The sequence below is a fragment of the Salipiger sp. D13 genome, assembly GCF_003703915.1.
In the GTDB taxonomy this organism is placed as follows: domain Bacteria; phylum Pseudomonadota; class Alphaproteobacteria; order Rhodobacterales; family Rhodobacteraceae; genus Salipiger; species Salipiger profundus.
On the sequence record NZ_ML112597.1, the window covers coordinates 110,693 to 151,711 of the forward strand.

Consider the following 41,019-nt stretch of genomic DNA (forward strand, 5'->3'; position numbering starts at 1 on the left):
GGTGGTCGCCGCGGCCGAGACCAACTGGCCGCAGGAACTGCGCGCGGCGGTGACCGTGACCGCGAGCAACGACCAGAGCCGCATCGTCGACTCGATGGTCAAGCAGCTCGAGGGGTCGGTGCTGACCGCCATCGCACTGGTGATGATCGTGGTGCTGGGCGCGCTCGGCACGCGTGCCGCGCTGCTGGTGGGCTTCGCCATCCCCACCTCTTTCCTGCTGTGCTTCCTGCTGCTCTGGGGCATGGGCATCACCGTGTCGAACATCGTCATGTTCGGCCTGATCCTCGCGGTGGGGATGCTGGTCGACGGCGCCATCGTGGTGGTCGAATACGCCGACAAGCGCATCTCGGACGGCACCGGCCCGATGCACGCCTACGTCGAGGCCGCCAAGCGGATGTTCTGGCCGGTGGTCTCGTCCACTGCCACCACGCTCTGTGCCTTCCTGCCGATGCTGTTCTGGCCCGGCGTCGCGGGGCAGTTCATGGGGATGCTGCCGGTCACGCTGATCTTCGTCCTGTCGGCCTCGCTGATCGTGGCGCTGGTCTACCTGCCGGTCATGGGCGGTGTGTCGGGGCGCTTTTCGCGCCTGCTGCACCGCAAGTCCGAACGCCTCCGCCGCGCGCTGCCGCGCTGGTGGACGCGCGCCGCGCTGGTGCCGGTCGCGCTTCTGGGCATGTTCGTCGGCGCGATGATGGTGCTGAACCCAGATTTCCTCTTCTACAGCCCGTTTTCGGGCTACGGCGCGCGGGCACCGGGGGTGGCGGTCTTCCTGCTGTTCGCGGTGATGGCCTCGGTCACGCTGGATGCCGCGCGCATCGAGCGCCGCCGCAAGCGCATCCGGGCGCAGTATCGCCGTTCGCGGTTCGGCTGGCTGATCCAGATCGTCACCGGCAACCCGCTGATGCCGCTGGTGACCATCGGTGCGGTGATCTTCTTCGTCGTCTCGGTCTTCGGCTACTACGGCGAGAACAACAACGGCACGCAGTTCTTTACCGACAGCGAGCCCGAGCAGGCCATCGTCTACGTCCGCGCCCGCGGCAACCTCTCGCTTGCCGAGAAGGATGCGCTGGTGCGCCGCGCCGAACGGATCGTGCTTGCCCATCCGGGCATCGAGACCGCCTTTTCCTTTGCCGGCGATGGCGGGCTGTCGTCGAACACCGGCGGCGCGCAGCCGCCCAAGGACACCATCGGCCAGATCCAGCTCGAGATCGTGCCGTGGGAAGACCGCCGCGACCGCCCCGAGCTCGACGGCGACATCGTCTTGGCCGAGCTCACCGAGGCGATGCAGGCGATCCCCGGCATCGAGATCGAGATCCTCGACCTTGCCATGGGGCCGGCCTCGGCCAAGCCGGTGCACCTGCGCCTGAAATCCGACGACTGGGACAGCCTGCTCGCCGCGACCGACACCGCCCGGGCCCGCTTCGACGCCATGGCCGGGCTGCGCCAGATCGAGGACACGCGGCCCCTGCCCGGCATCGACTGGCAGATCGACGTCGACGTCGAAAAGGCCGGCCGCTACGGCGCCAACGTCGCGACCGTGGGTGCGATGGTGCAGCTGGTGACGCGCGGGCTCACGCTCGACACCATGCGGGTCGACAGCTCGGACGAGGAGATCGACATCCGTGTGCGCTTCCCCGAGCAGGACCGGGTGCTCTCGACGCTCGACAGCCTCAAGGTGCGCACCGAGGACGGGCTCGTGCCCCTGTCGAACTTCATCAGCCGCAGGCCGGTCGAGAAGCTGGCCGAGATCAACCGCGTCGACCAGAAGCGGCATTTCGACATCAAGGCGGGCGTCGCCGATGGGCTGGTGAAATTCACCTCCGAAGGCGAGACGGTGGGCTATGGACGCGAAAGCGCCGGCGGCGGGCTCGACCTGCGCGGCACCTCCTACGAGATCACCCGATCCGAGGCCGATCTTGCCGGGCTCGCGGCTGATGGCGCACTGGCGGTCGTGCCGGTCACCGCCAACGAACGCATCGCCGAGCTGACGCAATGGCTCGAGACCGACCCGCTGCCCTCGGACGTGAGCTGGGAATGGACCGGCGACCAGGAGGAAGAGGCCGACAGCCAAGCCTTCCTGAGCCAGGCGTTCTCGGCCGCGCTGGCGCTGATGTTCATCATCCTGCTGGCGCAGTTCAACAGCTTCTACAACGCGGTGCTGGTGCTGCTCGCGGTGGTGCTGTCGACCGCCGGTGTCTTCCTCGGGATGATCGTGCTCGACCAGACGTTCTCGATCATCATGTCCGGCACCGGGGTCGTGGCGCTCGCGGGGATCGTGGTGAACAACAACATCGTTCTGATCGACACCTTCCAGGATTACTCCCGCTACATGCCGCGGATCGAGGCCATCATCCGCACCGCCGAGGACCGTATCCGCCCGGTGCTGCTGACAACGATCACCACCATCGCCGGGCTGTTCCCGATGATGATCGGCCTGTCGCTCGACTTCTTCGGCGGCGGCTACTCGATCGATTCCCCGACCTCGCTGTGGTGGAAGCCGCTGGCCTCGGCGGTGGTCTTCGGCCTGTCCATCGCGACGGTGCTGACGCTGGTCTTCACGCCGGCGATGCTGGCGCTGCGGGTGTGGTTCAACACCTACCTCCACTGGATCGCCCGCGCGCTCGCGGCCCTGTCGCTGGGCGCCGGCAGCCGGGCGGCACGGGACTGGGCGCTCACCCGCGCCGCGCGTCGCGTGAAGGCTCCGACGATCCTGTGGGAAGACCTGCCCGATCCCGCCAGCGCGCGGGCCGCCTCGGACGACAGCCTCTCGTCGCTGCGGGCGGCCGAGTAACACCCCCTTGCCGGGCACCCGCCCCAAAGAAAAAGCCGCCGCGTCCGGGGGAGGACGCGGCGGCAAGTTGCGTGTCTTCAAAGGCTCCGGACCGGGGCGCCGGGATCAGGCAGAAATCCGTGGGCGCGGGCGCGGGGACAGCCGCGTGCACATCGGGGACAGGTGATGCGCATGGCCGATCCGAAGGAAAAAGACCGCAGGCAGAAACGTTCAGAAACTGGGGAGGTGCAGAAGCACCACGAGAATGGCCATGAGCGAAACCGCTCCGATCATGTCCTGGATAAAGGTGGCCTCGGAGCGCGAAAGAACCTGGCGAATTGTCTCGATCATATCGTCATTCCCTGTGTAATCGCTTTTGTTGCCACTTTGTTCCCATATCCTTAACCACCTGTAAAGAACTTTTTGAGAACATTTGTGAACACAGGATGGACGAGGCGGAACATCCACCTGACCTGTCGGGCCTTTTCCCTGTCCCCTACCCGACAGAAATCAGGCGGATCGCCTCGTCCTGACGCATCAGCCACAGCAGCATCCGGGCCGCCTGCCCGCGCGGGCTTTCGAGCGTGGGATCGTCGGCCAGCAGCTTGCGGGCGTCGCTCTGCGCCATCGCCATCAGACCCGCCTGGTGCTCGAGGTCGGCGACCCGGAAACGCGGCAGCCCAGATTGCGCGGTGCCGATCAGGTCGCCGGCGCCGCGCATCTCGAGGTCGACCTCGGAGATGCGGAAGCCGTCCTCGGTCTCGCGCAGGGTCGTCAGGCGCTTCATCCCGGCATCGTTGAGCGGCGGGCGATACATCAGCAGGCAGGTGCTCTCGGCCTCGCCGCGCCCGACCCGGCCGCGCAGCTGGTGCAGCTGCGCCAGCCCGAACCACTCCGCCCGCTCGATCACCATGATCGAGGCGTTGGGCACGTTCACACCCACCTCGATCACCGTCGTCGCCACCAGAACCTGCGTGTCGCCCGCAACGAATTTCGCCATGGCGGCGTCCTTCTCGGCGGGCGGCATCTGGCCGTGCACGAGCCCCACTACGCCCTCGCCGAGCGCGGCGCGCAGGTGCTTGAAGCGGTCCTCGGCGGCGGTCAGATCGACCGACTCGCTTTCCTCGACCAGCGGGCAGACCCAGTAGGCCTGACGCCCCTCGCTCACCGCCCTCTGAAGGTGCGCGACGACCTCCTCCATCCGTTCGGAGGAGACCAGCGCGGTGCGGATCGGCTTTCGCCCGGGCGGCTTCTCGTCGAGCACCGAAACATCCATGTCGCCGTATTGCGCCAGCGCCAGGCTGCGCGGGATCGGCGTCGCGGTCATCACCAGCACGTCCGCGCCCGCGCCCTTGCGCCCGAGTTCGAGCCGCTGGCGCACGCCGAAGCGGTGCTGTTCGTCGACAATGGCGAGTCGCAGGTCGTCGAAGACCACATCCGCCTGGAACACCGCGTGCGTGCCCAGGAGCACCTGGATGTCGCCACGTGCCAGCGCCGCGAGCTTGGCCTTGCGCTCGGAGCCCTTGTCGCGCCCGGTGAGCAGCTCGACGACTACGCCCGCGCTTTCCGCCAGCGGTTGCAGCCCCTCGAGATGCTGCCGGGCGAGGATCTCGGTCGGGGCCATCATCACGCCCTGCCCGCCGGCCTCGACCGCGATCAGCAGCGCCATGAAGGCGACCAGCGTCTTGCCCGCGCCGACGTCGCCCTGCAGCAGCCGGTTCATCTTCTGCGGCGCCGCCATGTCGGTGGCGATCTCGTCCATCGCCCGCATCTGCGCGCCGGTGGGCCGGAACGGCAGCGCCGCCAGCACGCGGCGGCGCAGCGCCCCGTCGCCCTGCGTGACGCGCCCCTTGCCCTTGCGCCGGTTCACCCGCGCCAGCGCCAGCGTCAGCTGATGCGCCATCAGCTCGTCATAGGCCAGACGCGCCCGCGCCTTGGCGCTGGGTGCAAGATCGTCGGCCCCCTCGGGCGCATGGGCGCGGGCGACGGCGTCGCGCCAGTCCGGCCAGCCCTCGCGCGCCTTCAGCGGCCCGTCGATCCATTCCCCAAGCTCCGGCGCCCGGGCCAGCGCATCCGCCGAGGCCCGCGCCATGAGCTTCTGCGTGACCCCAGAGGTCAGCGGGTAGACCGGCTCGAACTGCGGCAGCGTGGCGGCCTCGTCAGGTGGCAGGATGTGGTCCGGATGGACCATCTGCGCCATGCCGTCGAACAGCTCGACCCGCCCCGAGACCAGCCGGCGCGCGCCCTCGGGCAGCACTCGGGAGAGGTAGTCCGAACGGCCGTGGAAGAACACCAGCTGGAAGCCGGTCTGCGCGTCCTCGACGTGGATGCGATAGGGCCGCCCGCGCTGTGCGGGCTTCATGTGGCGCCCGACGGTCACCTCGACCGTCACCACGCCGGGCAGATCGGCATCCTGCACCGAGGCCCGCGGCCGGCGGTCGATCACCCCGTGCGGCAGGGTGAACAGCAGGTCGCGCGGTGCGACGATGTCCATGCCCTCGAGCGCCTGCGCGGTCTTCGGGCCAACCCCATCGAGCGTGGTCAGCTCCGCGAACAGCGGCCAGAGCGGTTCCGGCCGCTGCGTCATGCGCCGATCAGCGCCAGCCAGGAGTCCTCGTCCATGAGCTCGACGCCGAGCTCGCGGGCCTTGGCCTCCTTCGAGCCGGCGCCCGGGCCGGCGACGACGATGTCGGTCTTCTTGCTGACCGAGCCCGAGACCTTGGCGCCCAGTGCCTCGGCCCGCGCCTTGGCCTCGGCCCGGGTCATCTTCTCGAGCGTGCCGGTGAAGACCACGGTCTTGCCCGCCACCGGGCTGCCCTCGGTCGCCGGACGCTCGGCATCCTCGATCTCGAGCTGCGCGACGAGCCGGTCAATCGACGCGCGCTCGGCCTCCTGCGCGAAGGAGGTCACGAGCGAGACCGCCACCGTGTGCCCGATGCCGTCGACACCGACGAGATCGTCCCAGGCCGCGCGGGCCTCCTGCGGCACGGCCGGCTCCTGGGCCCAGGCGGCGTCGCGCGTTTCCTTGAGGCGCGCGCGCCGGCCTTCCTCGGCGGCGGCCTTGCGCTCGGCCTCGACCGCGGCCTCGGCCTGGCGGTAGCGCTCCATCGCCGGGCGGGCGGCATCGACCGCCGTCAGCAGCGCGCTCCAGCTGAGGTAATGGCGCGCCAGATCATTCGCGACCACCTCGCCAACGTGGCGGATCCCGAGCGAGAAGATCACCCGGCCTAGCGGGATTTTTCGCCGCTCGTCAATAGCATCGAAGAGGTTGTTCGCGCTCTTCTCGCCCCAACCCTCGCGGTTCTTGAGCTGCTGCAACCCGCTGCCGTAGCGCTCGCGCAGGGTGAAGATGTCTGCGGGTTCGGCGATCCAGCCGTCGCGGTGGAACTGCTCCACCTGCTTGGCGCCGAGGCCCTCGATGTCGAAGGCCGCGCGCGAGACGAAATGCGCCAGTTTCTCGACCGCCTGGGCCGGGCAGACCAAGCCGCCGGTGCAGCGGCGCGCGGCGTCACCCTCCTCGCGGATGGCCTCCGAGCCGCATTCGGGGCACGTTTCGGGGAAGACGTAGGGCGTGGCATCCTCGGGGCGCTTGTCGAGGTCGACATCGGCGACCTTGGGGATCACGTCGCCGGCGCGGTAGACCTGCACCCAGTCGCCGACGCGGATGTCCTTGCCGTCGCGGATCGGGTTGCCCGAAGCGTCGCGCCCGGCGATGTAATCCTCGTTGTGCAGGGTGGCGTTCGAGACCACGACGCCGCCCACCGTCACCGGCGTCAGCCGTGCCACCGGCGACAGCGCGCCGGTGCGGCCGACCTGGATGTCGATGGCCTCGAGCCGGGTCCATGCAAGCTCGGCGGGGAACTTGTGGGCGATGGCCCAGCGCGGCGTGGTCGAGCGGAACCCGAGCCGCTGTTGCAGCGCGAGATCGTTGACCTTGTAGACGACGCCGTCGATGTCGTAGCCGAGCGTCGCGCGCTGCTCCTCGATCTGGGCGTAGTGGTCGAGCATGCCGTCGGGACCGTCGCAGAGCTCGGTCAGCGGGTTGGTCGAGAAGCCCAGCGCGGAGAGCCGCTCGATGGCGCCCATCTGCGTGTCCGAAAGCGGCTCGGACAGCTCGCCCCAGGCGTAGGCAAAGTATTTCAGCGGACGGTCGCGGGGGATCGCGGGATCGAGCTGGCGAAGCGAGCCGGCGGCAGCGTTGCGCGGGTTGGCGAACCGTTTGCCCCCGCGCGCCTCCTGCCGCTCGTTGAGCGCTGCGAAATCGGCGTGGCTCATGTAGACCTCGCCGCGCACCTCGAGCACCTCCGGCGCGCCTTCGAGCCGTTCTGGAATGTCGTCGATGGTGCGGGCGTTGGCGGTGACGTTCTCGCCCTCGGCCCCGTCGCCACGGGTGGCGGCCTGGACCAGCACACCGTTCTCGTAGCGCAGCGAGAGCGACAGGCCGTCGATCTTCGGCTCGGCAGTGAAGGCGAGCGGCGCGTCGTCGGCCATGCCGAGATAGCGGCGGATGCTGCGGTCGAAATCGCGGACCTCGTCACCGTCGAAGGCATTTGCCAGCGACATCATCCGGATCCGGTGCCGCACCTTGGCGAAGCCCTCGGCCAGCGGCGCCCCGACCTGCTCGCTGGGGCTGTCTTCGCGCTTCAGGTCTGGAAAACGCGCTTCGATCTCGAGGTTACGGCGCTTCAGCGCATCATATTCGGCGTCGCTGATCTCCGGGGCGTCTTCGGTATGATAGGCAAGGTTGGCCTGCCCGAGCAGCTCCGCAAGCCGCGCGAGTTCGTCCCTCGCCTGCGTCTTGGTCAGTGCCTCGACCTCGATCCCTGATACCGCCTGGTCCGCCATCGGACTGCCCCCGTTTCACGCCGTCATCTGGCGCAAGTGATAGGGCGCGGACGCGGTGTCGTCCACCCGGTCGGTCAGGCGCTGGCGGCGATCTTCGGCGGCTCGTCCGAGCGCGGTTCGGGATCGCGCAGCACGTAGCCGCGGCCCCACACCGTCTCGATGTAGTTCTCCTCGCCCGTCGCCTCCGAAAGCTTCTTGCGCAGCTTGCAGATGAAGACGTCGATGATCTTGAGTTCCGGCTCATCCATGCCGCCATAAAGGTGGTTGAGAAACATCTCCTTGGTCAGCGTGGTCCCCTTGCGGAGCGAGAGCAGCTCGAGCATCTGGTATTCCTTGCCGGTCAGATGCACCGGCTTGCCCGCCACCTCAACGGTCTTGGCGTCGAGGTTCACCGAGATCTTGCCGGTGTTGATGACCGACTGGGAATGCCCCTTCGAGCGACGGATGATCGCGTGGATGCGGGCCACCAGCTCGTCGCGGTGGAACGGCTTGGTAAGGTAGTCGTCGGCGCCGAAGCCGAAACCCTTGATCTTGTTCTCGGTGTCGTCGGCCCCCGACAGGATCAGGATCGGGGTTCCGATCCGGGCCATTCGGAGCTGCCGCAGAACCTCGTGACCGTCAATGTCGGGCAGGTTCAGGTCCAGCAGGATCAGATCGTAATCGTAGAGCTTGGCAAGATCGATGCCCTCTTCGCCCAGGTCGGTGGCGTAGACGTTGAGATTGGCATGCGTCAGCATCAGTTCGATGCTCTTCGACGTGGTCGGGTCATCTTCCACCAGAAGGATACGCATAAGCTGTTCTCCACTTGTACTGTCCCTTTGCGTCGACCCTGTCGCAAAGAGGTTAATGCTTCTTTACTGTAGACGAACAATCGGCTCACGCAACTTGCGGTTGCCCTGACGCGGCGTCGCGAATTGGCGCAGAGCGACGCTCATTCGTCCGCCGGCTGCCCGGGCGCCCGAAAGCGCTGCACGAGGGTGGCCTTGAGCGCCTCTTCGCCATGACTGGCGACGGCGCGCATCCACTCCTCCAGTTCTTCGACGCTGAGGCCATACCGTTCCATCGCCTGCGCCTCCGAAAGCAGCCCGTGATGGACCGCACGAACCACCGCCGCCTTGCGCGAGGCGACCCAGCGGCGTGTCTCCACGGGCGGCAGGTCGGCGCGCGTCATGATCGTGCCGTCCGGAAGGGTGATCGCGCGCGGGCCATCGACTTTCTTGAGATACATCGGTTCAGGTCCCGTTCATTCCGGCTGCGGAGCATCTGACCCGAGCCGATTTAACGGCACCTAAAACCGCCTCTTGAGAGTGCCTCGCATTTTCCTATATTCGCGGCAATTCCCGAAACACCTGTCCCCCTGGAGGCCGCGATGCCCCTCGACGCCCCGAAACTCAATTCGCTCGGCCTGCCCAAGGCCCCCCAGGACACCCGCGTCGTGGTCGCGATGTCCGGCGGCGTGGACAGTTCCGTCGTCGCCGCGATGCTGGCGGAAGAGGGCTACGACGTGGTCGGCGTGACGCTGCAGCTCTACGACCACGGCGCCGCGCTTGCCAAGAAGGGCGCCTGCTGCGCCGGGATCGACATCCATGACGCCCGCCGCGTGGCCGAGCAGATGGGCTTTCCGCACTACGTGCTCGACTACGAGAACATCTTCAAGGATGCCGTGATCGACGAGTTCGCCGAAAGCTACCTTGGCGGGGCGACCCCGGTGCCCTGCATCCGCTGCAACGAGCGGGTGAAGTTCAAGGACCTGCTCGAGACCGCCAAGGATCTCGAGGCCGACTGCATGGCCACCGGCCACTACATCCAGCGCATGGACGGCGAGACCGGTCCCGAGTTGCACTCGGCCGCCGACCCCAATCGCGACCAGAGCTACTTCCTGTTCTCGACCACGCCGGAGCAGCTCGACTACCTGCGCTTCCCGCTCGGCCACCTGAAGAGCAAGGCGGAAACCCGTGAACTCGCTGCGAAATACGGGCTGAGCGTGGCCGACAAGCCGGACAGCCAGGACATCTGCTTCGTGCCCGACGGCAACTACGCGAGCGTCATCGAGAAGCTGCGCCCCGGCGCCGCCGAACCGGGAGAGATCGTCCATGCCGACGGCCGCGTGCTGGGCGAGCACCGAGGGGTCATCCACTACACGATCGGCCAGCGCCGGGGCCTCGGGATCGGCGGGCTGACCGAGCCGCTCTACGTGGTGAAGCTCGACGTCGACGGCAAGCGTGTCGTGGTCGGCCCCAAGGAGATGCTGGCGACGCGGACCGTGCCCGTGCGCGAGATCAACTGGCTTGGCGATGCGCCCTTCACCTCGCGCGACGAATGGCACGTCGCGGTCAAGGTCCGTTCGACCCGCCCCCCGCGCGAGGCGATCATCCGGCCGATCTCGGACACGGAAGCCGAGGTCGAGCTGGTGACTCCCGAAGAGGGCGTGAGCCCGGGCCAGGCCTGCGTGTTCTACGACCCGGACAGCAGCCGCATCTTCGGCGGCGGCTGGATCTGGCGCGGCTGACGCTGCCCGAAAAACGATTCGCGAAACGCGGTGTCGGACCAGCCCCGGCGCCGCGTTTTTAGTTCAGTCGAGCAGTTCGAAGCGCCCCTCGGCCACGTCGCGCCCGTTGACCTGCAGCACGATCGCGTGAGGTCCGGGGTGCAGCCGGAAGGTCGAGGCATCCCGCTTCATCGGGTGACGCCTGGTCAGCTCCAGCGGTGCGCCCGGCGCGACATGGCCGGTCTTCAGCTTGAACACCTTCTCGGCCTGCCCCGAGGGCCGGTGGAAGCGCAGCCGATAATCCACCATCACCGCACCGGGCGCGTCGCTCTCGAGCGTGGCCGCGATGACGAGCGGGGTGCCGATCCGCACCACCTCGGGCAGCGACAGCGATGCGGTCACGGGCAGGTCCGGGGAATAGCCGAGCAGCGCCAGCGCCTCGGGCTCACCGCGCTTGACGGCGGTGCGCAGCGCGTGGCGGGTGAGCCAGTCGCGCTCGTGCGCGGTCTGGAGGTCGGCCGATTGCCATGCGCCGAGCCGCTCGAGCACGGCGCCGGGGTGGATCTTTGACAGGTCGTTGAGGTGGTTCGCCACCGAGCGGGTCACGAAGCGTGTCGGATCGGCGTGCAGCCTGTCCAGAAGTGGCAGCGGTCGCAACGGGTCGATGCGCAGCCCCGTGCCCCACGGTAGACGCGGGCGGGTGCCCTCGGAGACGAGCCGGCGGACGTGGTAATGTGAGTCCCCGGCCCAGCGGTCGAGCCTGTCGAAGACCGCGTCGGGCCAGCGGTTGAGGAAGGGCCGGATGGCGTATTCCATCGAGAACCGCTGCGTGGCCGCGTGCAGCAGGTCGAGCGCGCGCTCGGGCTGATCCATCCCGTGGCGCACCGCCAACACGCCGGGCACCGCGTGCACGAAGCGGCCGAAGTCGTCGTCGCGGCGCGTGGGGTCGAGCGGCGGCGGCATGGCGGCCACGAGCGCCTCGGCCATGGCGGGGAAGTCGCGGGGAAGCTGCGCCTCGAGCCCGTCGGCGAGCACGTCGAGCCGCGCGTGGATGCCGAGCCCCTCGAAACGGGGCAGCACCTCCGCGAGGAACCGCTCTGGGTCGAACCCCGGAAGCACGGCATGTTCCTGCGCGATCCGCCCCGACGTGTCCACGTTGAAGAGCTGGTCGGCCAGCGAGAAACCCGCGCCGCCGCCCTTGCCGTCAGGACCGCGTGCCATCGGCATTCCAGCAGGTTCGGGGGCGCTGCCCCCGTCGCTGCGCGTCTCCCCCGGGATATTTCCGGCCAGAAGAAAGCCCGGGACCGCGCGCGGGCAGCGGCTTGCGGTCAGATGGTCGCAAAGGTCTCGCCGCCGTCGAGCACGATGTTCTGGCCGACGATGTAGCCCGCGTGGTCCGAGCAGAGGAAGGCGCACATCTTGCCGAATTCGCCCGGGTCGCCGTAGCGGCCGGCAGGGATGCCCTCGGCGCGGATGCGGCGGGCGTCCTCGCGGCTGATGCCCTGCTGTTCGGCCATGGCGTCGTCCATCTGGTCGATGCGGGCGGTGTCATGCACGCCGGGCAGCAGGTTGTTGATGGTGACGCCCTTCGAGGCGATCTGGCGCGAGGTGCCGGCCGTGAACCCGGTGAGGCCGGCGCGGGCGCTGTTCGAGAGCCCCAGCGGCAGCAGCGGCGCCTTGACCGAGCGCGAGGTGATGTTGACCACCCTGCCCCAGCCGCGCTCGATCATGCCCGGCACCAGCGCCTGCATGAGGGCAATCGGCGTCAGCATGTTGCCGTCGAGCGCGTCGATGAAGTCGTCACGGTCCCAGTCGGTCCAGTAGCCCGGCGGCGGGCCCCCGGCGTTGGTCACGAGGATGTCGACCGCGCCGGCCGCTTCGAGCACTTCGGCACGTCCGGCCGGGTCGACGATGTCGGCGGCGACGGCGGTGACCTCGACGCCATGGGCGGCGCTGATCTCCTTGGCCGCGGCCTCGAGCGGACCGGCGCTGCGGGCGTTCATCACCAGCGCGCAGCCGGCTTCGGCCAGCGCCTCGGCGCAGCCCCGGCCCAGCCCCTTCGACGAGGCGCAGACGAGCGCGCGCTTCCCGGCGATATTCAGATCCATGCGGTCGATCTCCCTGTTCCGGCGTGTCTTTCGCGGCCCTGAAAAGGCCACGGGCGTCCCCATAAGATGACACATTCCGCTGGCTTACAATGGGGGGACGGTGTTTCCTCTCCGGGCATGGCGCAAGCTGCGGGCAGTTCCATCGGCACGCGCACTGCCCGGTCGATCCGGACACCCGCATCAGACGACAGCGACAGAAGGCGCAACGACAGCACCATGAGCGAGACCGGCCCCTTTCGTTCGGCGCACAGCGTGCGCGTCTACCGCGCCGAGCAGATCCGGGTGGTCAACGGTGCGAACCTCGGCGACGGCATCGGCATCGCCGAGGATCTCGTGCCCGACGACATCTACCGCCTGTCACCGGTGGCGGTGATGCGGCGGCTGTCGCTCTATCCGACGAGCACGCCTCCGTTCAGCGTCGCGCCCGACAGCGAGGTCGGGCAGCCGGGCGCCGATCTGCATCTCGACTGCGTCGTCACCTTCATGTCCGGCGATGGCGCGACCACCGAGGCGCTGATCCTCGTCGAGACCGACCCCGAGGGTGCGGTGGCCGAGGTGCTGCTGCTGCCGCTCGGAGAGATGTCGGCGCGCCGCGACTATGCGCTCGTCGGGGTAAGCCGGGACGACCCGCTGCAGGTCTTTGCCCGCGTCGCCTGTGTGTCCTTCACCCGCGGCACGATGATCACGCTGGCCTCGGGGGCGCAGCGCCCCGTCGAGGCGCTACGCGTCGGAGACCGGGTGCTGACCCGCGACGACGGCCCGCAGCCGCTGCGCTGGATCGGCCACCACACAGTGCGCGCGGTGGGCGCCTTTGCTCCGGTGCTCATCCGCGCGGGCGTGCTGAACAACTCGGGCGATCTGCTCGTGAGCCCCGACCACCGGCTGTTCATCTACCAGCGTGAGGACCGGCTCGGCGCGGGCCGCGCCGAGGTGCTGGTGAAGGCGCGGCACCTGGTGAACGGCGACGGCATCCGGCAGCTGACCGGCGGCTTCGTCGATTATTACCAGATGCTCTTCGATCACCACCAGATCGTCTTTGCCGAGGGCATCGCGGCGGAGTCGATGCTGGTCGACACGCGCACCCGCGCGGCACTGCCCGAAGAACTGGGAGACCTCATGCCGGATCACGGGCGCAGCGATCACGGCGACCTCGAGGTGCGGGAAAGGCTGCTCGACCGTCCCGACCTCGCGGAGCTGCTGCGCGGCTCGTCGCGCGGCTAAGGCAGCCGCCGGGCGCGCCCCCTCGCTGGAGGGAGGGGCGTGGCCCTACTCAGGAAGCAACGCAGCGCCCCTGCCCGGCCTCCACGATCTCGCGAGATCAGGCGCCGACCGTGTGCCTTGCGCCGGTCGTGGCGCCTGCCTCGGCCCGGACCGGCGTCGTCGCGGTGCCCTCCGGCGTGCCAGCCGGCCAGGTGGCGAGGATGACGGCGCAGCCCTTCACGTGGTTGCGGGCGAGCGCCTCGGGCAGATCCGCGAGATGGCAGCGGTCGAGCCACTGGTCCGGCTTGGCGACCTCGGCGGCGATGCCGATCTCGGCGTCCGCCGGCAGCCCCTTTTGCAGCAGCGCGTCGGTGATCCGCCGCGCCTGCCGCACCGACATGTAGAAGACGGTGGTGGTCCCGGGCGCGGCATGGCGCACGCAATCGGGCAGCGGGTTCTCGGCCGAGCCCGTGCCGGTGGCGAGTACCAGCGTATCGCTGCGGCCGCGCTCGGTAAGGCTCTGGCCCATGGCCGCCGCGGCGGCGCAGGCCGCGGTCACGCCGGGGACGATCTCGACATCGATGCCATGGGCACGGGCGGCGTCGAGCTCTTCGGTGGCACGTCCGAAGATGCCGGGATCGCCGGACTTGAGGCGCACCACGTTGCGGCCCGCGAGCGCCGCCGCGACGATCACCGCGTTGATCCGCTCCTGCGGCCAGCTGTGCGCGCCGACGTGCTTGCCGACGAAGACGCGCTCGGCCTCGGGGCGGGCGAGATCCAGCACATCGTCCTCGACGAGCCGGTCGAAGAAGACGACGTCGGCCTCCTGCAGGCGCTGCACCGCGCGCAGGGTCAGCAGGTCACGCGCGCCGGGGCCGGCGCCAACCAGAACGATACGGCCCCGCTTTCCGGGCTGAGCGGTGGTTCGGTCGAGATGAAGATCCATCGGAAGACGACTCATGGCACGGTCCTTTCTGGCGGGCCTCTCAGGCCGCGTTGCTGCGGGCGCGCCCATCCCAGAGGGCGCGAGCGGTTGTCATGGGCGCCGGCTCACCGGCGGTGGCGAGGGCAAGTGCGGCGGTGCCGAGGACGATCCGCTGCTCGAACGGCGCATCGGCCCCCTCGCGGAGCGCGGCAAGGCCGACGGCGCTTTCCGAGAGCCGTCGCGTCTCGTCGATGAGCGGCGACAGGCTCTGCTGCCAGAGCGTGCCGTCGCGCAGGCCGAAGGCATCCATCGCCTTGGCCGGGTTGCGCTCGAACTCGCCGCCGCCGCCCTTGATGACCGACAGCTGCCGCCAGCCCAGACGCGCCGCCGCATCCGCCTGCAGCAGCCGGTAGGACGGATGAAAGACGCCCTGCACGCTGGCACCGGAGCGGCCCGGGTTCAGCATCCGGCAGACGGTGTTGATGCAGGAGCGCAGGCCGAGCGTGTCGCGCAGCGAAAGCAGCGCGAACAGCGCCGGGTGGGCGGTCTCGAGCGGCAGGTAGGCGATGCCGTGGCGATCAAGCAGAGGCCGCACATCGCCGGCATGGGCGGCGACCGGGATGCCGAGATGGTCGAGCCCGCGCCGCACCTGCCCGTCCGCGCCGTTCCAGCCATGGATGAGCACGCGACGCCCGCTCTGTGCGACCAGCTGCGCCGACAGCAGGAACCACGGCGCCCCGCGCGTGCGCCCGGCGGCATAGCTCGGCCAGTCCAGGTCGACGGGCCCCACCTCCGGCAGCGCTGCCTGCGCGGCCTCGGCGAAGCCCGCGATCTCGTCCGCCGTCTCGCCCTTCATTCGCAGCAGCATGAGCAGCGCCCCAACCGCCTCGGGCGCGGCACCGTCGAGCATCAGCGCCATGGCCTCGGCGGCCTCTTCCCGCGTGAGCGAGCGCGACCGGCCCGGACCGCGCCCGAGCGTACGGACATGGGTCGCAAGGCTCATTCCGCCGCCTCGCGAAGCTGGACGCGGCTAAGAAGTGCCGCGATCTCGGGCTGGCAGGAACCGCAATTGGTGCCGGCCTGAAGCGCCGCACCGACCGCGTCGACGGTCATCAGCCCGTCGCTCTCGATGGCGCGCAGGATGGTGTTGACGCCGACGTTGAAGCACGAGCAGAGCACCGGTCCCGGGTCGGGCATGTCGGCCGGCGGCCGGCCGGAGAGTACGTCGGGCGCCTCCTCTCCGGGCAGTCCGGCGAGGTAGTCGCGCATCACCGCCACCGGCTCGGGCGCCACGAAGAGCGCTGCCATGAGCCGCCCGTCCTGCACCAGCGCGACGCGGGCGATGCCGCGCGCGGCGTCGACGAAGGCGGTCGCCTGGGCCTCGGGCAAGCCGAACAGGCGGCGCGCCTCGGCCTCCCAGTCCTGCGGCAGCGCATCGCCCGCGAGCTCCGCGCGCCAGCCTGTCCGGGTGCGCATCCGCGCCCAGTAGGCGGCCTGCGGCTGCATCTCGGCGCAGGAGACCGCGAAGCCGAACCACGCGGCCCGGAACGGCGCCACCGCGACCACGCTCGCCTTGCTCTCGGGCTGTCCCGAGACCGGGTCGACGACCGGCGGCACCAGCGCGTCGATCCGGGCCGAGGGCGCGGTCTCCCCGGTCCAGTGCATCGGCGCGAAGACCTGCCCGGGCTTCACCGCATCGGTGATCCGCGCCCGCAGGATCGCGCGCCCATTGGGGCTTGTGACCGTCACGAGGTCGGCCGCCTCGATGCCCTGCGCCCGCGCGTCATCGGGGTGGATCTCGAGGAAGGGCTCGGCCAGATGCGCCGACAGGCGCGGGCTGAGGCCGGTGCGGGTCATCGTGTGCCACTGGTCCCGCACCCGGCCCGTGTTCAGCCGGAAGGGAAAGCGCGGCGCGGTCTTCGCCGCCGGGGCACGGTGGGCGACCGGCAGCAGCCGCGCCTTTCCGTCCGCGTGAAAGAAGTCACCGTCGCCGAAGAACCGCCCGCCCTGCCGCTTGGCCGCGACAGGCCAGCGCGTGGGCAGCATCGCGTCGTAGTCCGCATCGCTCAACGCCGCGAGGCCCGAGATGTCGAAGTCCCGCCCGAAGCGGCCGGCGATGCCCGAGAGCGTCGCGTATTCGCGGAAGATCTCGGCCGGGGTCGCGTAGTCGAAGGCACGGCCATAGCCCATGCGCCGCCCGACCTCGGCAAGGATCTCCCAGTCGGGCCGTGCCTCGCCGGGCGCCGAGAGAACGGCACGCTGGCGGCTGATCGTGCGGTCCGAGTTGGTGACGGTGCCGTCCTTCTCGCCCCAGCCAGCGGCCGGCAGAAGCACGTCCGCGAGCCGCGCGGTGTCGGTTGCCCCCGTGATGTCGCTGACCACGGTGAACGCGCAGGCCCCGATCGCGTCGCGCACGGCATCCGCGTCGGGCATCGAAACCGCCGGGTTGGTGTGGATGATCCAGAGCGCCTTGATGCGCCCGTCGCCCGCGGCCCGGAACATGTCGACGGCCTTGAGGCCTGGAGCCTCGGGCATGGCCGGCGCCTGCCAGAAGTCGCGCACCGCCACGCGGTGGTCGGGGTTCTCGAGGTCGAGATGGCAGGCCAGCATGTTGGCAAGTCCGCCGACCTCGCGCCCGCCCATGGCGTTGGGCTGGCCGGTGACCGACAGCGGCCCCATCCCGGGCTTGCCGATCCGCCCCGTGGCGAGGTGGCAGTTGAGGATGGCGTTGACCTTGTCGGAGCCGCTGGAGGACTGGTTGACCCCCTGGCTGAAGACGGTGACGACCTTCTCGGTCCCCATCCAGAGGCGGCAGAACTTCTCGATCTCGGCCTCCGAAAGGCCCGTCACCCCGGCGTCATCCGCAAAGGCGGCCTTGAGCGCGGCGTCGAAGCCCTCGGTGTTGCGCAGGAACGCCTTGTCGAGCGCCCCGCCCTCGTAAAGCGCGACGAGAAGCCGGTTGAACAGCGCGACGTCGCTGCCCGGGGCAAGCGCGAGGTGCATGTCGGCGCCGTCGCAGGTCGCGGTGCGGCGCGGGTCGATCACCACCACCTTCGTGCCGCGCGCCTTGCGGGCTGCCAGGAGCCGCTGGTGCAGCACCGGGTGGCACCAGGCGAGGTTCGAGCCCACCAGCACCACGAGGTCGGCCTCTTCGAGGTCCTCGTAGGTGCCCGGCACGGTGTCGGTGCCGAAGGCGCGGCGATGGCCCGCCACGGTCGAGGCCATGCAGAGCCGCGAGTTCGTGTCGATGTTGGCCGAGCCGATGAAACCCTTCATCAGCTTGTTGGCGATGTAGTAGTCCTCGGTCAGCAGCTGGCCGGAGACGTAGAAGCCGACGCTGTCGGGCCCGTGTTGCGCGATGGTCTCGCGGAAGCGGTCGGCGACCAGACCCAGCGCCTCGTCCCAGCCGGTTTCGCGGCCATGGACGCGCGGCGCGAGCAGCCGCCCCTCGAGGCCCACGGTCTCGGCCAGTGCCGAGCCCTTGGAGCAGAGCCGACCCCGGTTCGCCGGGTGCGTGGGATCGCCGCGCACCGCGAGCCCACCCTTGCCGTCGGGACGCAGCAGCACACCGCATCCCACCCCGCAGTAGGGACAGGTCGAGCAGGTTTCGGGAAAGGCGCCGCCGTCCATCACGCGGCGCTCCGCTTGCCGACAGCCATGCCGTCGAGCAGCACCCGTCCGGCCTCGATCCGCACCGGGTAGGTGGCGATGCGGGCATCCTCGCCCAGCGCCTCGCCGGTGTTGAGGTCGAACACCCAGTTGTGCAGCGGGCAGGTCACCTTCTGCCCGTGCACGATGCCCTCGGCCAGCGGCCCGCCCTTGTGCGGGCAGCTGTTGGAGGCCGCAAATACCTCGGCCTCGCCGGTCCGGAACAGCGCGATGCAGCCCACCGGTGTCTTGACCACGCGCGCCCCGCGCTCGGGGATGTCGGCGATGGCAGCAATGTCGATCCAGCTCATTCCGCGGCCTCCAGGGTGAGATCGGCAAGGGGGGCGTAGGCGCGCGGCTTGGCGGCGTGTTCGGCCCATGGGTCCTTGCGGTAAATGGATTGGGACAGCTCGAACGCATCGACGAGCCGCTGGCGTTCGACCGGGTCCATGACCCGCTCGCGCACCCAGTCGAGACCGACCTTGCCCAGCCACTTGTAGGGTCGGTCGAGGTATTTGGCGTTCTCGCGGTAGAGCTGCACGAAGGCGACCGTCACGGCGATGGCCTCCTCCTCCGAGGCGACATCGACGAGCCGCTCGGTCTCGCGCACGTCCATGCCCGCCGCACCGCCGACACCGACCTGGTAGCCGCTGTCCACGCAGACGATGCCCACGTCCTTGCAGGTCGCCTCGGCGCAGTTACGCGGGCAGCCGCTGACCCCGAGCTTGACCTTGTGCGGCGTCCACGATCCCCAGAGCGCCTTTTCCAGCTTGATCCCGAGACCGGTGGAATCCTGCGTGCCGAAGCGGCAGTGATCGCTGCCGACGCAGGTCTTCACCGTGCGCAGCCCCTTGGAATAGGCATGCCCCGAGACCAGCCCCGCGCGGTTGAGGTCGGCCCAGATGTGCGGCAGGTCCTCGCCCCGGACGCCCAGCAGGTCGATCCGCTGGCCACCGGTGACCTTGACCGTCGGCACGTCGTATTTCTCGGCCGCGTCGGCGATGGCACGCAACTCGGCAGGGTTGGTGATCCCGCCCCACATGCGCGGCACCACGCTGAAGGTGCCGTCCTTCTGGATGTTGGCGTGCTTGCGCTCGTTGACGAACCGGCTCTGCGGGTCGTCACGGTATTCGAGCGGCCAATCCGCCAGCAGGTAGAAGTTCACCGCCGGACGGCAGACGTGGCAGCCGTTCGGCGTCTTCCAGCCCAGCTCCTGCCAGACGGCGGGCTGCGATTTCAGCTCCTGCGACTTGATGAGCCGCCGAACGTCCTCGTGCGAGAGGTCGGTGCAGCCGCAGACGGGCTGCGCGGCGGGCATCTGGAAGGCATCGCCCAGCGTCACCTGCAGCAGCTGTTCCACCAGCCCGGTGCATGTCCCGCAGGAGGCGCTGGCCTTGGTCTTCGCCCGCACCGCGCCGAGATCGCCCGCCCCGCCGGCGATGGCGTCGACGATGGTGCCCTTGCAGATGCCGTTGCAGCCACAGATTTCCGCCTCAGGCGGCAAGGCTGCAACGGCTGACAGAGGGTCCGCTTGGGCGCCTCCCTGGTAGGCCGGGCCGAAGATCAGCGTCTCGCGCATGTCGGCGACCGGAGTGCCGTCCTTGATCAGCCCGAAGAACCACGAGCCGTCGGCGGTGTCGCCGTACATGACCGCGCCGACCAGCCGGTCGCCCTCGATCACCAGCCGCTTGTAGACCCCGCGCGACGGATCGCGGAAGACGATATCCTCGCGGCCCTCGCCCTCGGAGAAGTCGCCGGCGCTGAACAGGTCGCAGCCGGTGACCTTGAGCTTGGTCGAGAGGCTCTTCTGCACGAAGGCCGCCTCCTGACCCATGAGCGTCTGCGCCGCGACCTTGGCCTGGTCGTAGAGCGGCGCGACAAGGCCGAAGACCGCGCCCTGGTGCTCGACGCATTCGCCGACCGCCAAGACATCCTCGTCGGAGGTGATCATCTGGTCATCCACGTGGATGCCGCGCCCGACCGCAAGGCCGGCGTCCTTGGCGAGCGCCACGTTGGGGCGGATGCCCACGGCCATGACGAGCAGGTCGCAGGGCAGCGCGGTGCCGTCGTCGAGTTCGAGCGCCGTCACGCGGCCGTCTTTCCCGAGGATCTGCTTCGAGTTCGCCTGAAGGCGGACGGTGATGCCCTTTTCCTCGAGCGACTTCTTGAGCAGGTAGCCCGCGGCCTCGTCGAGCTGGCGCTCCATCAGGTGGCCCATGATGTGCACCACGGTGACCTCGGCGCCGCGTGCGGCCATGCCGGCGGCCGCCTCGAGCCCGAGAAGACCGCCGCCGATGACCACGACGCGCTTGCCCGCGCCCATGCCCATCATGCGATGCGTGTCCTCGAGATCGCGGTAGGCGATCACCCCGTCGAGGTCATGCCCCGGGAGCGGGATCATGAACGGCACCGAGCCGGTGCCGATCACGAGCTTGTCGTAGGAGACCGGGCCGTTCTCGCCGTGCACCACCTTCGCGTCGCGGTCGATGCCGCTGACCTTCTCGCCGAAGCGGCAGGTCACGCCGGCCGCCTCGTAGAAGGCGGCGTCATGGGTGACGATCTCTTCGTAGGTCTTCTCGCCCGAGAGAACCGGAGACAGCATGATGCGGTTGTAGTTGCCGCGCGGCTCGGCGTTGAAGAGCGTGATCTCGTAGGCATCGGGCGCGGTTTCCGCCAGGTGCTCGATCACGCGGCCGGATGCCATGCCGGCGCCGATGATGACCAGTTTCTGTTTCATGTCCTTCACTCCGCAGCCAGGGCCTGGGGTTTCGGTTTCGGGGTTGCGCCGGCGCGGGGTCTGGCCCCGTGCTCGTATTCCTCGAGGAAATCGAGCACGTCCTGCCGGTAGGCGTAGTAATCGGGATGTTCGAGCAGCGCCTTGCGGGTGCGCGGGCGCGGCAGATCGACGTTGGTGATCTTGCCGATGGTGGCCTGCGGGCCGTTGGTCATCATCACCACGCGGTCCGCCAGCAGGATCGCCTCGTCGACGTCATGGGTGACGCAGATCGCGGTGACCTTGGTCCGGCTCCAGACCTCCATCAGCACCTCCTGCAACTCCCAGCGGGTGAGGCTGTCGAGCATGCCGAAGGGCTCGTCCAGCAGCAGCAGCTTCGGCGACAGGGCAAAGGCCCGCGCGATGCCGACCCGCTGCTGCATGCCGTTCGACATGTCCGAGGCGGGCCGGTCCATCGCGTCGGCAAGCCCGACCCGCTCGAGGTAGTATTCCACCACGTCCTGCCGCTCTGCCCGCGAGGCACGGGGATAGACCTTGTCGACGCCGATGGCACAGTTCTCGCGGGCGCTGAGCCACGGGAACAGGTTCGGCGACTGGAACACCACGGCGCGCTCGGGGTCGGCCCCCTCGACGTGGCGGCCGTCGAGCTTGATCGCGCCCTTCGAGATGCCGTTGAGACCGGCGGCCATCGTCAGCACCGTCGACTTGCCGCAGCCGGAATGCCCGATGAGGCTGATGAATTCGCCCCGGTCGACCTTGAGGTTGAAATCCTCGACCACGGTCAGCGGCCCCTTGGGGGTCGGGTAGACCTTGTGCAGCTGGCTGAAGTCGAGGAAGCGCTCGTCGATCAGCCCCTGCTGCGCGTCCCGCACCGCCGCTGGCACGCCGTGGATCGGCGTCACGTCCGGCAACAGGCGGGCGCCCTCGACCTTGGCCTCGATACCGACGTCCATCAGGTAGCCGGTGACCTCGGCGCGCAGACGCTTGAAGGTCTCGTCGCTGTTCATCGCCATCCGGTCACGCGGACGCGGGATGGACACGCGGAACTCGGCGCCGAGCGTGCCGTCGGGGTTCAGCGCGACGATCCGGTCGGCGAGGACGATCGCCTCGTCCACGTCGTTGGTGATCAGCACGCAGGTCTTCTTGTCGGCCTCCCAGATCGCCTCGATCTCGTCGGCGAGGTTGGCCCGGGTCAGCGCGTCGAGCGCCGAGAGCGGCTCGTCGAGCAGCAGCACCTCGGGATTCATGGCGAGCGCCCGGGCGACGTTCACCCGCTGGCGCATCCCGCCCGACAGCTCGGCCGGGCGCCGGCCCGCGGCATGGCTGAGACCCACCATGTCGACGTAATGCGCGACCTTTGCTGCGCGCTCGGCCCGGGGCAGCGACGGGAACACGGTGTCGACCGCGAGCCCCACGTTGCCCCCAACCGTCAGCCACGGCATCAGCGAGTAGCTCTGGAAGATCACGCCGCGTTCGGGGCCAGGCCCGGTGACCGGCTTGCCCTTGAAGCTCACCTGCCCCTGCGTGGGCTGCTCGAGCCCGGCCATCAGGTTGATGAGGGTGGTCTTGCCGGTTCCGGAGAAGCCGAGGATCACGAGGAACTCGCCTTCTTCCACGTCGAGGTCGATGCGCTTCAGCACGTCGGTCGCGTGGGTGCCGGTGCCGAAGGTCTTCGAGACGTTGTCGAATGTCAGGATACCCATGGCGCTCACCGGTTGTTCGAGAAGGTGAAGAGCGATTGCAGCGCGTACATCACCCGGTCGAGGAGGAAGCCGATGATGCCGATGGTGAAGACGGCGACCATGATCTTGGCGAGCGAGGAAGAGCTGCCGTTCTGGAACTCGTCCCAGACGAACTTGCCGAGACCGGGGTTCTGTGCCAGCATCTCGGCGGCGATGAGCACCATCCAGCCCACGCCGAGCGAGAGCCGCAGGCCGGTGAAGATCAGCGGCAGGGCGCTGGGCAGCACCAGCTTGGTAATCTTGGTCCAGGTGGTCATCTTGAGCACCTTCGAGACGTTCACCAGGTCCTTGTCGATCGACGCCACGCCCAGCGCGGTGTTGATCAGCGTCGGCCAGAGCGAGCAGAGCGTCACGGTGATGGCCGAGATCAGGAACGACTTGGAGAACAGCCCGTCGTTGGTGGCGTAGACCGCCGAGACGATCATGGTGACGATGGGCAGCCACGCCAGCGGCGAGACCGGCTTGAAGATCTGCACCAGCGGGTTGATCGCGGCATTGGCGGTGGGCGACAGGCCCGCCGCGATGCCCAGCGGCACCGCCACGGCGGTGGCGACGAGGAAACCGAAGAACACCGTCTGGATCGAGGTCCAGATCTGCTGGTAGTAGCTCGGCGCCCCGGTATAGGCGATGTCCTTCACCTCGTCGGCGCGGCCGGCGTCGATGAGCTTCTGGTTGCGCGTGGCCACCATCTGCTCGAACTTCTCCTGCTTGACGGCCTTGGCCACGGCGTCCTGGTGCAGGTTGACGGTCTCTTCCCAGACCTGCGCGGGTCCGGGCACGGCGCCGAGCGAGGTCTGCACCTTCGGCGCGAGCGTGGCCCAGAGCAGCAGGAAGGCGGCGATCGCCAGAAGCGGCACGACAAGCAGGCGCCAGATTTCCTTGACCTGCGCGCGCGGGCTGTCACCGGCGGCGGCCTTGAGGATCGGCGTGACCCAGGCCAGTCCGAGGACGCCCAGCCACTTGTCGGCGGTGTTGATGCGGGTGAACAGACGGGCGCGGCGCGCCTCGCGCTCGGCCCCGGCAGTGAAATTCGGATCGACGGTTGTCATGTTGGGTCCCTTCGCGTGTCGGATAGCGCGTGGCGGCAGGCGGCGGGCACGGCCCGCCGCGGCACGGTTCAGCCTTTGACGTCGGTGCCTTCGACGACCTGGTCGCCCTTCAGGCCGATCGGCAGGCTCTCGAGGTAGGCGTTGGGCGTCTTCCCGTCGTAGGGAATGCCGTCGATGATGTCCTCGGCGGGGGTGACGGCCTTGTAGCCGTCGCTGTCCCAGGGGAAGTCCGCCTCGTTGGCGAGCCCCTCGTCCACCAGCAGGCGCGCGGCCTCGAGGTAGATGTCCGGGCGGTAGACCTTGCGCGCGGTCTCGTCGTACCAGGCGTCGGACTTCGCCTCGGCGATCTGGCCCCAGCGGCGCATCTGGGTCAGGTACCAGACCGCGTCTGAGTAGAACGGATAGGTCGCGTTGTAGCGGAAGAAGACGTTGAAGTCGGGAACCTCGCGCTTGTCGCCCTTCTCGTATTCGAAGGTGCCGGTCATCGAGTTGGCGATCACCTCGGCATCGGCGCCGACGTATTCGGGCTTGGCAAGGATCTCGACGGCTTCCATGCGGTTCGCGTTGTCGTTCTCGTCAAGCCACATGGCGGCGCGGATCAGCGCCTTGACCACCGCCTTGGTGGTGTTCGGATACTCTTCCGCGAACTCGGAGGTGATGCCGAAGACCTTCTCGGGGTTGTTCTTCCAGAGCTCGTAGTCGGTGACGACCGGCACGCCGATGCCCTTGAACACCGCCTGCTGGTTCCACGGCTCGCCCACGCAGTAGCCGTAGATCGTGCCGGCCTCGAGCGTGGCGGGCATCTGCGGCGGCGGCGTCACCGACAGGAACACGTCGGCGCCGATCTGGCCGGTCACGTTCTCGGGGCTGTAGTAGCCCGGGTTCAGCCCGCCGGCGGCCAGCCAGTAGCGCAGTTCGTAGTTGTGGGTGGAGACCGGGAAGACCATGCCCATGTTGAAGGGCTTCCCCTCGGAGCGATACTGCTCGACCACCGGCGCGAGCGCCTCGGCCGAGATCGGGTGCTGCGGGCGGCCATCGTCCATCTTGGGGATGTGCGGCAGCATCGCCTCCCAGACCTCGTTCGACACGGTGATGCCGTTGCCGTTCAGGTCCATCGAGAAGGGCGTCACGATATGCGCCTCGGTGCCGTAGCCGATGGTCGCCGCGAGCGGCTGGCCGGCCAGCATGTGGGCGCCGTCGAGCTGTCCGCCGATCACGCCGTCGAGCAGCACCTTCCAGTTCGCCTGCGCCTCGAGCGTCACGAACAGGCCCTCGTCGAGGAAATATCCCTGCTCGTAAGCCACGGCGAGCGGCGCCATGTCGGTGAGCTTGATGAAGCCGAAGGTCAGCTCGTCCTTTTCGAGCTCCAGCATCTCGGCGAAAGCGGGGCTCACGAGAGCGGTGGAGGCCGCGAGGCCAAGGAGAAGTTTTTTCATCGGTCGTCCTTTCAGGGCATCGGCACGCGAAGGCGCCGCGCAGAAACGCAAAAAGGCCGCATCACTGACCACCGGCGAAACCGGCAGAAAGCGAGCGACCTTGCTCAGGAGTTCCCTGTCATCGGGAGAAATTCGGGCCGACCTGCGCCATTGCAGGCCGACGATTCATGTATTCGCGATGCCTGTTGCGGTTTCCAGAAATTTCCGCACTTTCGGGGTAATTTTCACGTTTCGACCCGTCGAACCGCGAAAATCAGCCCAATTCTTGTTCAATCCAGGCGATCCGGATCAAAAATGCGTCCATCGAAGAACGCATCCCCGGGCAGGGAAAGCTGGCCACGGCGCGAGGCAACGGCGGTCTCGTGACGAATCGCGCCTTCGAGTTTCTCCGACGCGCCGGGCATGTCGGTGTCTGCCGGCATGTGCGTCCGGAAGAGATCGCTGCGGAAGGCCGCGGCACCGCGGGTCATGGCGTCGGCGGCGGGCAATCCGTGACGCAGGCTCAGCCGCCGGGCGATCCACTTCGCCTGGCTGCGCCAGGGGAAGGTCGCGGCGCCATCGTGGAACTCGACGAAGCCGGGCACGTCGCGCTGCTCGGCCTGCCGGGTCACGGTGAACCGGCCGTTCAGCGCCCGGTCGATCAGCTCCGGAGAGACGTCGAGATAGGACCGGCGCGACAGGATCTCGGCGGCGGCGGTGCGCGCGTCGGGCCGTGACAGCCAGTGCCCTGCCCGTCCGACCGCGTGCATCAGGCGACGCAGCAGGTGCGGCTCGGTCTCGGCCCAGTCGGTGCGCACGGCCAGCACCTTTTCCGGGGCAAAGGACCAGATCGCCTTGCCCGGCAGCAGCAGCGCGCCCGCCCCCTGGTCGACCGCGACCGAGCCCCAGGGCTCACCCACGCAGAAGGCGTCGATGTCGCCGGCGGCCAGCGCCTCGGCCATCAGCGGCGGCGGCACGGTGCGGATGGAGACCTCTGCCTGCCCCAGCTCGGTGCCCTCGAACCAGTAGTGCAGAAGCTCGACGTGCATCGAGAAGGGAAAGGGCACCCCGAAGACCAGCGGTCCCTCGGCCGCCCGTGCAAGCGCGCGGGCCGCGGCGCGGGCGTCGCGGAAGTCGAAGTCGTGGCCCCGCGAACGCAGGCGCTCCTCGAGCGCCCGCCCGACCCCGATCACATCGCCGTTGACCGAGGTCACCATGACCGCCGAAACCGGCGTCGACACGCCGCCAAGGCCCAGCGCCATGGCCACCGGCACCGGCGACAGCATGTGCGCGGCATCGACCCGGCCAAAGGCCAGCATGTCGCGGACCGAGGACCACGAGGGTGCGGCGATCAGGTCGAGCGCGATGCCCTGGCTTTCCGCGAAGCCCATCTCCTGCGCCACGATCAGCGGCGCCGCGTCGACCAGCGGCATGTAGGCGATCGGCAAGGTCACCGTCTTCATCGCAGCAGCTCCGAGGCGGTCACGAGGGCTTCGGCGACTTCCGCCACCCGGCGGCCCTGGTCCATCGCGGTCTTGCGCAGCAGCGCATAGGCGGCATCCTCGTCGAGGCTTTTCGCCTTCATCAGAAGCCCCTTGGCCCGGTCGATGACCTTGCGCTCTTCCAGCGCGCGCCGGGTTTCCGCCAGTTCGGTGCGCATCTGCCGCAGCATTCCGAAGCGCGCAATGGCGGTGTCGATCACCGGCTTGATCCGCGCCGGGGCCAGCCCGTCGACGACATAGGCCGAAACGCCTGCCTCGACCGCCTGCTGCGCAAGCGAACCCGCCTCGCCCGAGACGAACATCGCCACCGGGCGTTCCAGCGGACCGGAGGCCAGCGTCAGTTCCTCGAGCATGTCGCGCGTGGGGTTGTCGATGTCGATCAGCACGATGTCCGGCTCATGCGCGGCGATCCGGCGCGCAAGCCCGGAGGCATTGGCGATGACGACGACATCATGGTCGCCCGAGACCTTGAGCGCGTCGACGATGCCGAGGGCCCGATCCCGTTCCTCCTCGACCACGACGATGGTGAGCTTTGGTTCCATGAGGTTTCAATGGCGTCGCCCCTTGCTCATGGCAAGACCGAATCCTTGGGGGGCCCGCCCCGGCGGATACCGTTCCTTCTGCGGTCATAGGGATCGCTGACTTTTCGGTCACTCGCCGCGTCGATCATGGCTGCCGGCGGCCCCGACGCCCGCGCCGCTCCCCCCCTTCAGGCGTAAGCGAACAATTTGGCAAGGACCGTCAAGACGGGTTCGAAAGGGGTTCGAAACGCTTAAAGAATGATGTAAAATGTCGGGATGAAAGCTCAGATCATCGCCATTCTCATCATGACGCCCTTCGCGCTTTCCTTCATCTACGCGGGCATTCACGAGTTCCTGCGTTACAAGTCCGAAGGACGTGCGACCTACGGGCTTGTCTTCGACGAAGAGACGGGGACGACCCACCTCACCGGTATCTCCGACGCCGAGGAAGCCTTCGACCCCGACGACTTCGACCCGAGCGCCTACAACGAGCGGGACGCCGAAAGCGGCTCGAAAGATCAGGACAAGGCCTGAGGCGCGCCTCGCCCCACGCCGACGCGGGTTTCCGAAAGCTCAAAGCGACATCGCGGGCACCAGCCCCATCATAGGCGCCCGGCGGGACGTGATCCTGCCGGGCCCGATCCGCACCCTCCGGCCCCTCGTGCACGGCGACGGCGCCGTCGATCAGTGGTTGCGCAGCGCCTCGATCAGCTCGTCCTTCGTCATGTCCGACCGGCCCTCGATTCCGATCTCCTGTGCGCGCTCGTAGAGGTCGTCCTTGGTCCATTCCTCGTAAGGGGGCTGCTTGCCGCCCTTCTTCGACGGATGCTGGCTGTCGTTGGCCTTGGCGTTGGAAATCCGCGCGGCCTTTTCCTTGGACATGCCCTCGTCGCGCAGGTCCTCGTAGAGTTTCTCGTTCTTCAGGCTGGGGTTCGGCATGGTCGGGCTCCTTTCTCGTGGAAAAACCCGCAAAGACGCATCGCGGTTCCCCTCGGCCGCCCTTCCCAAGGGCGCGCGGCACGTCTATATGCGCGCTCATGCTGGATGTGCCTTCGAACCGCCCCGACCTTCCGCCGGAAATCGCCCGGCGCCGCACCTTTGCGATCATCTCGCACCCGGATGCGGGCAAGACGACGCTGACCGAGAAGTTCCTCCTGTATGGCGGCGCCATCCAGATGGCGGGACAGGTGCGCGCCAAGGGCGAGGCACGGCGCACGCGGTCGGACTTCATGAAGATGGAGCAGGAACGCGGTATCTCGGTCTCGGCCTCGGCCATGTCGTTCGACTACGGCAACTTCCGCTACAACCTCGTCGACACGCCCGGCCACTCGGATTTCTCCGAGGACACCTACCGCACGCTGACGGCGGTGGACGCGGCGATCATGGTGATCGACGGCGCCAAGGGCGTGGAAAGCCAGACCCAGAAGCTGTTCGAGGTCTGCCGTCTGCGCGACCTGCCGATCCTGACCTTCTGCAACAAGATGGACCGCGAGGCCCGCGACACCTTCGAGATCATCGACGAGATCCAGGAGAACCTCGCCATCGACGTGACGCCGGCCTCCTGGCCGATCGGCATGGGCCGTGATTTCGTCGGCTGCTACGATATGCTGCGCAACCGGCTCGAGATCATGGACCGCGCCGACCGCAACAAGGTGGCGGAATCGATCAAGATCGAGGGCCTCGACGACCCCAAGCTTGCCGAGCACGTGCCCGAGGCGCTGCTCGAGCAGCTCAAGGAAGAGATCGAGATGGCCCGCGAGCTGCTGCCGACGCTGGACCCGCAGGCGGTGCTCGAGGGGCACATGACGCCGATCTGGTTCGGCTCGGCGATCAACTCCTTCGGGGTGAAGGAGTTGATGGACGGCATCGGCTCGCTGGCGCCCGAACCGCAGCCCACCAGTGCCGAGCCGCGGCAGATTTCGCCCGACGAGAAGAAGGTGTCGGGCTTCGTGTTCAAGGTTCAGGCCAACATGGACCCCAAGCACCGCGACCGCGTGGCCTTTGTCCGCCTGTCTTCTGGGCATTTCAACCGTGGGATGAAGCTCACGCACGTGCGCAGCAAGAAGCCGATGAGCATCACCGCGCCGGTGCTGTTCCTCGCTTCCGACCGGGAGCTCGCCGAAGAGGCCTGGGCCGGCGACATCATCGGGATCCCCAACCACGGGCAGCTGCGCATCGGCGACACGCTGACCGAGGGCGAGGCACTGAAAGTGACCGGCATTCCGAGCTTCGCGCCGGAACTTCTGCAGGGCGTGCGCGCCGGCGACCCGATGAAGGCCAAGCACCTCGAGAAGGCGCTGTTCCAGTTCGCCGAGGAAGGGGCCGCGAAGGTCTTCAAGCCGAACATCGGCTCGGGCTACATCGTCGGCGTCGTCGGCGCGCTGCAGTTCGAGGTTCTGGGCGCGCGGATCGAGCAGGAATACGGCCTGCCGGTGCGCTTCGAGCCGTCGCAGTTCACCTCGGCGCGCTGGGTGCATGGCGACAAGGCGGCGGTCGAGAAGTTCGTGAACGCCAACAAGCAGCACATCGCCCACGATAACGACGGAGACGTCGTCTACATGACCCGCCTGCAGTGGGACATCGACCGCGTCGAGCGCGACTACCCGGACGTGACCCTCAGCGCCACCAAGGAAATGATGGTGTGATCCGCTGTTCGGGCCGTTTACGGCCCGACGTTCTCTCCGGGGGAGAGATCGCGCGGATCACGGGCGGAGCCCCGCCGTTCCGCCCCCCCTGGGGTCGGCGACCGCTCCGGGGGAGCGGTCGAGGCCGTTACGGACGGAGCCCAGCCGTTCGGGCCGCTTACGGCCCGACGATCTCTCCGGGGGAAAGATCGTGCGGACCACGGGCGGAGCCCGGCCGGTCCGGCCTCTCAACTCGACCCGATACACGAAAGCCCCGCCGATCTCGGCGGGGCTTTTTCCATTCGCGGCGCCAAGCCGATCACTCTGCCGGAACGTGTTTCCCGGCGTGACCGCCCGCGAGGCTGTCGGGCAGCACGAAGGCGACCAGCACGAAGACAAGACCCAGCACGATGCCGAGAATGTCTCCGGAGACCGCGAAAAGGCCGGCGTAGTCCGAGCCGGGAACGGTGCCCAGCGTCACCTTGCCGCCGGCGACATCGTCGAGCAGGCCGCTGGCCTTCCACATCGGATAGGTCGCCATGTAGGCCGCCGCCCCGAGCAGCCCGCCCGCGATGAAGAACAGCGCATCCTTGCGACCCGTGGCCGCCGCGCAGACCCCGGTACCGGGGCAGAAGCCCGAGGCCGCCCAGCCCGCGCCGAGCAGCAGGCCGCCGATGAAGACGCCGATGTAAGCGGCCTTCACCGACATGTGGCCGACCTCGACGAGGCCCAGCATCTGGCCGCCGAACATCAGGATCGACCCCGTGCCGATGGCGAGCAGGATGGTCTTCATCAGCCGCAGCCGTCGCAGCGTGAGCATCCCGGTGATGACATTGGGATTGGTGGCGCCGATGCGGTCCAGCACGAAGCCGAAGGCGGCGCCGATGAGAATGGCGAGAACGATCTGCATGGCTCAGCCCTCCTTGTACATCATCATTGCGGTGGGAATGGCGGCAAGGAAGGCGCCGGCGGCGAAGATGTAGCCCGAGAGCGCCGTCTGCATCATGCCGCTCATCATGTGGCCCGAGGTGCAGCCCCCCGCGAGCCGGGCGCCATAAAGCACGACGAACCCGCCCGCGAAGGCCACCGCGTAGCGCATCCATGGGGTATCACCGAAGTTCGCCCGCCAGATCCTGGGCGCGCTGCGTTCCTCGCGCGAGACACCGCCGCGCAAACGCGCGGACAGGAAGGCCCCGGCGGCCATGGCGAGCACGAAGACAAAGCTGTAGTTCAGCGGGTTGGCCGCGCTCGTCGCGTATTTGCCCGAGCTTTTCGCCATGTAGGCGTTGCTCGAGGTCCAGCCCTCGTCGGTCTGGGTGATGAAGTCCTGCGAGACCGCGTCGGCGACGATCCCGTCGAGAATGACGAACTGCGTGCTGACGCCGATGGGCTTCACCAGCAGCACGGCGGCGAAGAATACCGCCCCGAGCAGCAGCCCGCCTAGTTTCCAGTCCAGGGACATGAGATATCCTCCCGTTAACGAATTCCGGCTCCCGAATATCATTAACATTCAGATTTTCGCATGATTCAGATCAAATGCGCTTTCGCGACCCGAGCGCAGCCCCTGCCCCGGTGTTTCGCCCCCTGATGCAACAAGGGCCGCGCCTTTCGGCACGGCCCCGGTCAATGAGCACTCGTTACATCCTGATGCTCCGAGGAACGATCTGGTCCCTCGTCAGCGCGCCGAGCTCAGCCGCCCTGCAGCAGCGGCGTGATGCGGCGCACGGCGGCGCGGCGGTTCTCGCGCGTTGCCTGCTGGGTCTCGACCGCGAGATCACCCTCGCCGTAGCCCTGCAGCACCATGTTCTCGGGCGGCACGTCGAAATACTCAGTCAGCGCAAGGGCTACCGATTCCGCACGCCGGTCGGACAGCGCGAGGTTGTAGCTCCAGCCACCGATCGCATCGGTATGACCCTCGATCAGGAAGACCTCGCCCGGGCGGTCCGCGATAACCTGCTTCATGGCGTTGCCCAGAGCGGCAAGCGCCTGCGCTTCCTCCGGACGGATCGCGGCGGAGCCGGTCTCGAAGTTGATCGTGTCGACGCTGATCTCGGGGACGAGATGGCGCACCGCGTTGATGTTGCGGATCTGGTTCAGCGAGAACCGGCGGTCGATGCCCTCGGCGCTTTCCGCCGCGAGGGCTGCCGCGAGCTCGTTCTCGTCGACCTCCTGGATGTTCATCCGCCGAGGGCGTTCGTTGGTCTGCGGCAGCTCGCTGACCGCGACCTCTTCCTCTGCCTGCGTGTCGTCGAACAGCACGATGGTCTCGCCATCCGGCAGCGTCCGGGTGCGGCGCAGCACGCGACCGTCGGCGGCCTTGATGGTCTGGACCTCGTTGCCGTCCTCGTAGACCACCACGGTGCGTGTGGACCCGTCATCGTAGCGATAGGTCGTCACGTCCGATCCGGGCTGGCGCAGCAGGGCATCGTCGTTGCGCAGAACACGATACTGGCCGTTTTCCTCCACCACGAGACGGTCGCCGGTGTTCTCGACGACGCGGGCATCGTCGGAAAGGATCTGGTTGAGCGCAAGCGCGCCCAGTCCGGCGATGGCGGCCTTGCCGAAGGCACCGATGCCGTCGTTGTCGTCGTCGTCATCATCATTGCTGGCACGGGGACGTTCCTGTGCCGGGGCGGCTTCGCCGATGCGCGTGCGGAAGTCTTCCTGCGAGCTGCGCACGTCTTCCTGCGTGAGGTTGTCTTCCTCGACGACCTCGGCCTCGGCGGTATCGCCCCCGGCCGCGGCAGCCGAACCCATCCGGCGCGCCCGTTCCGCGACGGCGTCGGCCTGCTCCTGGTCGGAGACCTGCGCGGGTTCCTCCACGGAGCGCTGCTCCCGCGCGGCCTGGCGTGCCTCTTCGGCGCGCTGGCGTTCATCACCTCGGGCCGTCTCGGCGGCCTGCGATGTCTCGGGTGTGGCATCCGCCTGCGGTTGCTGGCCAGCCTGAGGCGTCTCGGTGGTGCGAAGCGGTTCGCCCTGCTGCGCCTGCTCAAGTGCTCTCGCGGTGTCATCGGGCAGCGCCTCTCCACCCGTCTCGGCGGCCTGACCCTGCTCGCGTGCCGGGTTCTCGCGCGGACGCTTCATCTCCGCGTCCTGCCGTTCGGGACGTTCCGGGCGCTCCGGTGCCTCGGCGGCCTCAGGTGCGGCGTTGGGGGCCGGCTCCGGCGTCGCGGCCTGCTGCTCGGGCGCGTTGGGCCGCGCGTCATCGCCCTGGCGCACCGGCTGGCCGGGCTCTCGCCCAGCCTGCGCTGCTTCGGCGGCGGGATCGGGGCGCTTCTTGCGTGCCTCTTCGGCGGACTGCGCCTGCGCGGTCTCGACCGGCTTATCCGTGGCCTCGGGCTTCGGTTGGCCCTGGCCGTTGTTTCCGGTCTCGGCTTTCGCCTGTGCGTTCGCATCGGCCTTTGCCTGACCGTTTCCGGCCCTGGCATCGGCGTTTCCATTCGCGGCAGCGCCGGGGCGTTTCTCAGCCGGCGTGCCATCCTGCGCTTCAGCGTTGCGGCGGGCGTTCCCCTGCCCTTCGCCACCTCCGGACGCGCCGCGCTGGGTCAGCGCCTGCGGGATCTCGGCCACGCGCGCGCAGTCGATGGCATCGTCAGCACGTCCGCTCTCGCACATCATCTGCATACGCGGGATCGTCGCGAGAAGCTCGTTGCGACCGAGACCTGCCGTGTCGAAGCCAAGATCGACGGTGCCGTCGATGGCCCCCTCGAGGATACGTTCGGGCGGCATGTCGGTCAGCGACTGTGCGGCAACAGGCGAGACGAGGCCGGTTGCCACGACCAGCGCGGTGCTGCTGCGGAAGATTGCTTTCTTGAGGCTCATTTCTTTCCCTTCTCCTCCGGGCCGCTCGCACGGCGGCTTTCGGATCAGAAACGCTCAAGCCCTCGAAAACGTTCATTCGACCGGCAGGAAGCCGCCGATACATCCCCGAAACCAGATGTCAGATCGCCGCCAGAAGGCGCTGCTTCTCGCCGGCGTCGTCGGGCCGCGAGATCGCCGCCGCAAGCTCTTCGAGCGACTGGATCGAGTGCCCCGCCCGGAAGCTGTCGACATGCGGCAGCATCGCGCGGATGCCGGCCGCCTTCGGCGCGAAGCCGTCCCAGCGCAACAGCGGGTTGAGCCAGATGAGCCGCCGCGCCGAGAGATGCAGCCGCTCCATCTCTTTCTCGAGCGCCCCGGCATCGTCGCGATCGAGCCCGTCGGTGATCAGCAGCACCACCGCGCCCTGCCCCATGACCCGCCGCGACCAGTCGCGGTTGAAGTCATGCAGGCACTGGCCGATGCGGGTGCCGCCCTCCCAGTCCTGCGCCTCGGCGCCGGCGGCCTTGAGCGCCGCGTCGACATCGCGCTGCCGCAGGTGCCGGGTGATGTTGGTGAGCCGCGTGCCGAAGGTAAAGGCGTGCACCTTCGCCCAGCCCGCGCCCTTCTCGTTGGCAACCGCGTGCAGGAAATGCAGCACCATGCGGCTGTACTGGCTCATGGACCCCGAGATGTCGCAGAGCACCACGAGGTTCGGCCAGCGCGGGCGCGGCTTCAGGTGCGACAGCGACCGCATCTCGCCGCCCTGCCGCATCGAGGCACGCAACGTGCGCCGCCAGTCGATGCGCCGCCCGGCGTGGGCCGCCAAGCCCCGTCGCGACGGGATCGGCTTCACCGGCAGCTTCAGCCGGGCGATCATGCGCTTGGCCTCGGCGACCTCCTCGGTGGACATCTGCTCGAAATCGAGGGTCTTGAGCTTTTCCTGGCTCGAGATGGTGAAGGAGCTGTCGACCTCGATCTTCGTGGCCTCCTCGTCGTCGCCCTCGGGCTTCGGCAGCTCGGGCATCTGGTCGCCGAGCAGGGCCTGCGCGGCGCGTTTCTCGGCGCTCCGGGCCAGCTTCTCCTCCTGCACGCCACGGACGGCGGGCAGCATCATCGACATCATGTGCTCGAGGTAGCGCGGGTCACGCCAGTAGAGACGAAAGATCTGCGCGAAGACGATACGGTGTTCGGGGCGGCTGACGAAACAGGCGTGCAGCGTCCAGTAGAAATCCATCCGGTCGGTGAAGCCCGCCGCCGCCACGGCGCGGATCGCGTCGATCACCCGGCCGGGGCCCACGGGCAGCCCGGCGCGTCGCAGGGCGCGGGCGAAATGGATGATGTTCTGCGCGAGCCTCGGATGGTCGGGGATCGCGATGGGGACGTATTCAGGCATGATCCAACCGCTTGGGGGCGCGGGCCTCCGCACCCTGACATTCGTTCGGGTCAGCCAATCGCAACGGCGTGCATGGGGCAAGGGATTCCTTGGTCGGAGACCCGGGCGCCACGTTCGGCCGGGCGCGGCCTCAGTTGCGCCGGCCCATGGCCCCGCCGCGCCGTTTCGGCGCCGAGGCCCGCGACATGCCCTCGCGCAGCACCCGTGTCATGGGGTGATCGTCCGGCGCACCGTGCCGATCAAGCAGCACCTCGATATGGGCGCGGGTGTCGGCGCCCTCGGGCAGCGAAAGCGCCCAGTCGAGAAAGATCGACCGACATTCGGGCTCGCTGATGCCATCAATCCGATAGGCTTCCCGGATAAGCCCCTTCGGGTCGTCGGCGGTTCCCTTGGTCATGTGCTCTGCTCCGGCAAGGCTGCCTCGATGATGGCGGCGGCGCGCGTGGTCATCTCGCCGAGCTTGTCGCGCAGCGCCTCGGCGCTGTCGGTGCCCGTGAGCCGCGTGAGGAAGGCACAGCCCCCGGCACCCACCTCGCGCGGGTCGAGCGCGCCCTCGGTGATGAGCCGCGCGCCGATCTGCAGGCTCCAGCAGAGCCGGTAGGTGGCGGCAAGGTGGTCGGCATCGTCCCGCGTGAGCCAGCCCTCGCGCGCCGCGGCGGCCAGCCCGCGTGCGGTGCGGCGCGGCGCGGTGCCCGAGAGCAGCGCACCGGCCTGCCCGACAAGCTCGATGTCCTGCATCCGGCCGGGGCCGATCTTCGGGTCCCAGTCGCCGCCATTGCCCTTCGCGGCGGCGATCCGGGCGCGCATCCTGGCCAGTTCCGCAAGCACCTTGTCCTGCGGCTGCGGCGTGGCGAGCAGCTCTGCGCGTAGCGCCTCGACCTCGCCGGCAAGCTCCGCCGGCCCGGCGACGACCCGCGCCCGGGTGAGCGCGAGCTGCTCCCAGACCCACGCCTCTTCACGCTGGTAATTGCGGAACGCCGAGAGCGAGGTGGCAACGGGCCCCTGGTTCCCCGACGGCCGCAATCGCATGTCGACCTCGTAGAGCTTGCCCTCGGACATCGCGGCGGACATCGCGGTGATCAGCGCCTGCGTCAGCCGCGCGTAATAGAGACGCGACTGCAGCGGGCGCCGTCCGTCCGAGCTTTCGACGCCGTCCGGGTCGTAGATGACGATCAGGTCGAGATCCGAGAGCGCGTGCAGGCGCCGCGCGCCCAAGCTGCCCATGCCCACGACCACCGCCCCGCGCCCCGGCGGCTTGCCGTGCTTGCGGGCAAATTCGTCCTGCACGACCGGCAGGATCGCCGCCAGCACCGCCTCGGCAAGATCGGCGTAATGGCCGCCGGCCTCCTCGGGTTCGGTCAGGCCCCGCAGCAGGTGGACGCCCGCGCGGAAGTGCCATTCCTTCGCCCAGCGCCGCGCCATGTCGAGCTGACGCTCGTAGTCCTCCTCGCGCGAGAGCACCTCGGTCAGTTCGGCGGTCAGCGCCGCGGCGCCCGGCCACGGGCTGAAGAAGTCACCGCCGATGACCGCGTCGAACACGCCCGAGTTCCGCGACAGGTGCCGGGCGAGATCCGGCGAGGTCGAGACGATGTCGACCAGCAGGTCGATGAGCTGCGGGTTGGCATCGAAGAGCGCGAAGAGCTGCACACCGGCGGGCAGCCCGGCAAGGAAGCCGTCGAAGGCCGCGAGCGCTTCCTGTGGCTTCGCGGCACGCGCCAGCCGTCCGAGAATCTCGGGCTTCAGCCGCTTGAAGATCTCCACCGCGCGGCTCGAACGCAGCGCCGGGTAGCTCGGCCAGCGCGCCACCGTCTCGCATTCCGCCAGTTCGTCGGGCACGTCGGGCATGCTGCCGCCGTCGCGGGCATCGGGAGCAAAGAACCCCTCGGTCAACTCGTGCACTTCGTCGAGCCGGTGGTGCAGGTCGCGCTCGAACTCGGCACGCTCGCGCCCCATGAGCGCCGCGAGCCGCTCGAACCCCTCCTCTGCGGTGGGCAACAGGTGAGTCTGTGCGTCGTGGATCATCTGCACGCGGTGCTCGACCTCGCGGTGGGCCCGGTAATGCTCGGTGAGCCTGTCGGTCACGTCGCGCGGCACCCAGCCTTTCTCCGACAGCACGCGCAGCCCGTCGACGGTCGGCCGCACACGCAGGTCCGGATCGCGCCCGCCGGCGATGATCTGGCGGGTCTGGGTGAAGAACTCGATCTCGCGGATGCCGCCGCGCCCGAGCTTCATGTCATGCCCGGAAAGGGTGATCGCGCCGCGCCCCTTCTTGTCGCGGTAGCGCAGCCGCATGTCGTGCGCATCCTGGATCGCGTTGAAATCGAGATGCCGGCGCCAGACGAAGGGCCGCAGCGTCTCGAGGAAGCGCTCGCCCGCCGCGATGTCGCCGGCGCAGGGCCGCGCCTTGATGTAGGCGGCGCGTTCCCACGCCCGCCCGAGGCTCTCGTAGTAGCGCTCGGCCGCCTCCATCGAGATGCAGACCGGTGTGACGGCCGGATCGGGCCGCAGACGCAGGTCGGTGCGGAAGACGTAGCCGTCGCCGGTAAGATCGTTGAGCGTTGCCGACATGCGCCGGGTCGCCCGCACCAGCGCGCTGCGCGCCTCGTGGAAATCGTCGGGATCGTAGCGGGTCTCGTCGAACAGGCAGATCAGGTCGATGTCGGAGCTGTAGTTCAGCTCGAAGGCCCCCATCTTGCCCATCGCCAGCACCACCATGCCGCCGGCGGAGCCGATGTCGTCCTCGCAGGCGCCGGGCAGCTTGCCGCGCCGGATCTCGCGGGCGATCGACGCCCGCAGCGCCAGCCGCACCGAAAGGTCGGCATATCGCGTGAGCGCTCCGGTCACTTGCTCGAGTGACCAGACGCCACCCAGATCGGCAAGCCCCGCAAACAGCGCGACCCGGCGCTTCCCCTGCCTCAGCGCGGCGTCGAGATCGCCGTCTGCGACCTCTTCCAGCGCCGCGAAGATCCCCGGCAGCGCGGTCTCCGGCGCGTCGAGCGCGTGCTGCAGCCAGCCCGCCTCCTTGCGGATCAGGCCGTTGAGATAGGGGCTCGTGCCGCCCGTCCCCCGGATCAGCGCGGCCATGTCGCCCTCGGCCCATGGGGTGGCGCCCAGCGCCTCGTCACCGAGGTCGGGGTCGAAGGGGCGTGGCAGGCGGGTGATGCGGGATGCGAAGCTCATGCCGACTGTATGGCCGACCATGCCGCCCGAGCGCAATGCCGAGCCCTTGCGGCGCGCGCCGCATCGCGGTCTAACCACGCACGACAGACGACAGGAGACCGACATGAGCAAGAGCCTCAAACGCGTGCGCGCGGCACTGGAAGCCGCCGGCCAGACGCCCGAGATCCGCGAGGTCGGACAGGCCCGCACCGCACAGGAGGCTGCCGACAGCGTCGGCTGCGAGATCGACCAGATCGCCAAGTCGATCATCTTCCGCGCCGAGGAGAGCGGCGACGCGGTGCTGTTTCTGACCGCCGGCGGCAACAAGGTCTGCGCCGACAAGGCCTCGGCGCTGGCCGGAGAGCCGCTGGGCAAGGCCGACGCGGCGCTGATCCGCGCGCAGACCGGCTTTGCCATCGGTGGCGTGTCGCCGGTGGGCCACCTGAACCCGATCCGGGCGTGGATCGACCCGCGGCTGCTCGACTTCGACATGGTCTGGGCCGCGGCGGGCACGCCCCGGCACGTCTTCGCCCTCGACGCGCATCTGCTGCCCGAGCTCACCGGCGCCACCCCTGCGGCATTTACCCTCTAGCGCCTGCCCTTGCCCCCGTCCCCGCCGCTTGCCATCTTCGAGGAAGGTCAACAGCAGGAGCGCGTGAGATGAGCTGGTCCTTTCCCATCGGGCGGCTGTTCGGGTCCGAGCTGCGGGTGCATGCTACCTTCTTCCTGCTGCTCGCCTGGGTCGCGGCGGCCGCCTGGCCCGCGGGCGGCGCGGCGGCGGCGCTGCTGAACGTCGGCTTCGTCCTCGCACTCTTCGCCTGCGTCGTGGCGCATGAATTCGGTCACGCGCTGACGGCACGGCGTTACGGCATCAAGACCCCCGACATCACCCTGCTGCCCATCGGCGGGCTCGCGCGGCTCGAACGGATGCCCGAGAAGCCCTCGCAGGAGATCCTCGTGGCGCTTGCCGGACCGGCGGTGAACATCGTGATCTGGGCCGTGCTGACGGCGCTTGGCGCGGGCACCGACCTTGCCGGGCTCGCCGACCCCGAGGCAAGCCCCGGCGCGCTGCTGGGCCAGCTTGCGGCGGTGAACCTGTTCCTTGCGCTTTTCAATCTTCTGCCCGCCTTCCCGATGGACGGCGGCCGGGTGCTGCGCGCAGTGCTCGCGACCCGCATGGACCGGGTGCGCGCCACCAACGCGGCGGCGACCGCCGGGCAGATCATGGCATTCCTCTTCGCCTTCTGGGGGCTCGCGTCGGGCAACTTCATGCTGCTGCTCATCGCGCTCTTCGTCTACTTCGCCGGACAGGCGGAAAGCCAGGACGTGGCCTCACGCGCGGTGGCGCGCGGTCTTCAGGCGCGCGACGCGATGATCACCAGCTTCGAGAGCCTGCGCCCCGAGGATCCGCTGCATGTCGCCGGCCAGACCCTGATCCGCACCACCCAGCACGAGTTCCCGGTGCTCGATCCCGACGGCCGCCTCGCCGGCTTTCTCACCCGCACCGCGCTGTTCCACGCCATGGCCGAGGGCCACTCCACCCGCCCCGTGGGCGAGGTCATGGAGGACGTGCCGCAACTCACGCTGGGCACGCCGCTCGACGCGGCACTGGAAGCCCTGGCCGGTGCCCCCGCCCTCGCGGTGACCGATACCGCCGGTCACGTGCTTGGCTACATCACGCGCGAGAATGTCGGCGAGCTGATGATCCTGCGCACCCCACGCTGACTTCGGAGGCGCCGAGGGCCCGAACGGCTTGACCAGACCGCCGCGAATGCTACTGAGACTGTCACGGTGGGCCTGTAGCTCAATTGGTTAGAGCAGGGCGCTCATAACGCCTTGGTTGGGGGTTCGAGTCCCTCCGGGCCTACCAGAAATTGAAATTTTCCCAATAAAATCAATGCCGATGTGGACCACGCACTGCGAAAGTGGTCCATATAGAATCAATGACTTGCAAGCGAAGTGGACCACGGAAATCGGTGTGCCTCGCACCAGTCCCAGCGCGGGGCGCGACACAAGCAACAGCCGCGAGGGCTGCCTTGGTAAGCTGAACGCACCTTTCTTGCCGAGAAGATGTAGCGCCTCGCCGCCGGACTTGGTCGAAGCGCATCCAACCGATAGTGGCGAGATCTCGGTCAGCGCTACAGACGGAGCACGGCGGTCGATATGACGCTCGGAAGGCGGACACCTCCGAAGACTGAGCTCTTGCCGAATCCCCGGATGTTCCACATACGTTCCGCATGCGCATTCACAACCCCATCTTCCCCGAAGGATCTACCCTGTTCATCATCTGGGCGGAAGACCGATGGGGCAGACGCTCTCTAGCCGCGGGCACGTTCGTCGCGGTCAATGCCGCTTGGAACGCTCTACAGGAAGAAGAGCCTGCCGCGACGCTGAACATGCAGCATGGCGCGCGCGTCATGCAGACCAGAGAGCCGCTGCGGTAGGAAAGCTCCCAGCTGCCCATTACTGGCTCAGTAACACTCGTAAGCCATCCAAGCGCTCTGCGCAGCTAGCAGACCTTCCTCGTCACGCATTCCACTGCCCGGGGATCAGCTCCTCCGGCCCTCTGCGGACTTTCGGCTGGTCACACCATTGCCGAAGCGCGGCTTACCTGAACCGGACCTTCGCCTCCCGGCGGCAGCATCTAACTGTCGCGGCGGAGGTGGAAGCCATGCTAAGGAGTCTGTAAATTCAGATTTTTAGGATTTTTTAATGACAACGCCACGCTCGCAGCCGAAGCCCGACAGCCGCAAGTATCACGATCTCATCACGGACATCGAGAAGGGCGTCATCAAAATTCCGAAATTCCAGCGCGAGTTTGTGTGGCCCATCGAAAAGACCGCAGCACTGTTAGACAGCATTGTTAAAGGTTATCCAATCGGCACCTTCATCCTCTGGAAGACTAATCAGCGGATGGCGGATGTGAAGGACGTGGGCAATATCCCGCTGCCAGCCACCCCTGATGATCGGCAGGTCGAATACGTCCTCGACGGCCAGCAACGAATGACCTCGTTATTTGCGGCCTATAGAGGCGCGAAGATACCGCGCGCGGGGTCAAAAAGGGCTCTGTTGCACAAATCCCGTGCGGGATTCAT

At 68.4% G+C, this 41,019-nt stretch carries 31 protein-coding genes and 1 tRNA gene (1 of these 32 running past the window's edge); 9 read left to right on the forward strand and 23 right to left on the reverse strand.

Annotation, left to right across the window (positions count from 1 at the left end):
* Positions 1 to 2,791: the 3' portion of an efflux RND transporter permease subunit gene (locus tag D6860_RS12870; protein WP_076624879.1), read on the forward strand. The gene continues 899 nt to the left of window position 1, outside the view; only the last 2,791 of its 3,690 coding nucleotides appear in the window; its start codon lies beyond the left edge, outside the window; its stop codon occupies positions 2,789 to 2,791.
* Between the two features lie 475 nt (positions 2,792 to 3,266).
* Here D6860_RS12870 and recG read toward each other — a convergent pair whose 3' ends face one another.
* The 4 genes from recG to D6860_RS12890 form a co-directional block, all read right to left on the reverse strand.
* Entirely contained in the window at positions 3,267 to 5,357 is a 2,091-nt protein-coding gene (gene recG, locus D6860_RS12875) for an ATP-dependent DNA helicase RecG (RefSeq protein WP_076624880.1), read from the reverse strand.
* Positions 5,354 to 7,615: an NAD-dependent DNA ligase LigA gene (gene ligA, locus D6860_RS12880; protein ID WP_076624881.1), complete on the reverse strand. Its 2,262-nt coding sequence runs from the start codon at positions 7,613 to 7,615 to the stop codon at positions 5,354 to 5,356. The genes recG and ligA overlap by 4 nt, the downstream gene beginning before the upstream one ends.
* Positions 7,616 to 7,689: 74 nt before the next feature.
* Positions 7,690 to 8,406: a response regulator transcription factor CtrA gene (ctrA, locus tag D6860_RS12885; RefSeq protein WP_076624882.1), complete on the reverse strand. Its 717-nt coding sequence runs from the start codon at positions 8,404 to 8,406 to the stop codon at positions 7,690 to 7,692.
* A 140-nt stretch (positions 8,407 to 8,546) separates the two neighbouring features.
* The gene (locus D6860_RS12890) at positions 8,547 to 8,843 is read right to left on the reverse strand and encodes a CtrA inhibitor SciP (protein ID WP_017467391.1); all 297 of its coding nucleotides are present in this window, start codon (positions 8,841 to 8,843) and stop codon (positions 8,547 to 8,549) included.
* A 141-nt stretch (positions 8,844 to 8,984) separates the two neighbouring features.
* On the opposite strand from D6860_RS12890, the gene mnmA reads away from it, so the two are divergent.
* The gene (gene mnmA / locus D6860_RS12895) at positions 8,985 to 10,124 is read left to right on the forward strand and encodes a tRNA 2-thiouridine(34) synthase MnmA (protein WP_076624883.1); all 1,140 of its coding nucleotides are present in this window, start codon (positions 8,985 to 8,987) and stop codon (positions 10,122 to 10,124) included.
* Between the two features lie 63 nt (positions 10,125 to 10,187).
* Here mnmA and D6860_RS12900 read toward each other — a convergent pair whose 3' ends face one another.
* On the reverse strand, positions 10,188 to 11,324 hold the full coding sequence (locus D6860_RS12900) for a hypothetical protein (RefSeq protein ID WP_076625457.1): 1,137 nt from the start codon (positions 11,322 to 11,324) through the stop codon (positions 10,188 to 10,190).
* A 107-nt stretch (positions 11,325 to 11,431) separates the two neighbouring features.
* Positions 11,432 to 12,211: an SDR family oxidoreductase gene (locus D6860_RS12905; RefSeq protein ID WP_076624884.1), complete on the reverse strand. Its 780-nt coding sequence runs from the start codon at positions 12,209 to 12,211 to the stop codon at positions 11,432 to 11,434.
* A 216-nt stretch (positions 12,212 to 12,427) separates the two neighbouring features.
* On the opposite strand from D6860_RS12905, the gene D6860_RS12910 reads away from it, so the two are divergent.
* Positions 12,428 to 13,432, forward strand: coding sequence for a Hint domain-containing protein (locus D6860_RS12910; protein ID WP_076624885.1), 1,005 nt, complete (start codon positions 12,428 to 12,430; stop codon positions 13,430 to 13,432).
* A 97-nt stretch (positions 13,433 to 13,529) separates the two neighbouring features.
* Here the strand turns inward: D6860_RS12910 and cobA are convergent, their stop codons facing one another.
* The 10 genes from cobA to D6860_RS12960 form a co-directional block, all read right to left on the reverse strand.
* On the reverse strand, positions 13,530 to 14,372 hold the full coding sequence (gene cobA, locus D6860_RS12915) for a uroporphyrinogen-III C-methyltransferase (RefSeq protein WP_229743301.1): 843 nt from the start codon (positions 14,370 to 14,372) through the stop codon (positions 13,530 to 13,532).
* Between the two features lie 25 nt (positions 14,373 to 14,397).
* The gene (locus tag D6860_RS12920) at positions 14,398 to 15,339 is read right to left on the reverse strand and encodes a glycosyl transferase family protein (protein ID WP_076624887.1); all 942 of its coding nucleotides are present in this window, start codon (positions 15,337 to 15,339) and stop codon (positions 14,398 to 14,400) included.
* Positions 15,336 to 17,966, reverse strand: coding sequence for a nitrate reductase (locus D6860_RS12925; protein ID WP_076624888.1), 2,631 nt, complete (start codon positions 17,964 to 17,966; stop codon positions 15,336 to 15,338). Before D6860_RS12925 ends, D6860_RS12920 begins: the two co-directional genes overlap by 4 nt.
* Positions 17,966 to 18,295 carry a nitrite reductase small subunit NirD gene (gene nirD, locus D6860_RS12930; protein ID WP_017468786.1) on the reverse strand — a complete coding sequence of 110 codons (330 nt, stop codon included), beginning with the start codon at positions 18,293 to 18,295 and terminating at the stop codon, positions 17,966 to 17,968. Before nirD ends, D6860_RS12925 begins: the two co-directional genes overlap by 1 nt.
* Complete coding sequence (nirB, locus tag D6860_RS12935; RefSeq protein WP_076624889.1) at positions 18,292 to 20,721, reverse strand: nitrite reductase large subunit NirB; 2,430 nt, start codon at positions 20,719 to 20,721, stop codon at positions 18,292 to 18,294. Before nirB ends, nirD begins: the two co-directional genes overlap by 4 nt.
* A 5-nt stretch (positions 20,722 to 20,726) precedes the next feature.
* The gene (locus D6860_RS12940; protein ID WP_076624890.1) at positions 20,727 to 22,421 is read right to left on the reverse strand and encodes an ABC transporter ATP-binding protein; all 1,695 of its coding nucleotides are present in this window, start codon (positions 22,419 to 22,421) and stop codon (positions 20,727 to 20,729) included.
* A gap of 5 nt (positions 22,422 to 22,426) precedes the next feature.
* Entirely contained in the window at positions 22,427 to 23,509 is a 1,083-nt protein-coding gene (locus D6860_RS12945; RefSeq protein WP_076624891.1) for an ABC transporter permease, read from the reverse strand.
* A gap of 68 nt (positions 23,510 to 23,577) precedes the next feature.
* Positions 23,578 to 24,945, reverse strand: a complete 1,368-nt coding sequence (locus D6860_RS12950; protein ID WP_076624892.1) for a CmpA/NrtA family ABC transporter substrate-binding protein — start codon at positions 24,943 to 24,945, stop codon at positions 23,578 to 23,580.
* 269 nt (positions 24,946 to 25,214) lie between these two features.
* Entirely contained in the window at positions 25,215 to 26,387 is a 1,173-nt protein-coding gene (locus D6860_RS12955) for a CmpA/NrtA family ABC transporter substrate-binding protein (protein WP_076624893.1), read from the reverse strand.
* Positions 26,384 to 26,968: an ANTAR domain-containing response regulator gene (locus D6860_RS12960; RefSeq protein WP_076624894.1), complete on the reverse strand. Its 585-nt coding sequence runs from the start codon at positions 26,966 to 26,968 to the stop codon at positions 26,384 to 26,386. The genes D6860_RS12955 and D6860_RS12960 overlap by 4 nt, the downstream gene beginning before the upstream one ends.
* A gap of 255 nt (positions 26,969 to 27,223) precedes the next feature.
* On the opposite strand from D6860_RS12960, the gene D6860_RS12965 reads away from it, so the two are divergent.
* Entirely contained in the window at positions 27,224 to 27,481 is a 258-nt protein-coding gene (locus tag D6860_RS12965) for a hypothetical protein (protein WP_017468525.1), read from the forward strand.
* Positions 27,482 to 27,631: 150 nt separating this feature from the next.
* Here D6860_RS12965 and D6860_RS12970 read toward each other — a convergent pair whose 3' ends face one another.
* Positions 27,632 to 27,886 carry a DUF7218 family protein gene (locus tag D6860_RS12970; RefSeq protein WP_017468526.1) on the reverse strand — a complete coding sequence of 85 codons (255 nt, stop codon included), beginning with the start codon at positions 27,884 to 27,886 and terminating at the stop codon, positions 27,632 to 27,634.
* Positions 27,887 to 27,984: 98 nt separating this feature from the next.
* Here D6860_RS12970 and D6860_RS12975 point away from each other — a divergent pair, with 98 nt between their 5' ends.
* Positions 27,985 to 29,592, forward strand: coding sequence for a peptide chain release factor 3 (locus tag D6860_RS12975; RefSeq protein ID WP_076624895.1), 1,608 nt, complete (start codon positions 27,985 to 27,987; stop codon positions 29,590 to 29,592).
* 298 nt (positions 29,593 to 29,890) lie between these two features.
* Here D6860_RS12975 and D6860_RS12980 read toward each other — a convergent pair whose 3' ends face one another.
* The 6 genes from D6860_RS12980 to D6860_RS13005 all read right to left on the reverse strand — a co-directional run bounded on the left by D6860_RS12980 (position 29,891) and on the right by D6860_RS13005 (position 37,945).
* Complete coding sequence (locus D6860_RS12980) at positions 29,891 to 30,481, reverse strand: DUF6691 family protein (protein ID WP_076624896.1); 591 nt, start codon at positions 30,479 to 30,481, stop codon at positions 29,891 to 29,893.
* A 3-nt stretch (positions 30,482 to 30,484) separates the two neighbouring features.
* On the reverse strand, positions 30,485 to 31,033 hold the full coding sequence (locus D6860_RS12985) for a YeeE/YedE thiosulfate transporter family protein (protein ID WP_076624897.1): 549 nt from the start codon (positions 31,031 to 31,033) through the stop codon (positions 30,485 to 30,487).
* Between the two features lie 227 nt (positions 31,034 to 31,260).
* Positions 31,261 to 33,393 carry an OmpA family protein gene (locus D6860_RS12990; RefSeq protein WP_076624898.1) on the reverse strand — a complete coding sequence of 711 codons (2,133 nt, stop codon included), beginning with the start codon at positions 33,391 to 33,393 and terminating at the stop codon, positions 31,261 to 31,263.
* Positions 33,394 to 33,511: 118 nt separating this feature from the next.
* Positions 33,512 to 34,765, reverse strand: a complete 1,254-nt coding sequence (locus D6860_RS12995; protein ID WP_076624899.1) for a vWA domain-containing protein — start codon at positions 34,763 to 34,765, stop codon at positions 33,512 to 33,514.
* Positions 34,766 to 34,895: 130 nt separating this feature from the next.
* Complete coding sequence (locus D6860_RS13000; RefSeq protein WP_076624900.1) at positions 34,896 to 35,162, reverse strand: hypothetical protein; 267 nt, start codon at positions 35,160 to 35,162, stop codon at positions 34,896 to 34,898.
* The gene (locus D6860_RS13005) at positions 35,159 to 37,945 is read right to left on the reverse strand and encodes a [protein-PII] uridylyltransferase family protein (protein ID WP_076625458.1); all 2,787 of its coding nucleotides are present in this window, start codon (positions 37,943 to 37,945) and stop codon (positions 35,159 to 35,161) included. Before D6860_RS13005 ends, D6860_RS13000 begins: the two co-directional genes overlap by 4 nt.
* Positions 37,946 to 38,048: 103 nt before the next feature.
* On the opposite strand from D6860_RS13005, the gene D6860_RS13010 reads away from it, so the two are divergent.
* The 4 genes from D6860_RS13010 to D6860_RS13025 all read left to right on the forward strand — a co-directional run.
* The gene (locus D6860_RS13010) at positions 38,049 to 38,516 is read left to right on the forward strand and encodes a YbaK/EbsC family protein (RefSeq protein WP_076624901.1); all 468 of its coding nucleotides are present in this window, start codon (positions 38,049 to 38,051) and stop codon (positions 38,514 to 38,516) included.
* Positions 38,517 to 38,584: 68 nt separating this feature from the next.
* The gene (locus D6860_RS13015) at positions 38,585 to 39,649 is read left to right on the forward strand and encodes a site-2 protease family protein (RefSeq protein ID WP_076624902.1); all 1,065 of its coding nucleotides are present in this window, start codon (positions 38,585 to 38,587) and stop codon (positions 39,647 to 39,649) included.
* A gap of 68 nt (positions 39,650 to 39,717) precedes the next feature.
* Positions 39,718 to 39,794 (forward strand) — tRNA-Ile (locus D6860_RS13020).
* Positions 39,795 to 40,636: 842 nt separating this feature from the next.
* Positions 40,637 to 41,019, forward strand: a 383-nt coding sequence (locus tag D6860_RS13025) for a DUF262 domain-containing protein (protein ID WP_164845642.1), incomplete at its 3' end; no start/stop codon positions are given.

Coding starts and splice junctions, on each gene's coding strand:
- recG (WP_076624880.1), bottom strand. CDS start 5,357: ATGACGCAGCGGCCGGAACCGCTCTGGCCGCTGTTCGCGGAGCTGACC.
- ligA (WP_076624881.1), bottom strand. CDS start 7,615: ATGGCGGACCAGGCGGTATCAGGGATCGAGGTCGAGGCACTGACCAAG.
- ctrA (WP_076624882.1), bottom strand. CDS start 8,406: ATGCGTATCCTTCTGGTGGAAGATGACCCGACCACGTCGAAGAGCATC.
- D6860_RS12890 (WP_017467391.1), bottom strand. CDS start 8,843: ATGTATCTCAAGAAAGTCGATGGCCCGCGCGCGATCACCCTTCCGGAC.
- mnmA (WP_076624883.1), top strand. CDS start 8,985: ATGCCCCTCGACGCCCCGAAACTCAATTCGCTCGGCCTGCCCAAGGCC.
- D6860_RS12900 (WP_076625457.1), bottom strand. CDS start 11,324: ATGGCACGCGGTCCTGACGGCAAGGGCGGCGGCGCGGGTTTCTCGCTG.
- D6860_RS12905 (WP_076624884.1), bottom strand. CDS start 12,211: ATGGATCTGAATATCGCCGGGAAGCGCGCGCTCGTCTGCGCCTCGTCG.
- D6860_RS12910 (WP_076624885.1), top strand. CDS start 12,428: ATGAGCGAGACCGGCCCCTTTCGTTCGGCGCACAGCGTGCGCGTCTAC.
- cobA (WP_229743301.1), bottom strand. CDS start 14,372: ATGAGTCGTCTTCCGATGGATCTTCATCTCGACCGAACCACCGCTCAG.
- D6860_RS12920 (WP_076624887.1), bottom strand. CDS start 15,339: ATGAGCCTTGCGACCCATGTCCGTACGCTCGGGCGCGGTCCGGGCCGG.
- D6860_RS12925 (WP_076624888.1), bottom strand. CDS start 17,966: ATGGACGGCGGCGCCTTTCCCGAAACCTGCTCGACCTGTCCCTACTGC.
- nirD (WP_017468786.1), bottom strand. CDS start 18,295: ATGAGCTGGATCGACATTGCTGCCATCGCCGACATCCCCGAGCGCGGG.
- nirB (WP_076624889.1), bottom strand. CDS start 20,721: ATGAAACAGAAACTGGTCATCATCGGCGCCGGCATGGCATCCGGCCGC.
- D6860_RS12940 (WP_076624890.1), bottom strand. CDS start 22,421: ATGGGTATCCTGACATTCGACAACGTCTCGAAGACCTTCGGCACCGGC.
- D6860_RS12945 (WP_076624891.1), bottom strand. CDS start 23,509: ATGACAACCGTCGATCCGAATTTCACTGCCGGGGCCGAGCGCGAGGCG.
- D6860_RS12950 (WP_076624892.1), bottom strand. CDS start 24,945: ATGAAAAAACTTCTCCTTGGCCTCGCGGCCTCCACCGCTCTCGTGAGC.
- D6860_RS12955 (WP_076624893.1), bottom strand. CDS start 26,387: ATGAAGACGGTGACCTTGCCGATCGCCTACATGCCGCTGGTCGACGCG.
- D6860_RS12960 (WP_076624894.1), bottom strand. CDS start 26,968: ATGGAACCAAAGCTCACCATCGTCGTGGTCGAGGAGGAACGGGATCGG.
- D6860_RS12965 (WP_017468525.1), top strand. CDS start 27,224: ATGAAAGCTCAGATCATCGCCATTCTCATCATGACGCCCTTCGCGCTT.
- D6860_RS12970 (WP_017468526.1), bottom strand. CDS start 27,886: ATGCCGAACCCCAGCCTGAAGAACGAGAAACTCTACGAGGACCTGCGC.
- D6860_RS12975 (WP_076624895.1), top strand. CDS start 27,985: ATGCTGGATGTGCCTTCGAACCGCCCCGACCTTCCGCCGGAAATCGCC.
- D6860_RS12980 (WP_076624896.1), bottom strand. CDS start 30,481: ATGCAGATCGTTCTCGCCATTCTCATCGGCGCCGCCTTCGGCTTCGTG.
- D6860_RS12985 (WP_076624897.1), bottom strand. CDS start 31,033: ATGTCCCTGGACTGGAAACTAGGCGGGCTGCTGCTCGGGGCGGTATTC.
- D6860_RS12990 (WP_076624898.1), bottom strand. CDS start 33,393: ATGAGCCTCAAGAAAGCAATCTTCCGCAGCAGCACCGCGCTGGTCGTG.
- D6860_RS12995 (WP_076624899.1), bottom strand. CDS start 34,765: ATGCCTGAATACGTCCCCATCGCGATCCCCGACCATCCGAGGCTCGCG.
- D6860_RS13000 (WP_076624900.1), bottom strand. CDS start 35,162: ATGACCAAGGGAACCGCCGACGACCCGAAGGGGCTTATCCGGGAAGCC.
- D6860_RS13005 (WP_076625458.1), bottom strand. CDS start 37,945: ATGAGCTTCGCATCCCGCATCACCCGCCTGCCACGCCCCTTCGACCCC.
- D6860_RS13010 (WP_076624901.1), top strand. CDS start 38,049: ATGAGCAAGAGCCTCAAACGCGTGCGCGCGGCACTGGAAGCCGCCGGC.
- D6860_RS13015 (WP_076624902.1), top strand. CDS start 38,585: ATGAGCTGGTCCTTTCCCATCGGGCGGCTGTTCGGGTCCGAGCTGCGG.